The sequence below is a fragment of the Lacrimispora brassicae genome (assembly GCF_054772055.1).
Window position 1 is genome coordinate 1 of record NZ_BRYH01000040.1, and the last position, 57,671, is coordinate 57,671.

Annotated in this window: 48 protein-coding genes and 2 pseudogenes (1 of these 50 running past the window's edge); 9 read left to right on the forward strand and 41 right to left on the reverse strand. The window is 43.1% G+C overall.

What is annotated here, in order from left to right:
• Positions 1 to 2,768 (forward strand): hypothetical protein (locus ACYVD3_RS18030; protein ID WP_460643874.1); only part of this gene is annotated, 2,768 nt, incomplete at its 5' end.
• Between the two features lie 151 nt (positions 2,769 to 2,919).
• On the opposite strand, the gene ACYVD3_RS18035 is transcribed toward ACYVD3_RS18030, so the two are convergent.
• The 14 genes and pseudogenes from ACYVD3_RS18035 to ACYVD3_RS18100 all read right to left on the reverse strand — a co-directional run bounded on the left by ACYVD3_RS18035 (position 2,920) and on the right by ACYVD3_RS18100 (position 19,171).
• Positions 2,920 to 4,632 carry a carbon starvation CstA family protein gene (locus tag ACYVD3_RS18035; protein WP_460643875.1) on the reverse strand — a complete coding sequence of 571 codons (1,713 nt, stop codon included), beginning with the start codon at positions 4,630 to 4,632 and terminating at the stop codon, positions 2,920 to 2,922.
• Positions 4,633 to 5,109: 477 nt separating this feature from the next.
• The gene (locus ACYVD3_RS18040) at positions 5,110 to 6,627 is read right to left on the reverse strand and encodes a bifunctional metallophosphatase/5'-nucleotidase (RefSeq protein ID WP_460643876.1); all 1,518 of its coding nucleotides are present in this window, start codon (positions 6,625 to 6,627) and stop codon (positions 5,110 to 5,112) included.
• A gap of 4 nt (positions 6,628 to 6,631) precedes the next feature.
• Positions 6,632 to 7,441, reverse strand: a complete 810-nt coding sequence (phnE, locus tag ACYVD3_RS18045; protein ID WP_460643877.1) for a phosphonate ABC transporter, permease protein PhnE — start codon at positions 7,439 to 7,441, stop codon at positions 6,632 to 6,634.
• Between the two features lie 12 nt (positions 7,442 to 7,453).
• The gene (phnE, locus tag ACYVD3_RS18050; RefSeq protein ID WP_460643878.1) at positions 7,454 to 8,275 is read right to left on the reverse strand and encodes a phosphonate ABC transporter, permease protein PhnE; all 822 of its coding nucleotides are present in this window, start codon (positions 8,273 to 8,275) and stop codon (positions 7,454 to 7,456) included.
• Positions 8,272 to 9,027, reverse strand: coding sequence for a phosphonate ABC transporter ATP-binding protein (phnC, locus tag ACYVD3_RS18055; RefSeq protein WP_460643879.1), 756 nt, complete (start codon positions 9,025 to 9,027; stop codon positions 8,272 to 8,274). The genes phnE (ACYVD3_RS18050) and phnC overlap by 4 nt, the downstream gene beginning before the upstream one ends.
• Before the next feature lie 83 nt (positions 9,028 to 9,110).
• Positions 9,111 to 10,217, reverse strand: a complete 1,107-nt coding sequence (locus ACYVD3_RS18060) for a phosphate/phosphite/phosphonate ABC transporter substrate-binding protein (RefSeq protein WP_460643880.1) — start codon at positions 10,215 to 10,217, stop codon at positions 9,111 to 9,113.
• 48 nt (positions 10,218 to 10,265) lie between these two features.
• Positions 10,266 to 11,240 carry a LacI family DNA-binding transcriptional regulator gene (locus ACYVD3_RS18065; protein ID WP_460643881.1) on the reverse strand — a complete coding sequence of 325 codons (975 nt, stop codon included), beginning with the start codon at positions 11,238 to 11,240 and terminating at the stop codon, positions 10,266 to 10,268.
• A gap of 291 nt (positions 11,241 to 11,531) precedes the next feature.
• Positions 11,532 to 13,748: a DNA topoisomerase III gene (locus tag ACYVD3_RS18070; RefSeq protein WP_460643882.1), complete on the reverse strand. Its 2,217-nt coding sequence runs from the start codon at positions 13,746 to 13,748 to the stop codon at positions 11,532 to 11,534.
• Between the two features lie 32 nt (positions 13,749 to 13,780).
• On the reverse strand, positions 13,781 to 15,166 hold the full coding sequence (locus tag ACYVD3_RS18075) for an MATE family efflux transporter (RefSeq protein ID WP_460643883.1): 1,386 nt from the start codon (positions 15,164 to 15,166) through the stop codon (positions 13,781 to 13,783).
• 320 nt (positions 15,167 to 15,486) lie between these two features.
• Positions 15,487 to 15,675: pseudogene (locus ACYVD3_RS18080) on the reverse strand (family 1 glycosylhydrolase); the annotation flags it as partial.
• 11 nt (positions 15,676 to 15,686) lie between these two features.
• The gene (locus tag ACYVD3_RS18085; protein WP_460643884.1) at positions 15,687 to 15,908 is read right to left on the reverse strand and encodes a family 1 glycosylhydrolase; all 222 of its coding nucleotides are present in this window, start codon (positions 15,906 to 15,908) and stop codon (positions 15,687 to 15,689) included.
• Entirely contained in the window at positions 15,857 to 16,048 is a 192-nt protein-coding gene (locus ACYVD3_RS18090; protein ID WP_460643885.1) for a CAT RNA binding domain-containing protein, read from the reverse strand. The genes ACYVD3_RS18085 and ACYVD3_RS18090 overlap by 52 nt, the downstream gene beginning before the upstream one ends.
• A gap of 172 nt (positions 16,049 to 16,220) precedes the next feature.
• Positions 16,221 to 17,627 (reverse strand): tyrosine phenol-lyase, encoded by a 1,407-nt coding sequence (locus ACYVD3_RS18095; protein ID WP_460643886.1) that lies wholly within the window; start codon positions 17,625 to 17,627, stop codon positions 16,221 to 16,223.
• A 2-nt stretch (positions 17,628 to 17,629) separates the two neighbouring features.
• Positions 17,630 to 19,171, reverse strand: coding sequence for an alanine/glycine:cation symporter family protein (locus tag ACYVD3_RS18100; RefSeq protein ID WP_460643887.1), 1,542 nt, complete (start codon positions 19,169 to 19,171; stop codon positions 17,630 to 17,632).
• Between the two features lie 276 nt (positions 19,172 to 19,447).
• On the opposite strand from ACYVD3_RS18100, the gene ACYVD3_RS18105 reads away from it, so the two are divergent.
• Positions 19,448 to 20,095, forward strand: coding sequence for a GntR family transcriptional regulator (locus tag ACYVD3_RS18105; RefSeq protein WP_460643888.1), 648 nt, complete (start codon positions 19,448 to 19,450; stop codon positions 20,093 to 20,095).
• 170 nt (positions 20,096 to 20,265) lie between these two features.
• Here the strand turns inward: ACYVD3_RS18105 and ACYVD3_RS18110 are convergent, their stop codons facing one another.
• Entirely contained in the window at positions 20,266 to 21,723 is a 1,458-nt protein-coding gene (locus ACYVD3_RS18110; RefSeq protein ID WP_460643889.1) for a sodium:solute symporter family protein, read from the reverse strand.
• 177 nt (positions 21,724 to 21,900) lie between these two features.
• Between ACYVD3_RS18110 and ACYVD3_RS18115 the strand changes: the two genes are divergently transcribed.
• The 6 genes from ACYVD3_RS18115 (at position 21,901) to ACYVD3_RS18140 (ending at position 27,497) form a co-directional block, all read left to right on the forward strand.
• Positions 21,901 to 22,608: a LytR/AlgR family response regulator transcription factor gene (locus ACYVD3_RS18115; RefSeq protein WP_460643890.1), complete on the forward strand. Its 708-nt coding sequence runs from the start codon at positions 21,901 to 21,903 to the stop codon at positions 22,606 to 22,608.
• A gap of 7 nt (positions 22,609 to 22,615) precedes the next feature.
• On the forward strand, positions 22,616 to 23,920 hold the full coding sequence (locus ACYVD3_RS18120) for a GHKL domain-containing protein (RefSeq protein WP_460643891.1): 1,305 nt from the start codon (positions 22,616 to 22,618) through the stop codon (positions 23,918 to 23,920).
• 244 nt (positions 23,921 to 24,164) lie between these two features.
• Positions 24,165 to 25,127: a methionine ABC transporter ATP-binding protein gene (locus ACYVD3_RS18125; RefSeq protein WP_460643892.1), complete on the forward strand. Its 963-nt coding sequence runs from the start codon at positions 24,165 to 24,167 to the stop codon at positions 25,125 to 25,127.
• The gene (locus ACYVD3_RS18130) at positions 25,127 to 25,810 is read left to right on the forward strand and encodes a methionine ABC transporter permease (protein ID WP_460643936.1); all 684 of its coding nucleotides are present in this window, start codon (positions 25,127 to 25,129) and stop codon (positions 25,808 to 25,810) included. The genes ACYVD3_RS18125 and ACYVD3_RS18130 overlap by 1 nt, the downstream gene beginning before the upstream one ends.
• A gap of 14 nt (positions 25,811 to 25,824) precedes the next feature.
• Entirely contained in the window at positions 25,825 to 26,718 is an 894-nt protein-coding gene (locus tag ACYVD3_RS18135; RefSeq protein ID WP_460643893.1) for a MetQ/NlpA family ABC transporter substrate-binding protein, read from the forward strand.
• Positions 26,718 to 27,497 (forward strand): DUF169 domain-containing protein, encoded by a 780-nt coding sequence (locus ACYVD3_RS18140; RefSeq protein ID WP_460643894.1) that lies wholly within the window; start codon positions 26,718 to 26,720, stop codon positions 27,495 to 27,497. The genes ACYVD3_RS18135 and ACYVD3_RS18140 overlap by 1 nt, the downstream gene beginning before the upstream one ends.
• Positions 27,498 to 27,629: 132 nt before the next feature.
• Here ACYVD3_RS18140 and ACYVD3_RS18145 read toward each other — a convergent pair whose 3' ends face one another.
• The 6 genes from ACYVD3_RS18145 to ACYVD3_RS18170 all read right to left on the reverse strand — a co-directional run bounded on the left by ACYVD3_RS18145 (position 27,630) and on the right by ACYVD3_RS18170 (position 32,642).
• Positions 27,630 to 27,890, reverse strand: a complete 261-nt coding sequence (locus tag ACYVD3_RS18145) for a GlsB/YeaQ/YmgE family stress response membrane protein (protein ID WP_460643895.1) — start codon at positions 27,888 to 27,890, stop codon at positions 27,630 to 27,632.
• 377 nt (positions 27,891 to 28,267) lie between these two features.
• Positions 28,268 to 29,161 (reverse strand): dihydrodipicolinate synthase family protein, encoded by an 894-nt coding sequence (locus ACYVD3_RS18150; protein ID WP_460643896.1) that lies wholly within the window; start codon positions 29,159 to 29,161, stop codon positions 28,268 to 28,270.
• Positions 29,162 to 29,191: 30 nt separating this feature from the next.
• On the reverse strand, positions 29,192 to 30,088 hold the full coding sequence (locus ACYVD3_RS18155; RefSeq protein ID WP_460643897.1) for a fumarylacetoacetate hydrolase family protein: 897 nt from the start codon (positions 30,086 to 30,088) through the stop codon (positions 29,192 to 29,194).
• Between the two features lie 31 nt (positions 30,089 to 30,119).
• Positions 30,120 to 31,307 carry a UxaA family hydrolase gene (locus ACYVD3_RS18160; protein ID WP_460643898.1) on the reverse strand — a complete coding sequence of 396 codons (1,188 nt, stop codon included), beginning with the start codon at positions 31,305 to 31,307 and terminating at the stop codon, positions 30,120 to 30,122.
• A gap of 23 nt (positions 31,308 to 31,330) precedes the next feature.
• Positions 31,331 to 31,624, reverse strand: a complete 294-nt coding sequence (locus ACYVD3_RS18165; RefSeq protein ID WP_460643899.1) for a UxaA family hydrolase — start codon at positions 31,622 to 31,624, stop codon at positions 31,331 to 31,333.
• 25 nt (positions 31,625 to 31,649) lie between these two features.
• Entirely contained in the window at positions 31,650 to 32,642 is a 993-nt protein-coding gene (locus ACYVD3_RS18170) for a 2-keto-3-deoxygluconate permease (protein WP_460643900.1), read from the reverse strand.
• Between the two features lie 223 nt (positions 32,643 to 32,865).
• Here ACYVD3_RS18170 and ACYVD3_RS18175 point away from each other — a divergent pair, with 223 nt between their 5' ends.
• Complete coding sequence (locus tag ACYVD3_RS18175) at positions 32,866 to 33,660, forward strand: IclR family transcriptional regulator (protein WP_460643901.1); 795 nt, start codon at positions 32,866 to 32,868, stop codon at positions 33,658 to 33,660.
• Between the two features lie 327 nt (positions 33,661 to 33,987).
• On the opposite strand, the gene ACYVD3_RS18180 is transcribed toward ACYVD3_RS18175, so the two are convergent.
• The 20 genes and pseudogenes from ACYVD3_RS18180 to ACYVD3_RS18275 form a co-directional block, all read right to left on the reverse strand.
• Positions 33,988 to 34,764, reverse strand: coding sequence for a hypothetical protein (locus ACYVD3_RS18180; RefSeq protein ID WP_460643902.1), 777 nt, complete (start codon positions 34,762 to 34,764; stop codon positions 33,988 to 33,990).
• A 73-nt stretch (positions 34,765 to 34,837) separates the two neighbouring features.
• Positions 34,838 to 35,377 (reverse strand): hypothetical protein, encoded by a 540-nt coding sequence (locus ACYVD3_RS18185; protein ID WP_460643903.1) that lies wholly within the window; start codon positions 35,375 to 35,377, stop codon positions 34,838 to 34,840.
• Positions 35,370 to 36,788, reverse strand: coding sequence for a sensor histidine kinase (locus ACYVD3_RS18190; protein ID WP_460643904.1), 1,419 nt, complete (start codon positions 36,786 to 36,788; stop codon positions 35,370 to 35,372). Before ACYVD3_RS18190 ends, ACYVD3_RS18185 begins: the two co-directional genes overlap by 8 nt.
• On the reverse strand, positions 36,789 to 37,442 hold the full coding sequence (locus ACYVD3_RS18195; RefSeq protein ID WP_460643905.1) for a response regulator transcription factor: 654 nt from the start codon (positions 37,440 to 37,442) through the stop codon (positions 36,789 to 36,791).
• 285 nt (positions 37,443 to 37,727) lie between these two features.
• The gene (locus ACYVD3_RS18200; protein WP_460643906.1) at positions 37,728 to 37,850 is read right to left on the reverse strand and encodes a hypothetical protein; all 123 of its coding nucleotides are present in this window, start codon (positions 37,848 to 37,850) and stop codon (positions 37,728 to 37,730) included.
• A gap of 222 nt (positions 37,851 to 38,072) precedes the next feature.
• Entirely contained in the window at positions 38,073 to 38,456 is a 384-nt protein-coding gene (locus ACYVD3_RS18205) for a hypothetical protein (protein WP_460643907.1), read from the reverse strand.
• A gap of 14 nt (positions 38,457 to 38,470) precedes the next feature.
• Entirely contained in the window at positions 38,471 to 39,310 is an 840-nt protein-coding gene (locus tag ACYVD3_RS18210) for a GNAT family N-acetyltransferase (protein WP_460643908.1), read from the reverse strand.
• A 280-nt stretch (positions 39,311 to 39,590) separates the two neighbouring features.
• Entirely contained in the window at positions 39,591 to 40,289 is a 699-nt protein-coding gene (locus ACYVD3_RS18215) for a DUF1963 domain-containing protein (RefSeq protein WP_460643909.1), read from the reverse strand.
• A 152-nt stretch (positions 40,290 to 40,441) separates the two neighbouring features.
• Positions 40,442 to 41,515: a S66 family peptidase gene (locus tag ACYVD3_RS18220; protein WP_460643910.1), complete on the reverse strand. Its 1,074-nt coding sequence runs from the start codon at positions 41,513 to 41,515 to the stop codon at positions 40,442 to 40,444.
• 243 nt (positions 41,516 to 41,758) lie between these two features.
• Entirely contained in the window at positions 41,759 to 42,472 is a 714-nt protein-coding gene (locus tag ACYVD3_RS18225) for a DUF6678 family protein (protein ID WP_460643911.1), read from the reverse strand.
• Between the two features lie 209 nt (positions 42,473 to 42,681).
• Complete coding sequence (locus tag ACYVD3_RS18230; protein WP_460643912.1) at positions 42,682 to 43,410, reverse strand: hypothetical protein; 729 nt, start codon at positions 43,408 to 43,410, stop codon at positions 42,682 to 42,684.
• Between the two features lie 122 nt (positions 43,411 to 43,532).
• Positions 43,533 to 43,748, reverse strand: a complete 216-nt coding sequence (locus tag ACYVD3_RS18235; RefSeq protein ID WP_460643913.1) for a VOC family protein — start codon at positions 43,746 to 43,748, stop codon at positions 43,533 to 43,535.
• 178 nt (positions 43,749 to 43,926) lie between these two features.
• Entirely contained in the window at positions 43,927 to 44,400 is a 474-nt protein-coding gene (locus tag ACYVD3_RS18240) for a peptide-methionine (S)-S-oxide reductase (protein WP_460643914.1), read from the reverse strand.
• A gap of 120 nt (positions 44,401 to 44,520) precedes the next feature.
• Positions 44,521 to 46,599 carry a UvrD-helicase domain-containing protein gene (locus ACYVD3_RS18245; protein WP_460643915.1) on the reverse strand — a complete coding sequence of 693 codons (2,079 nt, stop codon included), beginning with the start codon at positions 46,597 to 46,599 and terminating at the stop codon, positions 44,521 to 44,523.
• Positions 46,600 to 48,780 (reverse strand): ATP-dependent nuclease, encoded by a 2,181-nt coding sequence (locus ACYVD3_RS18250; protein ID WP_460643916.1) that lies wholly within the window; start codon positions 48,778 to 48,780, stop codon positions 46,600 to 46,602. It lies immediately after the preceding gene.
• A 427-nt stretch (positions 48,781 to 49,207) separates the two neighbouring features.
• A complete protein-coding gene (locus ACYVD3_RS18255) occupies positions 49,208 to 55,348 on the reverse strand; it encodes an S-layer homology domain-containing protein (RefSeq protein ID WP_460643917.1) in 6,141 nt (2,046 codons plus the stop codon).
• Positions 55,349 to 55,689: 341 nt separating this feature from the next.
• On the reverse strand, positions 55,690 to 56,316 hold the full coding sequence (locus tag ACYVD3_RS18260) for a purine-nucleoside phosphorylase (RefSeq protein ID WP_460643937.1): 627 nt from the start codon (positions 56,314 to 56,316) through the stop codon (positions 55,690 to 55,692).
• A 138-nt stretch (positions 56,317 to 56,454) separates the two neighbouring features.
• Positions 56,455 to 56,586: pseudogene (locus ACYVD3_RS18265) on the reverse strand (purine-nucleoside phosphorylase); the annotation flags it as partial.
• A 22-nt stretch (positions 56,587 to 56,608) separates the two neighbouring features.
• The gene (locus ACYVD3_RS18270) at positions 56,609 to 57,520 is read right to left on the reverse strand and encodes a ribokinase (RefSeq protein WP_460643918.1); all 912 of its coding nucleotides are present in this window, start codon (positions 57,518 to 57,520) and stop codon (positions 56,609 to 56,611) included.
• 1 nt (position 57,521) lies between these two features.
• Positions 57,522 to 57,671 carry the end of a nucleoside hydrolase gene (locus tag ACYVD3_RS18275; protein WP_460643919.1) on the reverse strand. It continues 819 nt past the right edge of the window, so the window shows 150 of its 969 coding nt (coding positions 820-969); its start codon lies off the right edge, out of view — the gene reads right to left on this strand; its stop codon occupies positions 57,522 to 57,524.

Below are 57,671 nucleotides of genomic sequence, written 5' to 3' on the forward strand. Positions count from 1 at the left end.
GACCCATTGGACTTACTGGTGATACCGGGCCTACTGGACCTATAGGACCTACTGGCGATACCGGACCTACCGGTGATACCGGGCCCATTGGACCTACTGGCGATACCGGGCCTATTGGACCTACTGGCGACACTGGGCCTATTGGACCTACTGGCGACACTGGGCCTACCGGCCCCATTGGACTTACTGGCGATACCGGACCTACTGGTCCCATCGGGCTCACTGGCGATACTGGGCCTACCGGACCTATTGGACTTACTGGCGATACTGGGCCTATTGGACCTACTGGCGACACTGGGCCTACCGGACCCATCGGTATTACTGGACCCACTGGGCCTACTGGCGACACTGGACCTATCGGGCTTACCGGGGATACTGGGCCTACCGGGCCTATCGGACTTACTGGCGATACTGGTCCTACCGGACCCATTGGACTCACTGGTGATACTGGTCCTACCGGTGATACTGGGCCTACCGGACCACAGGGGGACACCGGCCCAACCGGAGCTTCGATTTTAACGGGTATTGGTGAACCAACCTGTAATATTGGTGAAATAGGGGACACCTATATCGACCTTTCAACGGGAGAGGTATATCAGAAATATGACATGCCACCAGAGCCTGAGATAAGAATGATACCCCCTCCGACAGGAGTGGATATTTTAGTAGGCTCAACCCGAGCCATTACCACAATCCAAGATGGTATAAATGCTGCAAGTGACGGTGACAGGGTGCTCTTGGATGCGGAAACTTTTATTATTACAAGCAGTATTATTGTAAACAAATCCATTACCATAGAAGGCCAAGGCCAGGGCCAGACCTTTGTTACAACTATCACCCCTACCGTCGTCACTATGTTTAATGTTTCTGTTGGCGACATTGTTATCTCAAATATGACGATTGAGCAAAATTTTGTTGCCACAGGTTTTTTAGGGACGGAAAGCGTCATACGGGTAAGCAATTTGTCAGCTACAGGAATTTACGTTGACAATTGTGGAATTGTAATTTGTGAGCTGGGTATTGCCCTAACTGCGAGTGAATTTCAGATTACCAACTGCGCCTTTTCCTATTCGCCTTTAGCGGCAGCGGTAAATGGAAATTACTATATCTATATATCTTCTACCAGCGGGAACAGTATTATTGCTAACAATGTTTTTACAACAGGGGGCGGCCCGAATAACACCAGATTTATTATTATTACCAATGTAGGGGTGATCTCTGGAACATTGGAAGGGGCACTGCTGATAAAGAATAATATACAGCTTGCTGCTGCCGATACTCTAAGACATCTACTTGTAATTGAAGAATTTATCGGAAACGATTTTATGCTTTATGTCAATGATAATACATTGATTAGTGAAAGCAATGTACCTGTTTTATTCTTTGGCCCAGGTCTCGATATTTTTGCTTTTTTAGAAGTTGTGGGCAATACTATGCAGGGTACCGCAGGAAAAGGGTTGATTGGCATTGATGGCAGCTCTTCCGGCAATACAATATTGTTTGAAGCTAATAACAATATTGCCAATACAACATTTACGACAAATTGGGCTTCGGCAACCGTGCCTGAAACCTATATTATAGGATATAATACGGCCGTTATCCTGCAAGATCCGGAAATACCCATTGAGGAATGCTATTGGCTAGATACCGGTGAAAGTATTCTGGGGCCCACTGGCCCACAGGGCGATACTGGACCTACCGGACCCATCGGGCTCACTGGCGATACTGGACCTACTGGAGATACCGGACCCATCGGGCTAACCGGCGATACTGGGCCTACCGGGCCTATCGGGCTTACTGGCGATACTGGGCCTACTGGAGCCACCGGACCTACTGGCGACACTGGGCCTACCGGCCCCATCGGACCCACTGGTGACACTGGGCCTACCGGACCCATTGGACTTACTGGCGATACTGGGCCTACCGGACCCATCGGACTTACTGGCGATACTGGGCCTACCGGACCCATCGGACTTACTGGCGATACTGGACCTACTGGCGATACCGGACCCATCGGACCTACTGGTGACACTGGGCCTACCGGGCCTATTGGACCTACTGGCGACACTGGGCCTACCGGACCCATCGGGCTTACTGGTGATACCGGGCCTACTGGCCCCATCGGGCTTACTGGCGACACCGGACCTGCAGGCGATACCGGGCCTACCGGTGATACCGGACCTACTGGACCCATCGGACTTACTGGTGACACCGGACCTACCGGCGATACTGGGCCTACCGGGCCTGGATCAGGATTTATTATTCCTTTTGCAACAGGTTATGTAAATGCAACTCCTGCCACAAACGCATCCGGTGCATCATCAGCTATTTCTTTAACCGGTTATGGAGAAAGCGCAACAACGTTAACCCTGACATCCGTGACCACCTTTTCAATCAATACGGCAGATGGCTGGTATACGTTTACAATGCCAACCAATGGAACACTTCAGGCAATTTATGCAAATTTTGCTACGGTTGCAGCATTTACCCCAGGTACCAATATAACATTGTATGTAGCAATAGCAACCGCCCCATCGAACAGTGCTAATTATACAATTATCACCAGTTCCATTACACCGGCAACTCAGCCCTATACGCAGGGAACTCTCTATCCCATTTATACAACCCGGGCAGGGAACTCCACCGGACTGAGCATCCCGCTTACAGCAGGTACTCAGGTTGCAATCGTATTGGGATTTACAACCAGTGGTGGTACGCAGGCACAAAGTTTACCTTTCTTCTATTCAGGAGGCCTGTTTATACAGTAACAACAGCCAGACAAAAAATCTATTCCATTTAGCTTATAATAATAAAAACTAAAAAATCAGCATACTCTTCCCGTTTTTAGAGAAGAGTATGCTGATTTTAATAAATATCTCAAACAATACTAACATTCATTTTATACTATGGCGGAAGCCTCTACTGAGCCAGGACCTTTTTCCCGGCCTTCGTCACTTCCTCATCTTCTTTTCCGATCAGCTTTTTAATTCCTTCAAAAGCAACAATCACACCAAGTATAAGCAGGAGTACGGCAAACACAAGCTGCAGCGCATTTCCGAATACAAACTGTCCGGAAAGTGACGTGATCAGCTCTTTAATCTTTAATCCAAGGGCTGTAAAGGTCACACCCAGCATAATGACCATTGGCCCCCAGAGCATAAAGCCCTGACGGTTCGTTTTCTTTAAGTATACGGCACAGGCTATCAGCGCCAATGCGGACAACAACTGATTGGCAGAACCAAACAGCGGCCAGATGCTGGCATATCCGGCCCGGGACAGAGCATAGCAAAGCAACAGAGTCAGGATGGTGGAAACGTATTTGTTGGTCAGAAACTTGTTTAATGAACTTTTTTCCTCCTGTGCCACGGAATCATCAGTAAAAAATTCCTGGAATGCGATACGCCCAACACGGGCCACAGAATCCAGACTGGTCAGGGCAAACGCGGATATGGACAGGGTAATGAGCGTATAGCACACGGATTCCGGCAGACCCAGGCTGGTCAGGAAAACAGCAATGGCCTTGGCAAAAAGCTGAGGCGGTGTTCCTGCAGGAAGCCCTTCCTTTGTTGCCACAAATCCGACTGCAATCAGCGCAGTAATTGCCAACAGGCTTTCCAGTAACATAGCACCGAAAGAAACAGGCAAAATATTTTTCTCATTTTTGATCTGCTTTGATGCAGTTCCTGAAGCTACCAGAGAATGAAACCCGGATACGGCTCCGCAGGCAATGGTAACAAACAGGGTTGGAAACAGATACGATACACTTCCATTGGTGCTGACCAGTTTGAATCCGGTGAAGGATGGCAAATTCATAGAAGGATTGTATACCAAAATTCCCAAAACAGCTCCCACGATCATGGCGATGAGCAGATAACTGTTCAGATAATCACGAGGCTGTAAAAGTGCCCATACCGGCGTAACACAGGCAACCAGCACATATAAGAATACAAAGATCAGCCAGGAACCCTGGGGGATGTATACCGGAAAAGCAAGACCAAGGCCAACAGATAACACAAGAAAACCTATGGCAGTTAAGGTATTTACTGTTTTTCCGAATTTTGTGTATTTTAAATAATATCCCAGAGCCACGGCAAATACGATGAACAGCAGGGAAGTCGTGGCAACAGCACCGTTTGCCTGGATCGCAGCACCATCGGCTGAAAAACCGTTAAAGGTTCCTGCCACAATGTCTGCGAATGCAGCAACTACCAGAATGGAAAACAGCCAGGTAAACAAGAGAAATAACCGCTTTCCCAGTTTTCCTATATAAAGTTCAATAATGTATCCGATGGAACGCCCTTTGTTCTTTACAGACGCATACATGGAGGAAAAATCCTGTACCGCTCCAAAGAAAACACCGCCCAGCAGTATCCAGAGCATAACCGGCAGCCAGCCAAACATAGCGGCCTGAATCGGGCCGTTTATGGGGCCTGCACCTGCGATGGACGCAAACTGATGGCCGAAAACAACATTGGTATCAGCAGGAACATAATCCACACCATCCTCCATTTCAAAAGCAGGAGTCTTCGCTTTCGGATCGATCCCCCATGTTCTGGCAAGATACCTGCCATAGATGAAATAAGCGCCGCCTAATACCACAACAGCCAGCAGCATCATTGTTAAACCATTCATACTCTCTCTCCTTTTCCATTTTAATAGGAACGTTCATTCCTCATAACAATAAATAAACCGAAAAAAAACGCCCCTGCATCAAAAGATGCAGAGACGAATCAACCAATCCGCGTTACCACTCTGTTTGCCCCACAAACGCAGCCACTTAAACCTACCGCCTGTCGGGCAGCAGCTCTTCGTTAACGGAAAGATCCCGTCCTTACTTAATCGCATTTCCTGTCGGGAAAACTTTCAGTTCGGAACTCCTGGGTGAGATCACGCTCCCTACTCTGCGCCCTTTCCACCAGCCGGGCTGCTCTCTGTAAAGAAATATGGGGCGGAGTCATGATATGTCCCAATCATCATTTTTTCGATATAACTCTTGTTGAAGAGCAGTGTATCATTTTACTTTTGGGAAATCAAGAAATTTTAACGTTTTCTTTATACTCAATATCCATAGCTTTCATAACCTGAGGTTATACATAGGAACTTCTGGTTTTAAACTGTTATAATACCGCCGTTTTTCTCTATTTTTATCACCGGATGCCTCCTGAAATAATCCAGAGCCAACTGGGGAACTTCTGTACTAATGCGCTTTATGGTCCGGCATTCCTTATATACCTCATAGCCTCCGGTGCCGCTGGCCCGGTAATCGCTCATACAAAGGCTTAAGGAACGGCCTGCAAGAGGTTCTCCCTTATACAAAATCCTTTTCACACGGTTTCCCACAGGCTCTTTCAAATCCACTTCAAAGGTGATGCCGGAAAAATAATCATAATTGTAATGTTCTACCTTTGGCTTTAAAAACACGTCTGATATTTCCAAATTTCCGCCTCTTAAGGTAAAATATTCGGCGCACCGCTCCAAAGCCTTCTTAAGGGATTCCTCATTTACCTCAAGGACCACCAGGGTATTGGAAAACGGGTATACCCGCACCAGATCCCGCATGGTCACATGGTCCGGCAGGCTGATGGGCGAATTTCCCAATCCAACACAGGAGATATCCGCTCCCGAATATTCCAACTGGACCTGATTGAAAAAATCTGCAATGGCGGACCCGTATAGGGCCATCTCAAGCTTGTTTTTTTCCGGAACCGGCTCTTTTAAACGGCCGATGTCCACATCCAGCCATTCCTGTACCGCCTCCTCCAGAGGAAGCAGGGATTCATAGGGTTCTTTTTCATGGACCCACCCGGCGGGGCATATGGAAGATTTCACCCAAACCTTCCCGTCTTTGACCCCCATATCCACACAGGCATACTGTACGGCATTGGCGGCAAGCTGCAGGGTATGGGTCCCGGAAATCTCTTTTCCGGGAATAGACATGTGCTGGTGGGCTGTTAAAAGAAGGTCATAATCCAGCTCCTTTAAAATGCGGCAGCCCACATTTTCACCTGTTGTATTTAAAACCATTCCGTTGTCAAGATCACATTCATAGCCGCCGTGATAGATGCATACGGTGACATCCGCCTGGCTCTTTAACCATACCAACTCTTCTGCCGCCGCTTCAAAAGCGTCGGTGATCTGGATCTTCTCCAAGTGCTCCGGAGGCTCCCACACATTTACATAATTCGTCACTACGCCTGTCACTCCCAGGCGAAGCCCGTTTTCCAGGGTAAAGATATGGCTCCTTACTATCCGGGCCTTACCTTCTGAATCCCTGGCATTGGCACAGATGCATACTCCCTGCAAGGCCTGAAAATACTCTGCAAGGCGCTCATAACCGAAATTAAAATCATGATTGCCCGGAACAACAACATCGTAGCCCGCCGCGTTATATACCCTTGCAATTGGATCCATCTCCTGAACAGGTTCTTTATGGGAAGCAATGTAAGTGGCAAAGGGTGCCCCCTGCAGCGTATCCCCTCCGTCAAAAACAAGCGTATTTCCGTCCTTTTTAAAGTTGGAGATACAGTTTAAAAGTCCCATGGGCCGTTCCTCCCTGTCCCCGTAAGAGGTAGGGAACAGGGATCCGTGAACATCCGAGGTGTAATAAATTCTTGCCTGTTTTTCCAATTGATCACCCCCTGGCCAGCTTCACGCGGATTTTTGTGGATATGTATTCCACCATGAGAACCAATACCATAAGACCCACCAATATCGCTCCCGCCTCGTTCCACCGGTAGGAATTCATGGCAAAGATCAAAGGTGCACCGATGCCTCCGGCTCCTACCAGTCCCAGGACCGTTGCATCCCTTAAATTAATGTCAAACCGGTAGATTACCGTTGATGCAAAGTTTGGGATCAACTGGGGCAGGATCCCATATCGGATCTTTTGAAACGTATTGCAGCCGCAGGCATCTAAGGATTCTAAAATTCTGGTATCCAGGTCCTCAATGGCTTCAATATACATTTTGGACACCATGCCGATGGAGCAGACGGACATGGTCAAAAGTCCGGTAAATGCGCCGGGTCCGCTGACACGGATGAACATAAGACCATATACAAAGGCCGGAATGGTTCTCACCGCCATGATCACCAGACGGCTGCAATAGGCAATGGGGGCCGGCATTAAATTGGAAGCGGATAAAAAGGATAAGGGAATGGCCAGAAATGCCCCCACAAGGGTTCCTAAAAATGCGATACAGACCGTTTCCAAAAGAAGGTAAGGAACTCCCTGTACGGTCAAATTAAACAGCAGCTTCCTGTCGGGATGAAAAATCCCATTTAAAATATTACCTGCGATCTGCAGCCCGCCAAGACCGCCTCCTGAAAAATCCACGGCAGAGCCGGACCATAAAATGAGGGCCAGAACAACCCCAGACACGGCGACCCGGTAAACTGTGTTTTTTGGGCGTTCTTCATATGCTTTTTCAATCTGTTTATTCATTTATCAGCCCTCCTACACCAGCTTCCGGCGGCAGTAACGGCTCACCGACTCAATCAAAAATACGGCAACAAACAGCATAATAAGGATCATGCCCACACTGGGGTATTCCCTCCAGCCTAACTTCTCATTGAGGATCAGTCCCAGGCCGCCTGCTCCTACATAACCTAAGATGGCCGCATAACGGACATTTCCTTCAAAGCAGAACAATCCATTGGAAATATAGGAAGGAAGCACCTGGGGAATGATGGCGCTCACAAAGGCACGGATTTTAGTGGCTCCAATGGCCTCCATGGCCTCAAAGGCCCCCATATCGGCAGTTTCGATCTCTTCATATAAAATCTTTCCCATATAGGCAAAGGTGAAAATCCCAATGGCTGTGGTTCCTGCCAGAGTACCCAGGCCGAACACATAGGTGGCAATGAGAGCGGTTACCAGGGTGGGAAGTGTTCTTACAACGCCTAAAAACAGCCTCATAACGCCAACCACTGCAGAGTTTTTTATGATGTTGGTGGACGCCACCATGGCAAAGGGAATGACCAGCACCGCCCCTGTCACAGTCCCCAGAAGTGACATCTTGATGGTGTCAAACAGGGGCTTCCACACCTGAGCGCTATAGGAAAAGGCAGGGGGAACCATCATTCCCAGAATAACAAAGAACTGATTTCCCCGTTCCGCCAGAACCCTCATGTCAAAGCCGGTGATTTTCACGGACAGCACGGTTAAAAACACCAGGATCAAAGCCACCAAAGGCAGCCTGGAAGCCGGACGAAATACGGTCTTTCCGCCGGACAATACCATTTTTCTGGGCGGGAATATCTTGTCATATAAACTCATCCTGCCGCCTCCTCTTCTTTTCCTTCATATATCTCATCTAAAATATCCTGGGTGACTTCAGAAGCCGGTCCATCATATACGATCTGGCCTGCCCTTATGCCCACAACCCGGCTGGCATATTGGAGTGCCAGGTCCACATGGTGGATGTTTAACAAAATGGTAATGTTCATTTCCTTATTGATCCTTAAGAAATCCCCCATAACCTGCTTTGCTGTCACCGGATCAAGGGAAGCCACCGGCTCATCCGCTAAGATGATCTGGGGATTCTGGGCCAGGGTCCTTGCAAGGGCAACTCTTTGCTGCTGCCCTCCTGACAACTGGTCCGCCCGGACAAATGCCTTATCCAGGATCCCCACCTTGTCAAGAGCCTCCAAAGCCCCCATCTTATCCTCCTTGGGATAAATGCCAAATAAGGCCTTTAAAAATGGCAGTTCCGGTACCTTTGACATGAGAACATTGTTAATGACCAGGGTCCTGGTCACCAGGTTAAAGGATTGGAAGATCATGCCGATCCGGCGGCGGAAGCGCCTTAACTCTTTTCCCTTTAGCTGCATCACGTCGGTCCCATCCACAGTCAGGGTGCCTTCCGTAATGTCATGCATGCGGTTGATGGTTCGAAGAAGGGTGGATTTTCCTGCACCGGAAAGGCCGATAATGGCAACAAATTCCCCCTGTTGGATTTTCAGGTTAATATCTTTTAAGGCATGAAAACCATTGGGATACCTTTTGCCCACCTGATTAAATTCTATCATATTTTCCTCATTTCCCAGGATAGAAAAGGGAGGCGCCGCAAATGTTTTTCGTTTACGACGCCTCCGCAGCCTGTGTGTGTTATTTATTTTGCATTTAATTCCTTAATCATCTTCTGTGCCGCGCGTTCGTTATCATAATCAGAGCTCTGTGCAGGCTTATATCCCTTGTGGCTGTAGATCGCAATGACCTCCTTGCCGTCTTCTGTGTTACCGATGTTGATAAACGCGTTCTGAACTGCCTTCTTAAAATCATCATCCATGATTTTAGAGGTCATGCTCACGCTGACCGTATCATTGAAAATAGGAGGAGTCACACCGATTACATTTGTTTCTTCCCATATGGAGCCGGCTCTGTTGTATTCTGATTTCCATTTCTCCTCATAGTCCCTGCGGGCATCTGCATAAGTACAGAGAACATCCACCTGGCCGGAAGCAAGTCTTGCAAATGCGCTGCCGTAAGAGTCAGACTGAACTGCATGGGAAAGGTTTAAAATATTCTTCTGGAAATTATCCTGAAGCCATAAGGAAGGGTAAATGTATCCTGCTGGGGAAGAGGATGACATAACACTCCAGTTTACTCCGTCTAAATCCTCAAAGGCCAATGCTTCGCCCTTGTTTACCTTGTCTGCCAGTTCCTGACCCTTCTGGGAAGGACCTGTAATGATAAGCGCCCGGTAGGAAGTTGCCTGATCTGTCGTTCCCTCGGTAGCCTTACCGTCATTCCAATCCTTTGCGGAATCGGAATTTTTGCTCAATGCGTCTCTGGTAGCCGTAAGAATCACTTCTGCCCCGTCATCATAAAGGACATAGGTTCCTCCTGGAATCAGACCGATATCTGCGGTGCCTGCAGAAAGAGCTTCTCCAACTGCTTCGTAGCTGGTTCCCACCGTGATCACCACTTCACCGATATCATAGCCTTCTTTTCCCAGCTCTGACTTCAGCATGTCTTTTAAAGGCTCTGTGGCCGTCACGATCTCTTCCGGCTCTCTGGAAGGAACAAAGTATACGTTCAGTTTGTCAATCTTCTTGTTCTCAGCTTTTGCCTCCGCCTTTGTGGTTTCTCCTGCTGCAGTCGATGCTGCCTCTGTCCCTGCTGCGGTTGTGGCCCCTGTTTGGCTGCCGCCAGAACATCCGCCGATCATTGCTGTACAAAGTGCTGCTGCCATTAATACAGAAACTCTTTTTTTCATACTGCTCTCCTTTTTGTGTGATTCATCGGTTCTTGGGATCATGAGCCATCATGCACTGTCTCCGACCTCTAGCTTTGTTGGGAGATAAATTGTCATATTGTCCTTGCGGCCTTCCTGGATCTGTTCCAGCAGAAGCTTGATCGCCGTCTGCCATACGATATCAGGAAACATCCGGACCTTGGTGTAAGAGGGCCATTTGGACTCCAAAGTCTCAATGTCCTTATAAATGACCACTGCCACATCCTTTGGCACACGCAGCCCGGCATCCTGGAACGCTTCCAAAGCACCTTCCGCCACTTCTTCGCTTCCTAAGAGCACCGCTTCCGGCAGACGGCCTGATTCCACAGCCCGCTTTGCCTGCTCATAGCCGCTTTCCCTGCTGATATCGCCTATGTAAAAATTCCCTTCCTCATAAAGGCCTCTCTGCTTAAAAGCTGCCTGGATTCCTTCCAGCCTTCTGTAGCCGATCCTTACCTGGCCTTCCTCATAAAGACCTCCGATGTAGCCGACACTGCAGTATTTTTTCCGGTCCATGAGATAATCCAGCATTTCATGGATGCCCTTATTAAAGTCCATGACAATGCTGTCGTACTCATAATCCTTTGGATCTGAATTAATGAATACGATGGCATAGCTCTGCATACGCAGAAACTCCATCTCTTCCTCCGAAAAAACGCCGAAAGCCATGATACCTTCGTACTGTCCGGGCGTATTTTTATCCAAACGTTCAAACCGCACATCATTTTTCCCTGACATGGACTTCACGATCAAGTCCAGGGAAGAAAGCCTGATGTTGGTTCTGTCCTTCCGGATAATATGCCAGTCAGCCACACCTATGACAATTCCTCTTTCTTTCTGCGCATGACGCTTCCTGGGTGGGACATATTTTAGCTGGTGGGCAATTCTGAATATCCTTTTTCTCACTTCCGGACTCACTACAATGGTATCGTCCTGGTTCAGCACTCTTGATACCGTTGCAATGGATACATCCGCAAGCTGGGAAATTTCTTTTATTGTAGCCATAATCTATATCCTCACCTTTCAATTTTCATTATAGTTGCAGTTTCTGCCATCGTCAATAAGTAAAGTAAAATTTTACTAAATTTTTACCTTACCAGAACCACAGATTAAAAAAAGGATGTCCCAACGTATATTTCATAGCAGGAAACATACTTGAGACATCCTCTCCCCATGTCCATATGGCCTTTGCCACAGGATCCATATCCTCATCCCGGAAGCCGCTGAAACAGCAGCCCCAGCTCCCCTTCCCTCTCCATGGCCGATCTCTTTCCAGACCGGTACAAGGGGGTTTTCTTAAGGGACAGGCTTCTCCCCATTTCCTCCCAGGTTCAGTTTTGCAAACGCATCTGCAAATGCTGAATTAATGGGTTTATTCTCTTCCTTTTTCTGTTCATTCAAATACTTTGATACATCCCTTTTGGATACTCCGGCCCCTTCCTTTGCCCGCCGCTCCTTAAAGGAAGAAAGCTTTTCCTTATAGCCGCATTTGCAGACAAAGATCTGTCCATCCCCTTTTCCTATAAGCTCCAGCTTTTTATGGCAGACCGGGCATCTTGCATTGCTGGTCCTGGAAACTACCTCCCGGTGTCCGCACTCCCTGTCCTGGCAAACCAGCATCTCGCTGCTTTTCCCCTTGACTGACAGCATCCGTTTGCCGCAGTCCGGGCATTTGTGGCTGGTTAAGTTGTCATGGTTAAAGCTGCCTTCCCCTGCCCTGATCTGGTGGATCAGTTCTCCGGAATACTGCCTGATGTCCTTCATGAACGCGGCCCGTTTTAATTTTCCCCCAGCGATTTCAGACAGCTTCATTTCCCATTCTGCAGTAAGCTCCGGCTTCTTTAGATCCTCAGGTACAAGGTTAAGAAGCTGCTTTGCCTTAGAGGTCAGGTAAATATCCTTTCCCCGTTTTTCCAAAAGAAAACTGGAAAACAGCTTTTCAATAATATCCGCTCTTGTTGCCACGGTCCCAAGTCCCCCTGTTTCTCCCAGGGTTCTGGCCATGTCCTTATTCTTTGTTTCCATATAAGAAACCGGATTTTCCATAGCGGAAAGAAGTGTCGATTCCTGAAAGGGGGCGGGAGGCTTTGTCTTTCCTTCGGTCATGGCCACAGTCGGCCTTAAGACCCGGTCCCCTTTTTTCATGACAGGAAGATTCTGTTCCTTTATTTCCTGCTCCTCGTCTTCCTCATCCTGATTTTCATAAACTTCCTTCCAGCCCATGGCCTTTACGGTCTTTCCCCTGGCCGCAAAAGTCTCTCCCCCTAAAACCAGAGTGATTTCTGTCTGTTCATATTCAAAGGGCGGATACAGCACCGCCAGAAATCTGCGGACTACCAGATCATAGATCTTCCGTTCATCAACGGTCATATGGTCCAACTGAACAAACTGTTCCGTTGGAATAATGGCATGATGGTCCGTCACCTTTTTGTCGTTCACAAAGGAAGGAGCCGCCTTGATTTTCTGGTTCACCAGCCTTCCTGCCAGCTTCCGGTAGGGGCCTGCGCCGCAGGCTTCAAGCCTTTCCCTGATGGAAGGAACGATGTCAGAGCTTATATACCGGGAATCTGTTCTGGGGTAGGTCAGGACTTTGTGGTTTTCATAAAGCCTCTGCATGATGTTTAAAGTCTCTTTTGCCGAATAGTTAAACCGGCGGTTGGCTTCCCTTTGAAGCTCGGTCAGATCATAAAGCTGGGGAGAATCGGTCTTCTTTGGGACGCTTTTCACTTCTGTGATCACGCCTTCTCCCTGAGCATTTATTTTGCCAAAAAGGGCCTCCACCCGGTCCTTGTCAAAGGAACGGAAGCTCTTTGATTTCTCATCCCGCCAGGTAAAGGAAAGAGCCGGATCGGTACATTTGGCCGTAATTCCATAGTAGGGCTTGGGAACAAAGTTTTTGATCTCCTCTTCTCTCCTTGCGATGATGGCCAGGGTAGGGGTCTGAACCCGGCCGCAGCTTAAGCTGGCATTGTATTTGCAGGTCAGCGCCCTGGTGGCGTTGATGCCCACCAGCCAGTCCGCCTCGGCACGGCACATTGCCGCATCGTATAAGTTATCGTACTCATGGCCGTTTTTTATTTTTGCAAATCCTTCCTTGATGGCCTTATCTGTGACAGAGGAGATCCACAGCCTTTTTATGGGCTTTTTGTTTCCAGCCTTTTCCAGGATCAGCCTGGCTACAAGCTCTCCCTCCCGTCCGGCATCGGTGGCAATGATGATTTCCCCCACATCTGCCCGGTGGATCTGGGCTTTTACCACCCGGTACTGCTTCCCGGTCTGCTTGATGACCTCCAGACGGAACTGGTCCGGCATCATGGGAAGGTCCTCCATCTTCCATTCCTTATATTTAGGGTCGTAATCTTCAGGATCGGCCAATGTAACCAGATGGCCCAGGCCCCAGGTAACCGCATAGGCTTCCCCTTCTATCACTCCGTCATGATTCCTTGTGCAATGAAGCACCCGGGCAATGTCCCCGGCAACTGACGGCTTTTCTGCTATAATTAAAGATTTCATTTCATTCCTCCAGAACCACAATTCTCTTTCTTTTAATCCTGTTCCAATACGATGTTATGTATCCACACGCCCTTTTTCACCAGCACAAAGCCCACAATGCATTTGATGATCTCCACCATCTGGCACATAAAAAACAAGGGTACGATAGGAATGCCGGTATACCGGCTGAGAGTATAGGCAACCGGAATGCTGACCACCCACATGAACACGCTGTCAAACAAAAAGGTGACCACTGTCTTTCCGCCGGAACGCAGGGTGAAATAAGCCACATTCATAAATGCATTCATGGGCATACACAAAGCCAGTATGCGGATAAACCAGACAGCCAGGCTCTTGACCTCGTCCGTGGTATTATAAATCATGGGGAACAGAGGAGCCGCGATTGCCAGAAATCCTCCTATGATCACACAGGAACCAACGGAAAAGGCGATAAGCTTGGTGTCCGTTTCCCTGGCTTCCTCCATTTTTCCGGCTCCCAAAAGCTGTCCCACGATAATGGAGACCGCGCTTCCAAGGGCTAAGTAAACCACGTTAAATACATTTCCTATGGTGGAGGATATATTAAGGCCTGCCACCGCAGTCAGCCCTCTTACAGAATAGCACTGCATCAGGGTAGCCACTCCGGCTGCCCAAAGGGCTTCATTTACAATGAGAGGCGTCCCCTTAACAAGAATATTCCTCACAAGGCCCGCCGGTATATAAAAGCTTTTATAAGCTTCCATAATAAACGGATTCTTTTTCCCATTCTTATGGGTCCAGACTATTATAATCGATGCTTCTACAAATCTGGCTGTAACGGTTGCAATTGCCGCCCCTACAACACCCAAGACCGGGGCTCCCAGCTTTCCAAAGATCAGGATATAATTAAGCACAAGATTTACCAGAACAGCCACAATTCCGGCTTTCATGGGAACTATCGTTTCTCCGCACTCCCTTAAAGTACTGACATAAGCCTGCTCCAGCGCAAAGGGCACCAGGCCAATAAGCATGACCAGCATATACTGTCTTCCGTGCATGAGCGCCGTGGCAAGCTCCGCATCATTGCCCTCTCCATGGAGATACATGGCGATCATATCCTCTCCAAAGACGAAAAACACGGCTGCCGCTACCAGAGACAGAAGCGCGCAGCAGACGATTTTAAACCGGAACGTATGCCGCACTCCGTCATGCCTTCCGCAGCCATAGAACTGGGCGCCGAAAATACCTGCCCCAGATATGATTCCAAAAATGCTGATATTAAAGACAAAGATCAACTGGTTCACAATTGCCACGCCGGACATCTGCTCCGTTCCTACCATACCCACCATAATATTATCCAGCAGGCTGACAAAGTTGGTGATCCCGTTTTGGACCATAATAGGAATGGCGATTGTCAGCACCATCCTGTAAAATGCCTTGTTTCCAATAAATTTTTTCATAAATCTCTCCAGTAAAAGCGTACTTTTCTGTTATACCTCCGTGTTGTAATTTTCTGCCTGATGCAGTCCTCTTCTTTCCGTATCATAACTTTATATGGAATAAAGGCTTATGTCAACAGAATCCGATTATTTTACCTGGTTTTTTGCCAGAAGAAATGGAGGAAAACAAAGAAGTAAACCATACCCTTTGTCAAAGAGAACAAAAAAGAGAGAGACTTAATAGTACCACAAAAGAGGACATCTTAAAGTTCCTGTTTCATACGGAATCTTAAGATGCCCTCCATTTATTTCAGCTCCCCTGCTGCTTTTAATCCGGTTTTCTAATTCAGTTCCTCTCCGTTGGTTTTGATCACATTTTTATACCAGTCAAAGGATTTCTTTTTCTTCCTGGATAAATCTCCGGTTCCATCGTCATATTTTTCCACGTAGATAAAGCCGTAGCGCTTTGCCATTTCACCGGTGGAGGTACTGACCAGATCAATGCAGCCCCATGGAGTGTACCCCATGAGATGGCCGGCTTTCACCGCCAGGGGCTGGCCACAAACTGGTGATGAAGCCCCTGGAACCGAAGCTGGGGAATATCCGCCTGATTGGTAAAATCTGTTGTTCCCTCATTTAAAATGCCTAAGGAAAGGAAACCGCCCATGGGCATTGCCCCTGCATTGATCTCGTTAAAGGTCAGCCAGTATTTCACCTTTCCCTTATACCGTCTAAACAGGGTCTTTGCATATCTGGCAAACAAGTATCCAGCCTTCTCCTGATTAAGTCCACCCCATACTGGTCCACCTCATCGCCCTTTTTCCTTCCAAAGCCAATGGCTTTTCCCTTTAGTATGGCCTCTTTCCCCTCGGTATTGTAAGCCGATACCATGTTATTGTTCAAAACTTTTTCAAGGCATCAGTGGTGCAGAACCCGCAACAGAAAAAATGCCGTTTTCAGCCCTGCCCCGGCTGAAAACAGCATTTCCTTTTATTTCACAACTTCCTTTATCCGATTCTTTTATCCTTTTTCTTTGGCCCACTTCATTTTCAAGCTGTCTGTTTCATTCCAGGTTTCAGAATCCCTTAATCAGCTCTCCATTCTTAGGTTCAAAGCGTCCGGTAAAGAAGCGCAGAACTTCTGGCTCATATACCCATTTAAGACCGCTGATGTCATACCTCATCTGATACAACTGGATTATTGCGTCAGCAACATAGTCCAGATGTGCGTATGTATAAACCCTTCTCGGAATGGTCAGACGGATTGTCTCCAGCTTCGGCACATGGTTCTCTCCTGTCTTAATGTCTCTTCCTGCGGAGATAATGCCGCGTTCCATGGTTCTGACGCCGGAGAACTCATAAACAGCCGCTGCCAGAGCCTGTGCCGGAAAGTCCGTTTTCTGATCCAGATGGTCTAAGAATGCACGGGCATCTACAAAGATTGCATGGCCGCCGCTGGGCTTAACCATAGGAACTCCTGCAGCGTCCAGCTTCTCGCCAAGGTAACGGACCTGATTTACGCGGTGGCTGATGTAATTGAATTCCAGGGACTCCCTAAGACCAATTGCCATAGCTTCCATATCTCTTCCTGCCATTCCACCGTAGGTAGGCATACCTTCATACTGTACGACCATTCCAGTTGCGCGAATATATAAATCTTTGTCATTCATGCACAGGAAGCCGCCGATATTGGTCAGGCAGTCTTTCTTTCCGGACATCGTGCAGCCATCGCCGTAGGAGAACAATTCGTGAACAATCTCCTTGATGGTCTTATCCTCATAGCCCTTTTCTCTTGTCTTGATGAAATATGCGTTCTCCACGCATCTGGTGGCATCGAACATTACTTTAATGCCATGCTTATGGGCCAGCTCGGATACAGCTTTGATATTAGCCATGGAAACGGGCTGCCCGCCTGCCAGGTTTACAGTAACTGCAAGGCAGATATATGGGATCCTGTCTGCGCCAACTTCGTCAATGAGTGCCTGGAACTTATTTAAATCTATATTGCCCTTGAAATCCAGGACTGCACTTGGATCATGGGCTTCGTCAATAACCACATCGCGGAAAGTAGCTCCATTGTGTTCCTGATGGAACCGGGTTGTGGTGAAGTACATGTTGCCTGGTACATAGTCTCCTGGCTTAATGGTAAGAGAAGACAAAATGTTCTCTGCACCGCGTCCCTGATGAGTAGGAACTACATATTTGAATCCAAAGAGTTCCCGCACAGTCTCTTCTAAATGGTAAAAGTTCCTGGAGCCGCCGTAAGCTTCGTCACCCAGCATCAGTCCTGCCCACTGTCTGTCACTCATTGCATTTGTTCCGGAATCTGTCAGAATGTCAATAAAACATTCCTCTGATTTTAACAGGAACGTATTGTATCCTGCTGTCTTGATGGCTTCTTTTCTCTCTTCTTTGTTTAGGTTGCCCATAGGCTCTACCATCTTAATTTTAAAAGGCTCCGGTGCAAATTTCATCATATCCATTACTATTCCTCCTGCAAAATATTTTTATTTTTATTTTTTTTATTAATTGAAAAATTCTTTTCGTAATCCTTAAGGGATGCAATGGCCTGACCTGACAACGGAATGATTGCCAGCATATTAAAAATGGTCATAAGCCCTACTCCAAGGTCTCCTAAATCCCACACAAAGCTATAGGCAGCGATTCCGCCGATAAACAGCATCACCAGTGCAAAAACCGTGTATCCGGTCTGAGCCGCCCATGTATCCTTGAAAATATAGGCCACATTACTGCGTGCATAGTACAGAATGCCAATAAATGTGGAAAAGCTGAACAAAAACAGGATAATCGCGATAAAAACAACTCCGAATCTACCCAGGTGATAGTTCATAGCTCCCTGCAAAAGATCCATTCCCTCTAATCCGCTGATAACCTCATCCGGTGCCAAAAGCATCAGGAATGCGGAACAACTGCAGATTACCAGGGTATCAATGAAAACGCCCAAAGCCTGAATCAACCCCTGGGTTACCGGGTGATCCACCTCGGCAGCCGCTGCTGCACAAGGGGCGGAACCGCTTCCGGCTTCATTTGAAAAAAGTCCCCGCTTTACTCCATTCATAACAACGGCTCCCATTCCTCCGCCTACCAGAGGCTTAAATCCAAATGCCTGAGAAAAGATGCTGCCAAACACAGCAGGAAGATGAACAATGTTCCTGGCAATGATGAAAAGCGTAATTGCGATATAGGCGCATGCCATAATCGGCACAATCTTATCCAGTACCTTCACGGAGGCATTCTTACGGAGCACAATGCATGCGGAAACTGCAACCAGAACCACAGTTGTGGTGATCTGAGGAATACCAAATGCATTTTTAAAGGCAGTGGAAACTGAGTTTCCGATTACCTGGCTGATACCTGCCCAGCAAAGCAGACCTGAAAGCGCAAATGCAATTCCAAGGAATGTGCACTTACAGCCCTTTATGTAATAGGTGTTGCCGTCCATTGCCACATACTCTGCTTCCTTTTGCACATCCTTTACAAAGATATCTTCACGCTTCACCTTTGTAATAAACCGGATCCTATTCATGAAGTAGGCAGGTCCGCCTCTGTATCCTCCATAGAGAGGATCCTTTTCTTTGTAAATCTGCGCCAGTGTTGATTCTATGAATGAAGTAGACGAGCCAATAATAGCAGTCACCCACATCCAGAATACTGCACCTGCGCCACCAAAGGAAATGGCCGCCACCACGCCCGCCAGGTTCCCCATACCCACGCGGGTAGCCGTGGCGATGATCAATGCCTGAAGACCAGAAATGGAATTCTCATCCTCTCCCGTTTTTTTCCTCAACGTCGCCCGAATCATTTCAGGAAAAAGCCGGAACGGCAGGAATCTTGTTTTAATGGTGAAATAAAGTCCTGCGGGAATCAGCAGGATTACCAGCAATGATATGCCGAACTGGGTTTCACCATTTGAAAATTCCAGAATAAACATGTCGCCCCACAACAGTTTATTGAGTGCCGTTACAATCTTTACGATGTAAAACACCAGCCATTCAAATAGTTGCATTTCCCTATCCTCCTTTACTTATTTAGTTTTTGCTTTCTACCTTCAAGTCCGTTTTATGATGCATGATGTATGATGCATCATGTGTGTTAGGTTTATTATACAACTAAAAGGCATTTTGTCAATATTTTTTTATAATATTTTTTATAATTTTATATTCCTGTGATTGTGGGAAATATATAGACAAGCCCGGTCAAGAATTGTCCCTATTATTGCTTTTAAAAGAGATTTATAGTAAGATGTAAACTACAAGTAATTAAGACAAACAGGAAGGAGAAGATGATGATGAGTACTCTTGTGAAAATGACCTTAAGCGAACAGATATACAACATCCTAAAAAATGAAATCATGAGCGGAACCATTCCTCTGGGAAGCAAAATAACAAACAGAGAACTACAGGAACGCTTTTTAGTTTCCTCCACACCGGTGCGGGATACCATCAACAAGCTTTATCAGGATGGCCTCGTAAAAGAGGTTACAAAAACAGGTGCTCAGGTAATCAGCTTTGACTATGGATATGCAGCAGAAATCAATGAATTCATTGCGGCGATCTCCTGTGTAGCCCTCAATATGACCATTGCCAAGGGTGCCGACAAGGAAGTGACAAAGCATTTGAAAGAATATTTAAAAAAGCAGACAGTTGCTCCGGATGACGATGCCTACTTTGACGCAGACTTCCATTTTCATAAGTCGTTTTTTGACTTCTGCGGCAATCAGTTCTTGAAAGAGACCTATAAGAGATACAATCTTATCCGTTTCCTTCTAATAAAGTTTGCTATCCGCACAGCGGAAGACCGGTCCTGTTCCACCAAGCAGCACGGGGATATCGTCACTGCCTACAGCTCCGGCCAATTTGACCTTGCCTCCCAGCTTCTTGAGCAGCACTATATCCACGGTCTTTCACTGATTAAAGGATACAATCCATAAGAAAAAACCAACAGGCTGAATATACGTACACCCATTGGACGCACCAAAAAAGAAGCTGCTCACTAATTACTTAGTGTGGCAGCCCCCTCTTTCCCTACTGAAATATTCTATTTCTTAAGTTTTCCACCTCAATCCCCTTATAAAAAATAGCCGCTTATTTAACAAGGTGGTCAGTCATCCTCCTCCGGGATCAGCTCCGTCGTCTCATTCTTGGGAGGCATGGCAAAGGAGAAAATAATAAATCCAATAAGCCCCGCGATCAGCCCCGGTATGATGGGCTGGCTGAATTTGACTCCAAGCAACATTCCTTTGGAAACATGCTCTAAATATACCACCACAATGGTTCCAGCTATGAGAGAAGCAATGGTTCCCGCCGCCGACGCCTTTTTCCAGTAATGCCCCATAACATAAGGGAAGAAGGAGCCTGCCGCCCGAAGGGTAAAGCAGAACATGAGAATGGATACGATGCTCTGGGTATTAAATAAGGCAATGAACATGGAGGCCACGCCCACCAGGCACATGACGATCTTTGTGACCTTCATGACAGACTGGCTGGAGGCATCCGGCTTTAACACTGCCTTATAAATATCATTGGAAAAGATGGATCCCGCTCCCAGTAAGTCGGAATCCGAACTGGACATGGTAGCTGAAATAATACCGGAAAACAAAAGTCCGCAGACCACCGCCGGCATGGTATTGATGGCCAGGATGGGAAGGGCATACCTGGCTCCCACCTCTGCAAACTGCTGGGAATTGAATTTCCCCATATTCATCAGTGCCAGGGTAATGATTCCCAAAATCGTGGGAATAAAGGCATAGATGAAGTTGATAAGAGCTGCCAGCCAGGCGCCGCCCCTTGCCGCCTTCTCATCCTTTGCCGCATAAAAGCGGGATACCGCCTCCTGCCCTACGGAAAACGTGGCCGTATACATGATGATAAGGGAAATGATTCCAAATAAATCATAGCCTTGGAACATGCTCAAAGTTCCCTCCGGAATGTTAGCCTTTACATTGTCCCAGCCCCCTGCATACCGGAGGGCAAAAGGAATCGCAATGATCATTCCGATAACGATCAGGAACACCTGAACAAAATCCGTCAGTGTTACACTCCATAAACCTCCCATAATGGAGTAGACCGTCACCACAACCGCCACAATGATAACCGCCACCTGATAATCAATGCCCAGCATGGTTGACAAAATGACCGCAGAGGCGATGAACTGCCCCGCCGTAAGGCCCACCAAAGGAAGCAGCATGATAACAGCGGTAATAAGGCCGCAGGGCTTATTGTAACGTCTGCGGAAATATTCCGGTACGGTCTTAACAGTTGCAGCCCTGAACCGGGGGGCAATAAAACTAAGAATGGAAAATGCAATTCCCATGGTGATTATGTACCAGGCCGCACTGAGGCCAAAGCCTGACATCCCGTTCTGAACCACTCCAAGAGAGCTTCCTCCCCCAATTTCCGTGGCTGCCAGTGTTCCGGCCATAAGAAGCGGCCCAAGGCGGCGTCCTGCCACCAGAAAATCCGTACTGGTAGTAATCTTGGAGGATGAATACCAGCCGATCCACAGCATAAGCAGCAGATAAATGATAACAATAGCAGTTACAACAACATTTGCTCCCATAAAAAACCCCTCCTGTTTTTATATGAAAATTCTTTTATAGGTCCAGTTTAACACATTCAAAGGGCGGCTCACACAACCGTTTCTGCCAATTTCCCACCAAATATGCTGATTCCTTCTCCTGTCTTGACTTCTATGAAAAATCTCAATACAATGGAATGAGATCGGAGGGATTTTTCTATGCTGCGTATTGCCATCTGTGACGACAGCAGAGAGGACAGGAAGAGGATTCTTGACTTTGTGCGCGACTACTACAAAAAGCATGATATGGATGCTCAGATTGATGATTTTGAAGCTGCCGGGAAATTATTTTCTGCAGAAGAAACCTATGACATCTATCTTCTGGATGTCATCATGCCTGACATGACCGGCATCGAAGCCGCCAAAAGGCTGCTCAAAAAGAAAGACTCCCCTGTGATCATTTTCATCACTTCATCCCTGGAGTCTGCCGTAGACGGTTACCGGGTCAACGCTTCAGGTTTTGTCTTAAAACCCCTGGTGGAAAAGGATTTTGAGGAAACCTTAAGGAGGGTCATGGAACAACATTTCAAATCACGGGAAACCTCCATTTCCATCGTACATAACCGGGTCCCCATGGAGCTTAAACTAAACCGGATCCTGTATTTTGAAAACAGGCTGCACCGGGTCTACATTGTCCTCAGAAGCGGAGAGATCCTTTCCATCCATCAAAAGCTGAATGAGCTTCAGGAAGAATTAAAGGCCCAGGCTTACTTTCTTCGCTGCCATCAAAGCTATATCGTAAATTTGAACCATGTGGAAACATTGGAAGCTGCGGGTTTTGTAATGACCAATGGAGAGACGGTTCCTGTTTCCCGTAATTTTTATAAAGAATGCAAATATGTCTACTACCATTTTCAATTGAAATGAGGCCGGCATGAACGAAGCAGCTTGTAATGTTATATTAAATCTGATCAATCTGGCTGTCCGCATGATGCCTATTTTCGTCTGCCTGGAACCCAAAAGGAAAAACCGGGAAAACATTGCGGCTGTCTCAGTATATCTCTGGGTCATCATGGTATCTTTCCAGTCCCTGTTTCACATCAGGGAACCGGTGTTTCTCATCGTCCAGGGCATCTTTTCCTGCCTCTTTTTTCTTCTGCTTCTCATATTTTTTAACGGCGAGCTGATAAAAAAGATATTTCTTTATTTATCCGCCTGGCTTTTTGCGGTCCTGTCCGTGTCATTAAATGAGTTTGCCGCCTCTGTTTTGGGAAAATCCATATTTCTTTCTTACAGCCAGATCTGCGTCATTGTCTCCCTCCTCTCTGCCTGCGGCTTCTATCTCTTTGTCCGTTACTGGCTGAGAACCATGACAAGCCAGCTTTTTATCCAGTTGTCCAGACGCTCCCATCTGCTCCTTGCCTCATATCCGGCCATTTCCCTGGCCATTTCCCTCTTTGGCACCTCCACCATATTTTCCAGAGAAGCCCTGGCAAAAAGAGGCTTTGAAGATGTGGTGTTTTATCTGGCCTTCTGCACCATGATCCTGGTGCTTTATGTCATGATCCTGGACGGTACCCTGGAGGCTGTTTCCAGGAAAAAGACGGAGGAAGAACTTTTATTTGCAAGGCAGCTCATCGGAAAGCAGAGAGAGCATTACAATCGGATGCTGGAACATGGGGAGGAACTTCGGATCATACGCCATGATTTCAGGCATCACATCCATGCCCTTCTCCATATGGATAAGGACCAGCAGAGAAAATACCTCCTTGACTTAAACAAGGAGCTGGATATCTCAAAAGAACAGAATTACTGCGAAAATCAGGCCGTCAACCAGATCCTGCAGGAATATGGCGCCCGCTGCCAGGAAAACCAGATAGAATTTGTGGCCACCCTGGATATATCCGCCCATATCCCCATTGATGACCTGACCCTTTGCATCGTCATAGGCAATCTGCTGGAAAATTCCATGGAAGCCTGCTTAAAGCTTAAAGAAAAACGCTTTATCCATCTCCAGGCAAGGTGGATGCAGGATCATCTGATGATGCTTGCAGAAAATTCCTATAACGGGCAGATCAAAGAACGCGAGGGAAAGCTTTTATCCAGCAAGCAGGATGGCGGCCTGGGACTTTTAAGCATCCGCAGGATATTAAACCGGCCCGGAGATGATTTTGACGTATGCTTCAATGATACCACCTTTACAGCCATGGTAAATATCATGGACCGCTCCGGCATATGAGATTTTCTCCCCTCTTAAATGCGCAGGAAATTCTTCCGGAGCCAAAGACAAGTCTGGATTTTACATTTGAATTATATATAGAAATATCCTATAAGTACAGGCTATTTATAGGATATTTCTATTTGACATATTCTATATGTGTAAGACATAATGAAAGAGATTTTGACAAAAACAGCGCTTTTTCGCTGTAAAGCTTTCTATGTACTGATACAGGACAAACCATACAAACAGATTGGGTGCAGCCGTGATAGAAATAAAAAGTGTAAATAAAACGTTTGGAGATCTGCAGGTTTTAAAAAACATCAGCCTGACCATTGAAGACGGAGAGGCATACGGACTTGTAGGACCAAGCGGAGTTGGAAAATCCACTCTATTGAATTGTCTGGCCGGACTGGATTCTTACGAGTCCGGTTCTATCATTGTAGACGGCGTGTGTCTGGAATCCCTGGGCGAAAAGCAGGCAAGGCTTTTTCGAAAAAATATGGGAATGATCTTCCAGAACTTTTCTCTGGTAAGCCGGAAAAATGTATATCAGAACATTGCTCTTCCCATGGAATGCTGGAAAGTTCCAAGATCTGATATTAAAAAAAGAGTCTGTGAACTGGCAGAAATGGTAGGGCTAAAGGACAAATTAAAGGCCAGGCCAGGGGAGTTAAGCGGCGGGCAGAAGCAGAGAGTCGCCATTGCCCGGGCCCTGACAATGAATCCTAAATATATACTTTCTGATGAAAGCACCTCCTCCCTGGATCCCAATATCACCGCCTCCATTTTAAATCTTCTGGATAAAATACGGAAAGAAATGGGAATCACCATTATCTTAGTAACCCATGAAATGCCGGTGGTTCAGCAGTTCTGCCACAAAATGACCATCATGGATGCCGGTGCGGCGGCAGTCTCCGGGGATGTGAGGGAACTTTTCTTTCAAAAACCCCTTGCCCTTCAAAAGCTTCTTGGCATGGACGGCGGAGAAATCATTCCCAAATCAGGAGTTAATGTTACATTCGGACTTTCCTTTGATACTCTGCTATGGGAGTTGGGAAAATTGATGGAGAAACCTTATAAAATGGTGAATTCGGATTTTTTTGAATTTCAGAATCAAAAACATGGCAATATAACTATTAATATAGAAACACAAGATCTTCCCATTTGTGAGAATTATCTGCAATCCCATGGAATCCTTTACCGGACAGAAAGGAGCCCGCTTTGATGAATACCATATCCCAATGGCTGGAAAGGTCCTATTTACTTCAATATCTTCCATCGGTCATCCTGCCGGCAATCTTTGCCACTCTTCAGATGGTTTTTGTCTCTGCTGTTTTATCCATTTTTTTCGGCATGATCCTGGGCATCATTCTCTTTGTCACCGATAAGGATGGGCTTTCTCCCAACAGAGGAGTAAATTATGTCCTTGGGAAGATTACGGATATTGTCCGGTCATTTCCCACCATGATATTGATCGTAGCCATTGCACCTCTTACCAGACTGGTGCTTGGAACCAGGATCGGGACAGAAGCGGCCATATTTGCAATTACCATCGGCTGTACCCCCTTTGCAACAAGGATGACGGAGAATTCCCTTCAAACAGTGGATCCTCAGCTTATAAAAGCGGCCAAAGCCTTTGGAGCTTCCAAGCCTCAGATCATATACAAGATCATGTTAGTAGAGGCGCTGCCCAGCCTTGTATCCAATTTCACCATTATGCTGATCAACATGCTGAATATGACAGCCATGGCAGGAGCCGTGGGAGCCGGAGGCCTTGGAGCCGTTGCCCTGACATATGGATACCAGCGGTTTGACTACGCAATTATGTATTTTGTAGTTATCATTCTCATTCTGTTCGTTCTTCTGATCCAGGGATTAGGAAAAATGATATATAACAAGCTGAATTAGCAAAGGAGAAAATTATGAAAAAAAGAACTTTATGTTTCGCTCTCACTGCCATGATGGCAGTTGCAGCCACAACCGGATGCGGAAAAAATGACACCACCACAAAGGCAGAAGAAACCACTTCGGCCGCCGCAAGCCAGGAAACCACCAAAAGCGAAGAAACCCCAAAACAGACTTCCAAAAAAATCGTAATCGGAGGAACCTCTATTTCCAAAGTTTACTACGATGCCATTAAGGATATTTTTGAAGCAAAAGGATATGAAACAGAATTCAAAACCTTTGATTCCAACCCTGTGGTTCTGGAGGCGTGTGCAAGCAAAGAAACAGATATGGCTTTGGGACAGCACAAAAAATTCGTTATGAGCTACAACCAAAACAACAATGCAGACCTTGACATGGCAAGACCATATGCCATGTATACGGGAATCGGCCTGTATTCTGAAAAACATGCTTCCGTTTCAGAATTCCCTGACGGCGGAAGGATCGCAGTGATGAACGACGCCATGAATGAAGACATTGCTCTCCGGATTCTGGAAAGCCAGGGTCTGATCAAGCTGAACGCAGACCAGAAGCAGGCAACGGTGGCTGACATCGCGGAAAACCCGAAAAAGCTTGAAATCATTGAAATGGACCAGGGACAGACTGTGACCACTTTAAGTGACTTAGACGGCGCATGTGTATTCTTTACCCACATGGCTGCCTCAGGCAAGGATGCATCCTCTTATATTGCAAGAGATTCTTCCATGATCAATTATCCTATGGGCGTCATTGTAAGGAAGGAAGATGCAGATTCCGACTGGGCTTCTGCCTTTGCTGAATGCTTTAAAGACCCAACCGTTCAGGAAAAGATAAACAAGGCATTCCCAAATGTATTTGAATTCTATACAAGTGACGACCAGGTAAAAGAATAATGACTGACCATTGGAAGGAAGATGTTGCAAAATTATATGCTTCTCTCTACCTTTCCCGTAAGGCAGCAGGGGTAAAGCTGATTGAAACGGAAGCCGAATTTCAAAGCATTGACGCGGTATTTCCTCAAAAGCCCATCCGCTACTGCCAGATGGTGAAAGGAGCCTGCGCAGGCCACAGCATTAAGGCCAAGGCAGGCTCCTTCTCCTGCCAAAGCGGCCCAAGAGTCCTTGGAATCAACCCTGCCGATGAAAAAAATGCTCACGGGGAAAACTGGGCCAGATTAGGCCTTTACTCCAGCCAGGAGCTAAGTGCCAAAGTACGGGCGGGGCTTTCCTACTCCCAGAAGCCTATGTACGGAGTACTGGTACAGCCTTTGGAAAAGTATGAAACACCACCGGATGTGGCCCTGATCGTAACCAATCCCTATAACATCATGAGGATTACCCAGGGTTACGCCTATTCTTACGGCATGCCGGAAAACATCAACATGCTGGGCAATCAGGCCGTCTGCCTGGAATGCTCCGCAAGGCCCTATGTGACCCAGGACATGAATATTTCCCTGTTATGTATCGGCACGAGGCATCTGGCCGGCTGGGGAAAGGATGAGATGGCAGTGGGCATCCCCTCATCACAGTTTTCCAAAGTGGTTGACGGGATTTATCAGACCATTAACATCATGGAAGACGATGAAAGCAAAAAGAGGATTGCGGCGAACTTTCAGGATTGCAAGATTCCCTTTGATGTGAAATATCAGTATAATTATTATAAGGATTGTTAAGGCGGATTTAAATCCAGGCAGAAAACAAGCATGAAAAGTTACCGGGAAAACCGGTATCTTCCATGCTTGTTTTTTGCTTGATCCCCATTGCGTCAGAATGTTTTGGTTTATGGCTTTAACCGCCAAACCAGCTTATTCCCTCTGCCTCTTCACTGCATTAATGATTGATAATAAAATAACGGAACCCAGAACAGAGACGATCAGGCTCCAGATATTGAATCCGGTAATGCCGGTTCCTCCCAGAAGGCTCATCAAAAACCCGCCGATCAGACCGCCTATAATTCCTACCAGAATATTGGCGCCGGCCCCCATACTTTTATTATTACCGGTGAACATACTGGCAATCCAACCGGCAAGAGCACCAATAATAATCCAACTTATAATTCCCATCATTTATTTCCTCTCTTTCCAAATTTTATTTATAATGAATGATTCATTATTTGTGTGATGATCTGTCAGTCAATAAATTTCAGCATTTAAAATAGATTGTTTCAACTTTTTATAAGAACCAAAAAAGCACCCTCGCAATGACATACAGGACCTCATGTATAAGCTTTTATTCCCACCAGGTATTTGTAGTTAGATTGTGCCATATTTGTATTTTTTATACATAGTATTAAATTTTTCTCTTCTCCATCAAAATACAAAACCGCCGATTCCTCGTCTTAACACATCATTGAGGAACCGGCGGAAAACTGTTTCTTCCAGTTTATTTCATTTCCATTGCTTTCAAATACTCTTAAATATTAGTGATCTGATCCCCCGCTCTGCTACATCATCTCCATCTTCCTCATGATTTCCTCAAGCCGCCTGGTTTCTTCATCAGTTACGCGAAGGACCGGCTTCCGGCAATAGTCCTTGATTCCGACGCCCCTTAGCATCATAGCCTTTTTCAATATCGGAACAAAGAACGGGTTGATATCGTAGATCCCCATCAAAATATCTACTTTCTTCTGGAGCGTGCACGACAAGTCCCAGTCTTTCCGGTTGACAGCATCCTGCCACTGGGTCATCAGTTCCGGGTATATGTTGGACAGCCCTCCGATGCAGCCGGCGCCGCCGCAAGCGGCATTATGGATCAGGTTTTCATCAAAACCGCAGTAGACCTGGAAATCCGGGAATTCTTCCCGTACCGTTGTCAGCAGGGCTCTGGTGTGGCCCATCTCTGAAACAGAATCCTTAAGCCCTACGATATTTTTATGCCTGCGCAGCAGTCGCAGCACGATCTCCGGCTTGGCGTCATATCCCGTTCTGTCGGGAAAATTATAGATATAGACGGGGCCTTCAATTTTCTGTGCAGCTTCATCGTAAAAATTCTCTAAGGATGCGTCATCCAGCGTAAAATAATAAGGGCTGATCAGCATGATTCCATCCCCACCGGCTTTAAGAGCGTAATCGCTCAGCTCCAATGTTTCCTCCATGGTGCTGCAGGCTGTTCCAAAGAACACCTTTGCCCGTTGATTGACATAAGAAACCGCCATGTCGATCAAAGCTTTCTTTTGCTCCATGTCCATGGTATAAAATTCACCGCTGCTTCCCAGAATCAGCAGACCCTTGATCCCGCCGTCAATTAAATGGTCATATATCTGTTTGTTGCCGTCTAAATCCAATTCTCCGTGTTCATTAAATGCAGTTACAACCGGAGTGTAAAAACTTACTTCCATAGGAGCACCTCTTTCTGATGTTAATCACTGCTAGCGTATAATATTTGTCAACTTGCCGATCCCCTCAATTTCACAGATCACTGTATCGCCCTTTTTCATATAGCGAGGCGGCGTGAATCCCATTCCCACACCGGACGGGGTGCCTGTTGCAATGATATCCCCGCATTCCAGTGTGAAGCCTTGCGACAGCTCCGAAATCAGGGAAGGGATATCATGAATAAAATTCCTTGTGTTGGAGTGCTGGCGCAGTTCTCCGTTTACGACGCTTTTTACAGCCAGTTCCACTGGGAAGGAAAATTCTTCTTTACCTGCAATCACCGGCCCCATGGCCGCGCAGGTGTCCAGGCTCTTCCCGTAAAACCACTGTCCGTGCAGGGTCTGAAGATTTCTGAAAGAAATGTCATTAAATACAGAGTATCCGAAAATATAATCTTCTGCCTTTTCAGCCGGAATGTTTTTCCCGGTCTTTCCGATGATTACTGCCAGTTCCACTTCATAATCCAGCCCCTCATCCAGATCTGGCCGGCTGATGATCTCTTCACCGGGCCCCATGATGCGAATGGCCCGCTTGGAAAAATACACGGTCTTTAAAGGTGTCTGAAACTCATTCTTTCCAAGATGCTCTTTTGTCTCCTTTAAGTGATCTTCATAGTTAACTCCTACACAGATGATGTCATGTACCGGCCGCTCAATCGGCGCAAGGACTTTTACGGAATCCAGATCATACATCTCATTTGTTCTGGATTCAAAATCCAGGGCTGACAGCTTCTTCATTCCACCAGCTGTGCCGGCATACCGTATCACTTCAATCATATCTTCAGCTTTCAGCCCGGGTATCACCGATTGCAGCGGTAAGATTTTGCGGTTCTCTAAAAGAATTCCGATTTTGCCCTTCTCACCTGGGGGCACAAATCTGATATATTTCATAAAATGCCTTTTTCCTTAATTATAATATTTACTACATGTAGTTACAGACTCTGGCAATTGCCATCTCCGTATATCCCAACGCCTCAGCCTTTGTAAGCTTGCCGTCGGATACCAGCTTCATCTCTGTCAGCAGCTCATCCCCTAATTTCTCCAGAGTCTTTGTTCCATAAATATAGGGACTTGCGTCAGTATCAATATTATCCACCATATTGGTATAGGTTTCCCGGTTTCCCGTAATCTTGATTACCGGAACAATGGGATTACCGGTGGGGGTCCCTCTTCCAGTGGAAAACAGACAGATCTGGCATCCGCCGGCAACCATTCCCGCTACTGACGAGGGATCATTTCCAGGGGTGTCCATGATCACCAGACCCATATTTTTGTCCACCTGTTTCCCATAATCATAGACTTCGTTGACTGGGGTATGCCCTCCTTTGTGGATGCAGCCTAAGGATTTTTCTTCCAGTGTGGTCAGTCCGCCTTCTTTATTGCCGGGAGAGGGATTGCCTTCACGGACGTCATGGCCTACCAGCTTAATGGCATGTTCGTAATCATGTACGATCTGGTAGATCCGGTCACTGACCCGCTTATCCTTTCCCCGCTGCGCCAAAATATGTTCTGCTCCTATAAATTCCGTGGTTTCTGATAAGATCGAGGTTCCCCCTATCTCCACCATCCGGTCGCTGATTTCTCCGATCAAAACATTGGACGCCAAGCCGGAAGTAGGATCCGAACCGCCGCATTCCGTTCCTACAATCAGTTCAGACATGCTGTATTCTTCTTTTTGCAGTGCGGAGGCATCCATTGCCATCTTTCTGGCTACCCGGACAGCCTTTTCTATGGTTGCAATGGTGCCGCCATTCTCCTGTATAACAAAATGCTCAATTGGTTTGTTGGTCCGCTCCTTAATCGCATCCAAGACCAGATCCATCTGGCAGTTTTCGCATCCTAAAGAGATTACTACTGTTCCGTATACATTGGGGTTCGCCGCGTATCCGGCCATGACATCCATGGTGAACTGCTGATCGGAAGGAACCTGGGAGCATCCGTTTTGATTGTTAAAGGTAACAGCACCCTCCACTTGGGATGCAATGATTCTGGTTGTATCCGAGGCACAGACACTTGCAGGAAGAATCAGCAGTTTGTTGCGGATGCCGATCCTTCCGTCAGGTCTTTTATAACCCATAAAAGTCATTTCTTTCATTGTTTTCTTATCCATAATAACAGCCTCCTGTATGCAGTTTATAATTGCTCTCTGTGGTTTTCAACATTGTGGACATGTACATGCTGGCCTGCATGAATATCGGTGCCCGACAGACCGATATGCTCGCCGTATTTAACCACTGGCTCGCCTTTTTCCATATCTTTGATTGCAAACTTATGATAGATCGGAATTGGAGTCAAAGCCGTCAGTTTATGTAATTCGCCATTCTTGTCTAACCAGGCGAGCACACTACCGGCTTCCACAGGCTCAATCGCCACTGCAACGGTATCTTTCTCATCAATAATCATTGCGTTTGTCGTAACTTCACTCATCTTGTTCATCCTCCTTTTATTTTTCTTAATTATTTTCCACCGGTACATGCGGGCTGGTCTCAGTTTTAGCTTCCAACGGCATCTGGGGGCTGCCATATTTCTTTACCCAATAACTGGTCATCAAAGGCGCCAGAATCGCTGTAACAACCACTGCTGCCGCCACCTGCGCTGTTGCTCCGGCCACATAAGGTTCCAGGGCCGGGTCGGCCAGAGCCACGACAGCGGGCACAGCCACCGCATTGCCGGCTGTTGTGGCAACTGCCCACCCAGCATATCCGGGGCGTTTTCCAATTGCCCTGTCGCAGAATACAATAAACATGCCGCCAATAAATACGGTAATTAATCCTAAAAATACTCCTGGAACGCCGCCCCTGACTACATTCATAAGATTAATTCCAGCGCCCAGGGTCAATCCCACGAACGGAATCAGTACGGAACCGGCCGGGGACACAAAATCCGAGAATTTCTTATCCAGATTACCCAGAATCATTCCTACTAAAATCGGTATAATGGTTGCAATCAGTGCCTTAAAAGGAATATTAGCCAATCCAGAGGCGCCCAGTGCTATCATGGTAAAAAACGGTCCGTCATTCAATGCCAGCAATGCCATGGCTCCGCCATCCACATCATCACCGTAGGTTTGCATCAATGCAAGGTATACGGAGCCATTACTGTTTGTCACCGCACTGATAATTGCCAATGCTGACAGACCTAACACGCCTGCCGGTCCGAAGAACTTGCCAGCCACAATACCGATGGCCGCTCCGATAAAAAATTTAGAAAGCAGTAGGATGCCACCTCTCTTCAGCACCTTTCCGATATCACTGATCTGCAGAGTAGTTCCCAGGCAGACCAGTTGGATTCCCATGGCGGTCGCTGCTCCGGCATTAGAAAAAGTGGCCGTTGTCAAAGAGCCCAGTTGGAGTGCTGCAGGGAAAAACGTATTTAAAATAGCCCCGATCAGCAAAGGTACAATCATCATTCCGGCTGGAACTTTCTTTAGAAAATTCATTATCATAATTTTATTCCCTTTCCCTTTATATGTATTTACGTACGTCATGCGCATTTTCGTACATCTCAAAGAAAGAATATATTTATTTTCCATAAATGTCAATACGTTTTTTGCAGTTTTGACATTATATACAGATTTTATCAGTTTATATTGTTTATATTTACCAATGGCTTTCTTGAAATTGACTTTGGTATAATAGGAACAGCAATGATGAATAAAGGAGCAAACGATGCCTAATATTGAGCACAAACCAACGGAACGCGTTTTAAATATCTTGGAGCTGCTGGCGGCGAATCCATCCGGTCTCAGCATGTCGGATATTGCTAAGAATATTGATTCACCCAAGACGACCATCGCCCCTATTCTTCACACAATGGCCAGCAGGAATTTTATTGCATTTCATAAAAATACAAATTTGTATACGATTGGAATTGAGACCTATCTTTCAGGGATTACTTACTATGGTGAAAAGAGTGTCATGCAGTTTATAAAGACAGAGATGGAGTATGCAGTGAATGAGACAAATGAGATCTGCCAGTTCGGTATCCGCTCCGAGGACAGTGTTCTGTACATTGCAAAGGTGGATTCCAAAGAGGCGATCCGTCTTTCTTCCAGAGTCGGTAAACGATTCCCGCTTTATTGTACTGCGATTGGAAAAGCGTTGTTATACCGGGCCCCCTTTGAGAAAGTAAAAAGCCTTTATCCAAACGGTCTTCATCCACTCACGGAATATACGATCACAGACTTCGACCGTTTGTTTAAAGAGCTGGAAGAACTCAATGCCAGCAAATTTGCCTATGAGAAGAGGGAAACGAACACAGATATCTGCTGCTATGCCACCCCTATCTGCTGTGACCAGAAAACCATTGCCAGCGTGTCCATCAGCGTTCCAACTTACCGCGATACACCGGAAAAGGCCATGCAAATCAAGGGTGTTTTAAAGCGGATCGGAAACACCATTGAGCAGTACTTATTTGAGAACAATTTGGACGAGAATACATTCTGTGCTTATGACGGTATGTAATCAAAATGCAGGAGGCGAACATCACAAAAATCTCTTGGAAATGCAATTTAAGGCATTTTCCCAATAGGAAACTTATGTCCAAATTTAACCCTATAGGCAGAATTTAAGGCAAGAGAAAAGCCGTAGGATGCTAAAATCCTACGGCGAACTCAAAACACGAAGGGAGTGTTTCACAATGAAAATCATCATGACTTCATGCCAGGAGTTGCACTCCTGTTCTTTTTAAACTAAAGATCCAGTTGGATTATCATTTCAGACATTCTGCCCTATTCCCATTACTCCTTTTCAAATATCCAGCAGTCAGCATAGGCCCCATGATTGCACCATTTACTTCTCACTAAGACTTATTCCCATAATCCCTTCCTGCACTTCGTTGATCCTGTCATTGGCAATGATCGCTTTCCCCTTAACACCATCCAGACTATCGATCATCTCTCCATCCGGTACATTGGGGTAAGCTTCATGGGTGTACTTCAACACAGAATACTGAGTCTTGTTATCACCATAATAAGGAATAATTAAATCATGATAACCATTATCTAACTTATCACTGACAATAATTGGTTCATTTACTAACGTAAACTCCTGAGTAATGTGCAGTTTTCCACCATTTTCAGACAACAGCAATGCACTGCTTCCGCCGGTACCGCTGGTATAGGGACCCGTAACCATAACAAATATTTCATTTTTCCCATCATCATTCAAATCAATATAGTTATAGAAATAATGTGTTGTTTCATAATAATCCTCCGGTACCTCCATATCTTCAATGATCAGATCTCTCAGTTCTTTAAACGGCTTTGTCTCTGCTTTCATGCCTGAGATGCCTTCCGGCAGCTTCAGCATTGGTATTTCATCTGTTCCGGCCTTTACGTTATCAGCAACTGTAGATACATTGGAAACCGATGTTTCTTTTGAATCCGCTTTTTCAGAATATGTTCCTTCTGTCTCTGCCGGCTCTTTCTGGGTTGTTTCCTCTGATACGTTTGCAGTATTATTATCATTCTGCAGGTTTGATGTTTTATTCCCGCAAGCACTTATAGACAATGTCACAGCAAATGCAAGACTTCCTAATAGCAGCATTCTGTAATTTTTGTTCTTCATTTTTAAATCCTCCATTTGTTTTTTTATGTTATACTGTATTTTCACAAATGAATGTAACAAACTTGTATAATCTCTACGGATTTTTTAAATATTTTTCCCACTGCATTTTCAAAACATCATTTTCTTTTCCTATGGGCTGAATAGATAGCAGCTTACCGCTCTCTTCTTCCAACGTAATCTGATATTTGATATCATTTATTGTGAGGAAGCCTTTCCAAATCAGCATAGAACTTGACGGTGTCTCCGAGTCAATTAACAGGTAAGGGGTTATATCGATCTCATTTAACAGGGGACCATATAAACTGGCTTCTAATACAGGTATCTTGCACAGTTCCCGGAAACATTGTCTGCGCGCCTCATATAAACTATACCTGTCTCCTGTTTTTAGTTCGGTATGCTTTAGATCGGCATTGCCGTCAGTTAAGAGCTTCAATTTTTCTTCCAGGGTTAAGGCATTATTTTCTACTCTGTCCATTTTAAAAACGGTCATGTCCATCTCTTTTATCTCATGAAACAGCTTCCGGTCCTGATATTGAAAATAAAAATATGGAAAGATCAGGATTCCAAAAGCTAAGATACCTATCTTGGTTATATATAATACATAGTTAAACATCCTGTTCATCCACAAGTCCCTTCCATATCAATGTTACCGTAGTTCCTTTCCCAACTTCACTTTCAAACAGCATTTCGCCATTATGAATATTCATAATGTTGGAACAGATCGCTAACCCCAGGCCGGCTCCCCCCTCTGCTCTGGAACGGGATTTATCCACCCGGTAAAAAGCTTCCTGAATTTTAGATATTTCCTCTTTTGGCATTCCAATGCCGTTATCTCTTATGGAAATCCACACATTCCCGTTCTTACAGCCAGATTCTATGGTAATTTCGCCATTGATTCCAGCCGCTTTTCCCCCATTGTCCAATATATTTAATAATACATTTTTCATAAGTTCCATATCTGCTCTTATGGGAAAATCTGCTGAAGACTTTTTTACAGTAATATTCTTTTTGTCAAAGACCGGTTTCATCGCTTCCAATGCGTCTTCCAACAAATTCTGAACCCTGCTGACGGTATAATTGGGCATTGCGTTTTTTTCTATTAATAGCTGCATCATCCTGTTGGAAAGTGCTTCCAGCCTCTTTCCTTCTGAAATAATATAGTTTACCGCATATAGGAAATCTTCTTCTTCCATTTTGCTTCTCTTTATTAAGTCTGCATATCCTATCATAGCAGTAAGGGGCGTTCTGATCTCATGCGCCAGGCTTCCTGCCAACTCTTCCTGCTTTTTTGCTGTTTCCTTCAGCAACCGGATTTTTTCTTCCAATTGCTCTGCCATGCTATTAAAATCAGATGCCAGAATTCCGACTTCATCCTTTTCCTTATATTCCACTCTCTCAGTATAATCCCCTGATCTGACCTTTTTAACTGCATAAATCAATTTATGAATTGGATCTGTTAATTTTATAACATTCACTGCATTGATCAACGCACTTAAGGTTCCTACTACGATCACGGTTACAATAAAGATTCTTTGCTGCTCTGCTTTCTCCATAAAAATCTGTGTAAGGTCTTTATGAATCTCTATGATAACAGGTTTTTCCAACAGTTCTGTCAGAACCGACATTTGCAAAAAATATCTATTTTCATTCTTTGCTACACCGTATACAATCTTATAAGGAGATAATCCGTCTGCCTCTCTATTTAAAAATTCTGCATCATTGTTCTGAAAAAGCACCGTCCCGCTGTCATCCCTTATTCTATAAGATCCCTCTTGCCAATTGTCCTTCAAAATATCAATTGCTTCTTCAATGCTTTTCATCGGTTCCTTATACAACGTACTGCTGTCATTTGCAAGCACTGTTACCAATTCTCTATGAATGTTTTCAATATTTTCTTTTTCCCTTTCTACTTCCAACAAATATGTTTTGTGGAATGTCATTGACAGCAGTACAACCCCTTCTAATGTTAAAGAAAATAGAACCACCAGAAAGGTATTTGAAAATATTTTCCAGGAAAGCTTCATTTATTCCTCCAAACGGTATCCTATTTTAAACACGGATACCAATTGATCATATAAATCTAATTTTTTACGCAGCCTTTGTATATGCATATCCACTGTCCTGCTGTCTCCGGTATACTCCCCTTCCCATACCTTCTCATAGATCTGCTCTCTGAATAATGCCAGATTTTTATTGCTGATAAACAGCACCAACAATTTAAATTCTTTTTCCGTAAGAGTGATCTCCTTTTCATCCTTTGTGACCTTGTGAGATGATACATTCACAGAAATATCTTTATAAGTCAGGATCTCATCTGTTTTATAATACCGTCTAAGCACATTTTCGATCCGGACCTGCAGTTCCTCAATCTGAAAGGGTTTTGTCAAATAATCATCAGCCCCCAGCTTAAAGCCCTTTACTTTGTCCTGTACACTTCCTTTTGCAGTTAAAAAAATTACCGGGATCTCCATAGGGCGAATAAATTCCATTAATTCAAATCCATTGGCTTTGGGCAGCATAATATCCAGAAGAATCAAGGAATACTTTTTTTCTAAAATTTTATTTGCCGCTTCTTCCCCGTCATAAACCTGTTCACACTCATACCCCATGGCTCTCAAGCTTAGCTTGATGAAATCAGATATGGGCTTTTCATCTTCAACGATCAAAATATTATGCATTTTTATTTCCTCTCTATCCAGCTTCCCTTTTCCCAATTAACAGGACAGGTAGAAAAACTAATTCATGGTATCTGCCAACAGCCTTCTGCTTATTATTTCATATTGTTCCTCTTACTATATAAATAAACATATATATGTATCAATCTTGTAAAAATCAGTAAATAGCATAACCAAATAATAATACGTAATTTTATATAATACAACATAAAAAAGACCCCACATTGCTCATGCGAAGTCTATTTTATCACCGGACACTCTTTTCTGCTGCAAAATCACATTTTTTCATCAGGCCTGATTTTGAGCAATTGAACTTGCAATTCCCTTACGCCTGCACCACCATGCCACGCCCAAAGGTTCCAGTTCACAAAATTGTATCGCTTCATTGTACCATATGATAGCAAGCCCCACTGGTTTTCCCTCCTGATCAAAGGCAACTAAATCCAATGGAATAGCTATTCAGTATCAGCTTTTCAATCTGATTAAAATATTCATCGGAGTAATATGAAAACTTATATGCCAAATGTATCACCCTTCTTTATGTATGAATTGTTTGCCCAACCAATTGTTTGAATTATAGATGCTGAATAAACATAATGGTCTGTTACATTAATTTTCCATTGGCTCATTTCTTTACGAAACAAGCCACTCTTTTGCCTTTTCAAGATCATCTATACATGTCATCATAAACGAAATATCTGCATTTCTCTTTTTAATATAGCTTTTCATTTTTAAATTCAGTCCTACAAATACTACTTTGCGCAACGGCCTGTTTAACATGACAAAGCGGTCAACGATCAGTTCTAAAATGTCCCTATCAACCGTCGATTCATCAAGAACAACTGCAATAAAGGAACTGGCAGACGGTCTGCTGATTTGTATCAGGTCCTGCTCAAATTTCTGCTTTAACAATTCCTTTTCACCATAAAGGGAATCCAAATGCTCACACCAAATTTCTCCACCATTATAAAATAAGGAAAATGACTTTTTCTTCAAACCAGGCTCGTACCTCTCCATCAAATAATCTCCAATCAGATTTTTCGTTCCATACAAATAGAATCCGGCATGTCCGCATACTGCCCATAATTTGGTACAACTTTATATCCTGCCTTTTTGTACATACAGCAGGCTGCTTCTAACGGTTTTCCGGTCTCCAAAATGCACCAGCGGTATCCTTTGATTTTTGCCTTTGCCTCTAATCTCCGAACCAATTCTGCACCCAGCCCCATCTTTCGATGCGACGGTTCTACATATATTCGTTTTAATTCCGCATGATCTTCGTCATACATTTTAAAGGCACCACATGCAACTGGCTCTCCTTCCCGATATGCCACAATCACGTCATGAATACTATCTCTTTGATTATACTGTTCATACTGACCTCTCTGAAATTTTCCTCCAACAAGTTCATCGAGATCACTGTCCAATCTGCTGCAAAGCATTGAAAAATCCTGATCTTCTCCATCCGTATCTTTAAACTCCAATTCAGATAGATTCAGCAAGTCCGCTTTTGATTTTTTGCTGAATTTACCAATAACAGCACCATATGCTTCATCAATCATCTGAAACAGCATCTCTATATCCGAGAACTCATTCAAATTAACGGTATTCCAATATGGCTGCTGAAGCGGAGGGCAGTGATATCCCCGGATTACAATCTCCGGATAAAGCTGCCGATAAAGATTTGCTTTATCTGGCTCACATTTTAACGTTATTTTATAAAATTCTTCTTCCGGATTAAGCTGAGCAAATATTTTGCCCATAACCTTATAACAGATTGGATACTCTCCAAATGGTCTTGCCTCATATGCGCCTGGGTGATTCAAGCAGTATTTTTTTATTGCTTCGATTACTTTTGTATTATTCTCCATGCTTTGTCTCCTGAATTGATGTTAATCTACATGATTCATAATTCTTCTGTTTGATACAAATCCTTTCAACAGAACTGGTATTCTGTCAATTGAATCAGAAACAACTGTCACAATTCCACAAGTAACATTTCTGACAACAGTTTACCCATAAAATTACTTTTCTTCTTAATGTTTATATCTGTTATCGCAGGTTATTAATAATATGAGGTGACTTTTTTAGCGCAGTGTAAACATAATGGGAAGTTGCATTAACTTCTCCGTTTGCTCATTTCACGAAGCATCAATAGAAATCACAATATACTTTCCAATCAGATTTTTGCGAATTATAGAAGAAATAGAAATTTCCACTATCTACAATATTAAACAAGGCTTTTGCATCTGATGAGATTTGCATAACAAATTCATACCCATTATAAAAGTAATATCCAGATTGGCAAAAAGCAGGATAACCACCAACTTTGTGCTTGGCATATATTTCTTCGCATATATCATCAAAATAATCTATTCCTTCGGTTGTCTCTAATTGAAGTATTATATTTTCAATTTCTTCTGGAATTCCGCCACCATCCCAACAGGGATAATCATTTTCTATCAATTGAGGCATGAGTGGAAAAGGCTTTATAATATCAGTTTGATACTTGCATTGAACTAACTGTTCTAATGAACTATATGTACGAATACAAAACCAAGGACTCAAATCTTCTGATATAAAGTTATCCCAAACATCTTTTGACATAAATATTGTAACAAGCTCAATTCCAGCCAATTCTAACGGTAAAAAAGGCAAGTTTTTTAAGAAAATTGTTGCGATAGGAATCATGTTATTTTCTCGTTTATCTTTAGGAAAACTTTCACCTTCATACTGCCAACAAACACTGCCAATCCAACTTTCAAGTAATTCACCGGTTGGTCTTTTCCCCCCTGTTTCAAAAACAATAGCTTTTTTTGAAAGTTTTTCCTTTATTTCTTTTACGTTCATATCTGGCACACCTCTTACGTATTGTATAAATAAAATGTATTTCTTATTTTCTTGATAATGAATACTTATAAACATAATGGGAAGTTTGTTTCACTTCGCAATTGGAGACAACTATGAGGCAAATCAACCTACAAATTGGATTTGTAGCTGACTTATCTGAACATAGACTCTAAAAAAAGAATCTTTTTTTTGGCTGCATCCACCTTAACATGCATTCCATATGGAATTACACATCTTGGAGTTGCATGTCCAAAATTAACATTATATAGTATTGGCAGCTCCTTATTATCAATCACTTCAGAATAAACGGCTTTATATTCTTCATAATACATCTCATCTTGTGGTTTTCCAACAAGAATACCATTTACAACTTTCAATATTCCCCGTACTTTCAAGGCCAGTAATTCTTTTTTCAACATAGCTGGAGTTGGTTTTTCTTCACAGGTTTCAATAAATAGAATTTTACCTACCCATTCATCTAATGAAGGGAATAATCGATACTTTTCGCAAACCTCTTTTTCATCTTTATATCTGGTAGATGTAAGAATATCATATAGACTTTCCAAACATCCACCTAAAAGCCTTCCTTCAAATACACCTGCACCTTGTAACAGTTCGAAGCCCCTACTTTCTCTGCGGATAACCCGTTCTGTCCCTATTGCTTCTCTTGAAAAATCTGTTCTTTCTTCATACCATATTGGGCTAGATACAATTTCCTTGCATTCAACACCTTCAAAATACATTCTAAATGCGTTTTCTGTATAGGGAAGCATTTCATTTGCAATCTCTCCTAAATCACATATGAAATTAGGACCATAATAAGTCAATAACCCCATCTGATAAAACATGAGATGGTTGATTGTTGTATCAGAAAATCCTGTAAATAGCTTAGGATGTGCTTGAATGGCCTGAAGAAATTCTTTATCTTCTAATAAATATGGTAACAATTTGTAGGTATCATCTCCACCAATCGCACAGATAATCCCCTCTATTGAATCATCCATGAATGCCTGTTTTAAATCAGAAGCTCGTGCCTCTGGATGTTGCTTTAAATATTCAATTCCTTTTCGTGAGTTCGGCATAAATACCGGATCTAAACCATATCTTTTTAAGCGTTTTGCTCCTATCTCAATATTGTGGCTACAAAATTCTTCTCCTAACATTCCACTTGAAAGGCTAACAATCGCTACCCTATCACCTTTCTTTAATGCCTTAGCCTTTATCATCCTTTCATCCTTTCTGTATTACTGTGGATTACTTTCATCTTGCAATGTAATTAATGTAACTTTTAATTCTGATTTTTCACTTGCCAAAGACTGGAATACATGCTTGTTTTTTCTACATTGACTCTTCAAAGTAAATTCCGGTTTTGTTTGTTGCTTTTTATTGCCTTATAAATACAATGGGGAGTTGCATTAACTTCTCCGTTTGCTCATAATATACAGTCGATGATCATTCACGTCCAAAAATCATTTATATCCATAGATTATATATGCTCCGTTTTCCAATTCATAAGGAATATTATACTTTTTTAATATTTTGATGAACTCCAATTCCGCATCATGCCAAATTTTCTTTTTTACTAGTTGCCCTCCCTCCAAAGAAAAAAATTTCGGTCGCACAATTACCCATTCAAGTGATTTGTAATTAAGATTATTAAAGCTTTCATCATCGTAACTGCAAAACGAAGATGGGCCACTATCATGGATTAGATGCTGAACATATTCTTTGTTTATATATCCGTCTTCATCAAATAGCGTTTTATAGTCATAGGGCGGTTCAAATGGCATCTCTTCTAGCATGGCCGCTCTGAACTCGCTCCATTTCGTATCATTCATAAAACTTGTCAAGCCTCTGCGGACAATAATTTCTTGTATCGCTTCACGTTCAGTCTTTTTATTTTTGTATTTTCCTGACTGAATATCTCTCACGCAATGTTCCACAGCCTTTAGAATGTGCTCATTCGCTTTTGAGAAAAGCTGTGAATAAAAAGAAGTCCCATCTCGTCCAACCGTAAGATAATATGCTCCTGTATATTTATTTTCTCGGATTTTTAGGTAGATACCACTGTTCCACTGTACAGAAAGAAAATAGCTTTCATCATCATTCTTTTTCTTTACACCATCACCAAAATCCAATTCATCAAAATAATCTACGGTTAGTTTTGAGTGTGTGTCACCCACGTTAAATCACCTCGCTTGTTGCATAAATTATAAATAATTTGTATTTCTTTTATTCTTATAATGAACTGCTTAATAAATATAATTGGAAGTTGAAACTCTCTACATTTATGATTTATCCGTCTAAGATATAAATTCTGTTTTCTTATTTTACCAACTTTAAAGTTGTCTATCTAATTCACTTTTAAAATCACCTTAAAATCTACAAAACATTACTTTTTATCATAAATTGGTAGCTTAACAGAAAGTAACTCTGCCCTATTCCTTATTTGTTCTATCATATCCCTAGCTACTCTTTCAACTTCCTCGATTGTTGGTTTAGAATTCATGTCTTTATAGTTAGCGCGTCTATCCTTCCAAGGAGTTTTAAAATCTATAAAACATTGTAACGAATACTCAACCATATGATCATTTATCCATTCGTGTATCTTGGGAAACTCCCCTTTAGCCCTTAGATAATAGATATCTGGAAAATCGTTATCCCTATGATACTCACCCTTCCCAGAATTACTTTTCCACTTATTCTTCCATCCATTAAATCCCTTCGGTGCAGGCATTATATTTGCTATACTGTGTTGCATATCAGCCAATGTATCAAATGTTTTTTTATGATTAGGTGCAAATACCTGTTCTCCCTTTTCCAAACTCTCTAATATATCTGAGTCACATCTCGTTTCTTTTCCTCTATACGAAGCATCGTAAATTTTAATCACATTCCAACAATTAAAAATAGTATCTTGGCTTTCTGGAACACTGCCATACAATTGAACAGATATCCACCTCGTATCTTCGTATGTTAGTGCCGAATCTGGATGTCTTTGATTATTATTACATCTGTAACTAAGCAATCCTTTTACGCCATTCTCCACTATTTGAGGATTTTCAGGAACAAGCACATTTCTAACACACCTAAGTAAATCTTCTTTTTGATCAAAACGCATTTATCATCACCTTCTTATTCATTCACAAATTCAAAGTTACCTTTGTGATAGGCTTTATAAATATAACGGGAAGTTTGTCTGCTCTATAACTTGGAAGTTTTCTCTAATCCACCATACGTAATTTAAAAGTCACACATCAGCTCCCATTTAACTCCGAAGCTATCCTTTACAGTACCGATTATTACCATGTACGGTGGTCTTTCAAGTGGCTTTATTACCTCTCCGCCATCGCTAAGTACAGAAAAGGCCTTTTCAACCTCTTCTGCTGTATCAAACCCGATAATATGAATCACTTCCTTTGTAAGTTCCACTTCCGCTTCATCGGATAGATCATTCATCCTTACCTCTTGTTCACCAAACATAATCTCGGAATGATAAACTAATGATTCCTTTGCCGCATCATGTCCAGCAACCAACAAATTCAGATCTATTTGTTTCTTTTTTCCATATTCCCTTATGCTTCATAAATAATAATGGGAAGTTTGAATGGCTTCTGATTATGCTTATAACAGTGGGTTATAAATATTTATGTAATAACTCTTTAGGAATATGACAATAGTCATTAGAGCACCTATCTAATCTATCTTGATGTTCATCTGCACTTTTAACGTAATTCATAAGTGGCAGGACTTCCACTACAATTTTGTTCCTATCTGCTCTTTCTGTTATATAATTCTTGGCATCTTCCAAATGTCGAGGCACTTTACTATATACGCCTGTGCGGTATTTTTCCCCCACATCATTACCTTGTTTATTCATACTGTAAGGATCTATAATCTCAAAAAAATAATCCATTAGTTGAGAAACAGTTACAATTTCAGGGTCAAATTCTGTTTTTACACATTCAGCATAACCATCATACTCGCCTTCGAGAGTATTTGAATAACCATTTGCTCGTCCTGCTTGAGTATTAATAACACCTTTTAGTGTTTTGATAAATGCTTGTACACCCCATAGACAGCCACCTGCAAAATATATTGTTTCAACCATAGTATTCACCTATTTTCTTTTGTCAAATATAAATAATCTAGACTATAGCTTTTTACTCTGCACTGATACATCATAAATATAATGCGCATTTAAAGTTGTATGAGTAATCCGACAACATTATTAACTTAATGCGTTCTTTATTTCTCCAAAAACTCTGCTTACTTGTTCATCGTTTCCATTTAAGTTATCAAAATATAAAATACTTAAATTTTTGATAGCCCTTGTTATAGCCACATATAATAAATTTCTTGCTTCTTCGGTTTTTTCATCATTATTACCATTTGTTTCTGATTTTTCTGATATTACTTTAAGCAATCGGTCAAAATAGTAATTATCTCTTCCAAACTTAGAGTTCATAAATATAATTACATTGTCAAATTCTCTACCTTTGGTTCCATGATAAGTATGATAAACCACATTGCCATCACTTTTATCTATTAAGAATTTATACCATAAGTAAAAAAAATTCATATCGATTTCCAAAAATTTGTCAACTTCAAATTTGTATCTTGCAATTTCATCATCTGTGCTATTTTCTTCATTATCTGAAATATATAATTGATCTAATATAAAGGATTCAAATTCCTGAAAAGAGCTAATTTTTTCACCTATGATATATGCTACACATTTATCATAATTTCTATCACCACATTTATAGTTTTCAAAAAGATTTATGGTATAAGTTTTAAGGGTTTGTCCGGTTATATTAGTTAATTTTGATATCAGTTGTCTTAACATAGTTATATCAATTTCATCAACTTTTTTACCAAAAGGAATTACGTCTAATATCATAGTATCATCTAATATTATTTTGTGTTTGAAATCCAAAATACGAAATAGTAGATTTTGTACGATTCCTAGCTTGGTGGTATCCAAACTTAAAATATGATCCCTTAACATTTCATAACGCTTTCCTTGTTTATACCAGACGGAATCTTTAAAGAAATTATATATATTACCAAATCCACTAAACTCAGCAACACGTTCATTTGTTAGCTCAAAACAATGGAGCTTATTTTCTTTAGTTATATTCCATCGTTCTATATGTGCCTTAATAAAATGTTCTCGTTCCATCTCCAAATTGTAAAAACTCACACTTCCAGCCGGAAAGTCACTGTAAATCGTTTCTTGCAGAAGATCATCATTTCTGACGCTATTAGAAATAGCAATTATTTCGCTGGCAGATCGTCTATTAAATTCTTTTTTTATTCTTTCTAGTCCCGAATGATATTTGCTAAATGAGTCTCCGACACCTTTGTCGTAAATATTTTGTTTTTTATCACCGTAATAACCTATTATACATTTGTGATTTACAACTTTTGAATACGTCTCAATTCTAGATAATGTGTTGACCACTTTTGGGTCTGTATCCTGATACTCATCCACTAAAATATAAGGATACTGGTCAAAAATTATTTGCTTTAAAATGTTATTATTCTCTATAATTTTTTCGACATATTCCAACAAGGTTTCATGACTAATCAGCATTGCGGCAAGCCTATCATTATTAAACCTTGCATCATACTTTATCTTTTTGTACTTATCATCCTGCGCTTCAATTTTTTCGATGGATATATTATAACTACTCATTTTAAAAAGATTATCAATTATTTTTTTAAAATTACCTACATTCTTTAATATTAGTGGAAATGCCTCATTAATATCTAAGAACGCAGCTTTAAAGTCAGATGCACTGCCACCCTTATATTTATAATATGTTCCTTTTTTCTTAAGCAACATACTCGTTAACAACTCTTTTTCATGATCCAACAATTTAATATACTGTTCCGCCCATTTTTCATTATCTAAGTTGATTTGAATTAGTCCTACTTCTGCTTTGAGTTTATCTAAATGAATTTCAACAAGTTGCTTTTGATATGGGCTTATAATATCCCAAGCCCAATTATGAATCGTAGAAACTTCGATTAGATTTGTATTACCTAAACGTTCTTTAATTTCTTTGGCAGCAACATTCGTAAATGTAATACACAAAGCTTTTTGTTTATGAAGTTTTAGTTCTGTCCCATACCGAACTAAAATATGTTTTAAAGATTGTACAAGTGCATAGGTTTTTCCCGCCCCAGCTCCTGCATCAAAAACAAAACTCTTGTTAGCATCAATACATCTTACGATCTCTTTAAATACATTTTCCTCTTTTGTTCTATTCTCATCTAAAATATGCAAACTGTTATAATCCATTTACTTTTCCTCCAATTTTTCTTGCAAAAAATTGATTCCATCAGCTATGTAGTTTGGAAGTTCTGGGATTAAAGCATCGTTACTGCAAGTTAATATTTCATATAGCAAGGTGTTAGCAAAATCACTTTTATCGTTTGAGAGCTTACACTGGAATTTATAAGAGTTTTTTAATACTCCTCCATTTTCAATGATATCGCTATATATCTGTGGCTTTATTAGCTTTAATACTTTATGTAGCATTTCATTCTGATAATTTTTTAATATAAAGGCTTCTTCAAAGCTAGTTGGGTAGTAATTTTGAATAGGTTTTATCTGGCTTAACACCATCAGACTTTCATTAGTCACATATTCAGAAGCGATAATATCTTCAATTTTATTGCTACCATAAAAATGTACCAGTGTATTATTTGTAGTTGAGCGATCTTTTAGGTTGCTTTCGTCAATCTGTTGATAAATACGCGGCTTCTCTGGATGCGTCTTATCTTCTTCATTTCTCTCCCATTTCGCTCTTTTTATATCAATATCGGTGATAATTAGTGTAGGTATAGATAGTATGTTAATAAGACCTTCATATACTTTAGCATGAGCACCATCCACTAAGAAGACGGATATGTAGTGTTTATTAAGATTAGGATTTTGAGATATATAATATTGAAGCAGTGTATACTCGGTAATGCCCTCAACAAAAATTACAGCATCAGCAAAAAACATTTCCGAAACCTTAAACTTTATATGTTTCTTTAAGAACTTAAGATTGTCAAGCTCTTTTGTTTTACGTACTTTCGCTTCATCTGCCTCTCTTGCAGTCTGTTCTTCTTCTGTTTCTGCGACGTCTTTGTCTTTTGCGATCTGTAACTTATCGTCACTTTTCTTCTTGCTGGATATAAGTTTCTCTAAAACAATACCGTCATTCAAGCAAACCGCTGTTGCGCAATTTTTACTATTTGTGATATAAGCAATATTATCAAACTTTTCACCCATATAGATTTTACTATTTAAAACATGTGCCGAATGAGTTGTTATAATTATTTGACTATTTACATGTTTATTGCCCGATTCTAATAGTGATGAAATCATATCATTTATATTTTTTATAAATAGCTCTTGCATTTGTGGATGCATATAGGTTTCGGGCTCTTCAATTGCTATTATGTTAATTTGACTATTAAATGATGTAGTAGGATATTTTTCAATATATTTGATTATCTCTGCTACAATCATCATAAGGCTTGTATAGCCTAACCCAAATTGATTTTCAGGTATGCTGTTTTCCAACTCCATATATTCGTATGTTAGTACATTTTGGATGATTTTTTGGAAACTTAAATCTGATTTTAATAAAACTTTGCACTTATCTCCTGATAGCATTTGACCAATTGAATTATTTATATTTTGAGTATGATTCTCTGCAATATTCTTTGTCAGCGTTTCATTTATATCAATAATGCTATTGTCTAATTCATCAGCGATTTTTGTATCTACTACATTTTTATATCGATAATCAACAATCTTACTAAATGCATTTGATAAACAAGTATTATTTATAATTTTATTAGCAGATATTGAAGTAATTTCAATCAAATTATTCAGTGTGAATCCGGTTCTCTTTTCATCATTTGAATTATAATATGATATTTCAAAGTCGCTTTTATCGATCAAATCGAGAAATCTGTCAAATTGCTGTCCTTTGAAGTCTTTACTGATAAACGTTTTTAGTTCATCAATAAATATTTCAGTATTGCTAATTGTCCATTTAATATTTATATCTATTTCTGATTTTGATACATCTTCTATTGACATGAATGGTATTATATTTGTCAATATATCATCTGTGTTATTGTCCATTGACACGGTAATTTTAAAACTTATTATTGGAACTTTCATATGCTCAGTATCTTCTAAGTAATCAAGTGTATATAACTGTAATAGCTCTTTGAGATAATTAAAATTAAAATCCAAAGAGCTAAATCTTCCGCCTTTAATTAGCTTTTCTAAGCAAGATATAACGGTAGTTTTTCCACTATTATTTTTACCGATGATTAAAGTAGTTTTGGGTGCAATATCTATCTTGTTGTATTCATCTTTATCTTTACTATAATCACTAGCACAAACAAATTCTATTGTATTATTTGTCTCACGAAATTTCCTGAAATTATTCATTGATATGCTTTTAAGATACATTTTTCTTCCTCCAATACTCTACTTCATAATTTACCAAAATTGATATTCAAAACGCCAATTCGTCAACTTAGGACATTGCTTTACAAACTGCACATTATTGCTATAATATCTAAAACTAAATTATAAGTCTAAATATTCTACTGCTAATAATTATACATCAAATAGTTTTTATTTACCAGAATATGGAAACAAAAAGCAGATTTATAGTAAAAAAAACGTCCAAACTCTTAGCGGAACCTTTATTGAACAATTAACTGCAGTATACTTCCTTCGAATAACATAGATACAAAAAACCCACATTTCATTAGTGCAATATTAATTTAATTGTTTTGCCTTACTAAACTAAAAACAGCCTCCTAACATAGCTGGATACAAAAGCCATGTTGGAGACCATTTTTGTTTATTTATTATCAGAATCTTTTATTTCTTAGTTCTCCTGCATGATTCCATTTGCAGAAAAATAATAGGTTACTCCGTTAATGATCTGTGTTCCGGTGACAGCAAGCCCATTTTTGTAGTACAGATACTGACCGGAATCGTTTTTCGCCCAGCCTTGGGCGGTTTGGGGATCAATCGCCAGCTTAATATACCGTTCCAGAATAACAGCCGCCTGGGCACGGGTAATATCGCCTTTTGGATTAAAGCTGCCGTCCCTTTCTCCCATCATAACACCAGCCTTCTGCATGGCTATTACCGCAGCTTTTCCTTCGCTTCCCATGCTTTCATGATCCGTAAAGCTGAATTGAGAGCGGGTAACCGGCAGGGAAAAACCGGTGGCTCTGGCATAGTTCTGCATTACTGCAGCCATTTCCTCACGGGTAACTGCAGCATCCGGTGCAAACACATCAGCACCGGCTCCCTGGACGATTCCATTCTGATGTGCCCATTCCATATAAGGTGCCGCCTTATTGCCTGCCACATCAGTAAAGCTGCTGCCCGTATAGCTGCTTACATCAGCCTCTGCCAGCTTCCCAAGGGCGGCTGCCAGCGTTCCTCTGGTCAGAACAGCATCCGGTGCAAACCCGGAATCAGAGGCACTTTCCATCAATCCACGCCCAGCAATATAATCAATGGATTCCCTGGCCCAATGTTTTTCTGTATCCGCAAACGCCGGGGCGGAAGCCATGTATCCCACACCGTAGACGGAAAAATGATTTGTCACGAAGAGGATCTGCCTGTTATTTCCATCATATACCGAATTTGCAATCCGGCTGATCCTTCCGTTGCCATCCACATACACCCCGTACAAACGTCCCTCGGCCTCATTGTTTCCTGGTATGTAGGGAATCCCAATGACAGCAGCTCCCTCATTTAAACTTGTGACCGTCAGGGTTTCTCCGTCTTTTACGGAGCGAATGGTAATATCATAGCAGTTGCGGACACCGCTTATGTCAACCGGTTCCATTGCGATGGTAACATCAGCCCCGCTTTGCCTGCAGATTTCTTCCACCGCCTTCTTATTGAGTCCTATGGTCACAAGAGTCCCATTTAAATCAAGGCTTTGCACATTTGCGCTCACAAGACGTTCCAGTGTGTTCTTTGAAAATGCCGCAGTCAGGGATCTGGCGTCTTTCGGCAGAGCCATATTGATTGCTATGGAAATTCCGTTTGCTGTCTTTCCCTGCACTTTGGCATCCGATTGTGCCCTGGCGATTGCATCTGCAATGGTCTGATCCGAAACAGAGACACTGGCAGAACCATTCTCTCCCACATTCGCTGTCACTGCAACATCTGCCTTGACAGGCCGGTCTGTCAGATTGGCAGAGGATTTTGTTTGTGTGGTGGCAGAAGCGCTCTCATTGGAAGAATCGCGACTGGAAGCGCCACCGTCTGATGAGCCACTGCCGGAAGTATCCCCACCGGATGAACCACCATCCGATGAACCACCATCTGATGAACCTCCATCTGATGAACCTCCACCCGATGAACCTCCACCCGATGAACCTCCACCCGATGAACCTCCATCTGATGAACCACCGTCCCCGGAGCCGGCCGCTCTGTCTTTGAATACTACCCCGTCTTCATCTGAGGAATACTGAAAATCACGGAGAGTAATTTCAGAAGGAATTGCAGAGCCCAGTTCTTCTAACATGCTGCCTGCTCTTTTTATCATTTCTGCATCTGCTTTATTTGCGTTCAGAATTTCTGCAAATTCCGGACGTTTCAGATCGGACAAGCTTTTTCCTTCCAGACCAACTACTGTCCCTTTCCCGTAGTTGGTACCGGAAACAACAGTGCCAACCCCTTTGGCCGGAAGAATTTCCAGGGAACCGCTTATCTGCTTTGCTTCATTGTTATAATAAGCCCGTTCCACGTATCCAATTCCTGAAACTCTTCCCGAAAAGCCTCCGATATCTACGGTTGTATTCGCCGAAACCAGTTCAACGCTGGCATAATTATTGATTGCAATGCCGGCATTCATACCGGAAATTCCACCGATCTGGATCCTGGCTCCATTTCCTTTGCCCTTGATACTGCCTGAGGCATAGTTATTAATGATCAGAGCCCTGTTAGGAAGTGCACTTATACCTCCCGCATAAGCATAGCCATCCCTGCTTTCACAGTTAATTCCAACCTTTGCATAGCTGTTTGCTATGGTTCCTCTGTTGATGGCCCCGATCAGGCCTCCACTGTCGTTTTGCTTTGCAGTATAGCTGTTAATCGTTCCTTCTGCATAACAGAAATCAACGTACCCGCCGTCACCTGCATTTTCAATAGAATATCCTGACAGTATTCCTGCATAGGCAATGGAATCGCCCAAATACTTCTGGTAAATTGATGCATCTTCGATTCCAAGATTTTTAATCCTGGCCGCTTCCAGATTTGCAAAAAGTCCCACCGACTTGCAGTACATTTCCGGATTTTCCGAAGAACCCACTGTCATATGGCTTATTACCTTGTTGTTTCCATCAAAGGTTCCCCGGAAGCCATAAACTCCTGATCCCCCCGCTGGAATCCATTCAATTCCATCCAGAGAAATATTATTCCCAAGTTTCACATACTTCCCTTCATAATGCTCGTCTTCATTTAAAGAACCGGCGAACGCCATCAACTGCTCCGGTGTGTTTATGAGGTATGGATTCTCTTTTGTGCCATTTCCTGCTGCAAAAATGGAATCAGAAACATATCCGTATCCCGTAATATCCCGTATGGATGCCTTCTGTGCCGCAACTGCGATTGCACTTTTTAAAGCCTTCCCAAGGTCACTGTCACTGCCTGACTGGGAATAATTCTGAGTCGATATTACGGAGGCTATGATTTCAGGGGAAATGGAATCCAACTGGCTTCCTTCGCTGTGCTTCGTTATATGGATATCTGAAATACGCGCTTCCGCTACCGTCATTTTTACATAAATATATTCTCCGCCCGGCCCTTTGGCTCTTCCATAATAAGTGCCGTCGGCCACATCAAGAGCATCCGGTTCAAATACCGGAGTCATATCTTCATAAATCGTTGTTACCGTTTCTCCCACAGGCATAACAACGTCATTTTCCAACTGCCATTCTTTCAGCTTCATGAATCCAGGAAGACCCATGGCATTCTGATTTCCCACATTGGAACTTTCTCCGTTTACAAGATCCAGAGGAAAAGCATTGAAATTGCTGTTTAAAAGATCGGCAAATGCCTGACTCTTCATAAATGACAGCTCTTTTGCCTGGATTCCCACATGATAAGTCCCATCATAAGGCTCGCCTTCGTCATTTACCCCTGCACTCACCATAAAACCAACGCTGATCACCGGATTGTTTATGGTACCATTGCTGTTCTGGACCGCATCCGCGTTATAATAAGAGGTAAACTGTCTTGCAATGCCTGTGGCCCAGCCTGTAAAGGATCCCACATAGGTTGAAAAAGAAGCTGCCTTCATATCGCCAACGGCATAGCAATTTGCTACTTTACCTGCATTTACACCAATGAAGGAGGAAACCGCCGGCATCCCTTCGTTTCCATTTTCTCTGCTCGCCTTTCCGCCTGTATTGCCCAAAGCAAAGCAGTTTGCAACAACACTTCTGTTTGTCATACCTATGAATGCGCCGGATTCGGCAAGACCACCGATGGCCGTACAGAAAACTTCCGCATCCGTCCATGAATTAATGATTCCGCCTTTTATAGTCTGGCTCACCAGGCCGCCTGCCCAGGCATTTGCTTTGCTGTGAGTCGTTTCGCTGGAGACGTAGCCCCTGGCATAGCAGCCGTCAACATACGCTCTATCTGTAACACCGGCAAGAAGTCCTGCATAAATACTTGTATTTCTCCTGACAGAAATTACGGCATCTTCTATGCCCAAATTCTTAATGACCGCATTTTCACCTATAACGCCAAAAAATCCATAATAAGTCGTCATTTTGCTCAGGTTCTGACTGTCGCCAGACTCCTCTACATAAGGAGCTTCCACGGTACCTATGTGGATTCCTGTAATCTTGTGCCCCTTTCCGTCAAAGGTTCCTCTGAAATCATAATGTCCAAGTCCGATGGGAAGCCAGGTCTCGCTGGAAACATCAACATCTTCCTCAAGAGCTATATGAATGCCGGAATACGTCACATCATCTGATAAGGACTTTGCAAACGCCCTGAGCTGCTCTTCTGTTTTAAGGATATACGGATCTTCTTCGATTCCGCTTCCGCTTTCAAATATGCCGGTATCAATGCTGTCATCCACAAAGGCTTCCTCTGAGAGAAGGACTCTGCCGCTATAATCCCATGCATAAAGGATACCAACAGAATTAAGCCCATGCTTAAGGTCTCCCATGTTCGGGTTGTTCGCTGCTGAAATCCGTGTAATCCCGCCTGCTCTTTGTGATCTTGTTAAGCCGCGGTTTAATGTGTCTGCAAAATCCGGACTATTGAGTTCCGAATCCGATGAACTCACCACATTTTCTGCCACATATTTGGTAATCGCACTGGATGCTGTCATAAATGCATTTGGAATGCTGCTATTGAAATAACCATTAACAATTGCAGTATTGTTTGTAGCCATGCCGCTGATTCCGCCAATAAGAACTTTGCTTTGATCTGCGCTTTCAGCGGTGACATGGCAATTGCTGAAAACATTATACGCCGTACCGGACTGGGTTCCGAACACTCCACCTGCACCGCATATGGAGTTGGCATCTGTTTTGGCAGAAACGCTTCCAAAGGATGCCCCATTAATCAGAATGCATTTGTTTACAGACATTCCAATAAGGCCTCCTGCATAAGCACTGCCGCTTCCTGAAAATGCAGCAACCGTCACATCTGCATATACATTGGATACCACAGATTCCTGCCCCAATCTCCCTGCAATTCCGCCGGCATAACTGAGTCCTGTGGAATTGCCGGCTTCAACGGTTCCATATACCTGGCAATTATCAATAATGACCCCATTCTCCGTGCTCCCTGCTACAGCGCCTGCCTCAGCAGCCTCTGCATCCCGGGAAATATTCACATCTTCCAGTTTCATGTCAGAAACCTTAGCCCCTGCTGCCAGATAGCCAAAAAGACCGGCATATTTCACAGTGTTTTCCTGTATGCTCAATCCGCTGATTGTGTGACCTTTCCCGCTGAAGGATCCTGCAAAAGGCTCTTCTTTTGTTCCGGCAGGAGTCCATTCTCCGCTTAATTCCAGGTCATTGGAAAGTTCTATATACTTTCCCTGGTAATCATTGCCTTCATTTACTTTCTGGGCAAACCGTTCAAGCTGCAGACTTTCTGCAATGATATAAGGATTCCCTTTACTGCCATTTCCATCTTCAAACACCTGGCTGCCGCCTATTACAGCTTTTGATAAAGCATCATTTACCGCTTCTATGATCCCCTCGCTGCTGTATGTTGCGGAGCTAATGGCATCCACATCGGTTGAATTGGCATTTATAATTTTTTCAAAAATCAGTTTTGCCTGTTCCCATTTACTTAACGTCTCATTTTGAGAGATTTCCTGTATCTCTGTAATTTGATTGTCAGCAATCGTGACCTTTAACGTAATGGTACTTTTATATCCTTCGCCGCTTCCGGTATAAGTACCATCCTCATAGTCTCCCATCAGGCCTATGTTTCTTGCTTCAACAAAAGCCGGTACTGCATTCTCAAGCATTGGTTCCGTTTCTTTTATGCTCTCGTTTTCCGGCTTTTCTGCATCTTCTTTTGTCTCGCCGGATGCTGCTTCGGATTCTTTTACATCTTCTACAGTCTCCTCAACCGTTTCCCCGGCCCCTTCTGTCTCCTCTAGGCTCTCTTCCGTCTCCTCAGGATCTGTTTCCGTTTCCTCCAGGTTCTCATCTGTCTTTTCCCCAGGCTCTTCTGTGCTCTCTTCTTTGGTCTCCTGCGCCGCTTCATCTGTTTCTTCTATTACGGTTTCTTCTCCACCGGCATTATCCTGTGAGATCACTTCCTCTTCCGAACTGGCTTCTGGCGCAGCTTCCAATGATTTTTCTGATAAAATTTCTTCAGAAAAAGAAGCATTGTTGTTTAAACTCATGTTAATTCCATTGCCGTCTGCATATGCAGGCATAACGCAAGAACTTACCATGACGAAAACCAGCGCTGTGCTCAATCTCCTTTTAAATCTTTTCTTACCCCAAGAAAATTTCAATCCATTATCCTCCTTGTAATTGAATTAGCATTCTAAGTAAATACTTTAGTTAGTCCAAGCTAACCAAATTTTACCATTTCACCATATTTATGTCAATTTGGCTAATGAGAATATCTTGTCATTAAATTACTTATTGATAAATTTATAACAAAAGGAGAGTTCTGAAACCGTTTTTTTCAAGAATAATTAATAAAGCTTGCTTTATGGCAAGAAGGAGCTTTGACAAAGCATTTAAGTATCAAGAAGCAGATAAAGTAGAAGTAAAAGGCTACACGTTTTAAAATATCCGTTAAAAAACCAAAAAAATCCACAAAATCACTATAATATCATGATTTTGTGGATTATGTTCCGATACTCCTTCCTTCACTAAATAATAGAAAGTGCCAGTTCATCATCCTGGTAAAAGAATTCTGCCTGCACTCAGCAGAGATTTCTTCCTCTTCAAACGGTGAATCAGAGATCGTTAAAATACACAATGCATCTGTTTTTCCATAAGCCGCATTGGCATAAAGGGCGGTGGACTCCATCTCACAGGCCAGAACTCCCATATCGGCCCATGACACACCTGTTTTCGGCAGCTCCGGTTTATAAAATGCATCTGTACACAGAATATTGCCGACATGATACGGCAGATCCATCTCTTCTGCGCTCTGTACTGCCTGACGTAATAATTTGTAACTGGCTGTACAGGAATAATCTCCCGGCAACTGGTATGCTGCCAGATAGTTCGTATCCGTACAACTGCCCATGGCAATGATTACATCCCGCAGTTTCACCTGAGGCTGCATCGCTCCGGCAGTTCCGATCCGAACTAAATTCTTCACACCGTAAAAATGAATCAGCTCATAAGAATAAATCCCAATGGACGGACAGCCCATTCCAGTTCCCATCACTGATACCCGTTTGCCCTTAAAGTAACCGGTATATCCCAGCATTCCTCTTGTATTAGTCAATCGGATATTCGCAATCCGCTTCGCTACTTGCTCATGACCTCGTAGCTGCTATCGCAGCTTGTCAGAAGGGGCTTACACCCCTTCTGACACAAGTAAGTCCCCACCCACCACTTATGCCTTTCCGGCATTGAAGAGGGGGACTTACTTGATGAGGTTAAACTGTGTTACATTTTCCAGGAAATTGTCAGCAATAAACTTCGCCCGCAGCGGATCGCCTGGAAGCAGAATCGATTCTGCAATATCACCCGGTCTTGCATCAATATGAGGAGTTGGTGTGTGTTTCATAGCATCAATTTCATTCATCCTTTTATCGTCCTTTCCTTTTGCTTTTTACCATTTCTTCCACTTCTTTTCGTTCCGGGATTGATGGGGCCGCCCCCGGCCTGGTTACTGCAATGGCCGAAGCTACAGACGCCCGATACAAAACATCCTCAATCTTTTCATCTCTCATAATCCCGGAAATAAAATATCCTGTATAAGTATCTCCTGCCGCCGTTGTATCAACCGCTTCCACCCTTACCGCCTCCTGACGGTAAATCTGCTGTCCATCCCAGTAAACAGATCCTTTTCCCCCAAGTGTCATGACAATTTTGGCATCAGGAAATTTCGCCGCCAGCTTTACCAGCACCGCTTCATCACTTTCGCCCGATGTTTCTGCTAAAGATGCTGCTTCCACCTCGTTCACCAGAAAGTAATCCACCAGGTTTAACGGCAGTTCTAAAACCTTATGATCCATTGGAGAAGGATTCAAAACAATGGTCATTCCTATTTCATGTGCCCGGCTGATGATATATCCCAGTTCACTGATCTCATTTTGCAGAACAACAAAATCCCCGGCACAAAAACCGGACAGAACCTGTTCAGCCTGTTCTTTACCGATCCTTTGATTCGCTCCACCGAAAAGAATGATGCAGTTATCCCCTTCACTGTCATTCTGGATCATTGCATGGCCACTTTGAACTTCATTGTGGACTGCAACACAGCCGGTATCCACCCCTGCCTGGTTCAGGACCTCCAGCAAAAATTCGCCCTCATTCCCGATGGCCCCGGCATGATATACTTCTTCCCCTGCTCTGGCCAGGGCAATGGACTGGTTTAACCCTTTCCCGCCACTGAACACATTTAAATATTCTGAAGATATGGTTTCTCCTTTGCCCACAAAGTGTTCTACTTTATATACATAATCAATGTTCATAGAGCCAAAATTCAATAGTTTCATACTATACCTCGTAGCTTTTTATGGTTTGGATCAGCAGTTCTTTAAAACGCGCCTTATCAAACTCCATTGCAACAAGCACATTCTTTTCACCACTTTCTACCGGATAGCAGACTTCTCTGCCAATATCCTCCTTTGGTGCCATCCCGATATA

Coding starts and splice junctions, on each gene's coding strand:
- ACYVD3_RS18035 (WP_460643875.1), bottom strand. CDS start 4,632: ATGAATGGTTTAACAATGATGCTGCTGGCTGTTGTGGTATTAGGCGGC.
- phnE (WP_460643877.1), bottom strand. CDS start 7,441: ATGAATAAACAGATTGAAAAAGCATATGAAGAACGCCCAAAAAACACA.
- phnE (WP_460643878.1), bottom strand. CDS start 8,275: ATGAGTTTATATGACAAGATATTCCCGCCCAGAAAAATGGTATTGTCC.
- phnC (WP_460643879.1), bottom strand. CDS start 9,027: ATGATAGAATTTAATCAGGTGGGCAAAAGGTATCCCAATGGTTTTCAT.
- ACYVD3_RS18060 (WP_460643880.1), bottom strand. CDS start 10,217: ATGAAAAAAAGAGTTTCTGTATTAATGGCAGCAGCACTTTGTACAGCA.
- ACYVD3_RS18065 (WP_460643881.1), bottom strand. CDS start 11,240: ATGGCTACAATAAAAGAAATTTCCCAGCTTGCGGATGTATCCATTGCA.
- ACYVD3_RS18070 (WP_460643882.1), bottom strand. CDS start 13,748: ATGAAATCTTTAATTATAGCAGAAAAGCCGTCAGTTGCCGGGGACATT.
- ACYVD3_RS18075 (WP_460643883.1), bottom strand. CDS start 15,166: ATGAAAAAATTTATTGGAAACAAGGCATTTTACAGGATGGTGCTGACA.
- ACYVD3_RS18095 (WP_460643886.1), bottom strand. CDS start 17,627: ATGGATATGATGAAATTTGCACCGGAGCCTTTTAAAATTAAGATGGTA.
- ACYVD3_RS18100 (WP_460643887.1), bottom strand. CDS start 19,171: ATGCAACTATTTGAATGGCTGGTGTTTTACATCGTAAAGATTGTAACG.
- ACYVD3_RS18105 (WP_460643888.1), top strand. CDS start 19,448: ATGATGATGAGTACTCTTGTGAAAATGACCTTAAGCGAACAGATATAC.
- ACYVD3_RS18110 (WP_460643889.1), bottom strand. CDS start 21,723: ATGGGAGCAAATGTTGTTGTAACTGCTATTGTTATCATTTATCTGCTG.
- ACYVD3_RS18115 (WP_460643890.1), top strand. CDS start 21,901: ATGCTGCGTATTGCCATCTGTGACGACAGCAGAGAGGACAGGAAGAGG.
- ACYVD3_RS18120 (WP_460643891.1), top strand. CDS start 22,616: ATGAACGAAGCAGCTTGTAATGTTATATTAAATCTGATCAATCTGGCT.
- ACYVD3_RS18130 (WP_460643936.1), top strand. CDS start 25,127: ATGAATACCATATCCCAATGGCTGGAAAGGTCCTATTTACTTCAATAT.
- ACYVD3_RS18135 (WP_460643893.1), top strand. CDS start 25,825: ATGAAAAAAAGAACTTTATGTTTCGCTCTCACTGCCATGATGGCAGTT.
- ACYVD3_RS18140 (WP_460643894.1), top strand. CDS start 26,718: ATGACTGACCATTGGAAGGAAGATGTTGCAAAATTATATGCTTCTCTC.
- ACYVD3_RS18145 (WP_460643895.1), bottom strand. CDS start 27,890: ATGATGGGAATTATAAGTTGGATTATTATTGGTGCTCTTGCCGGTTGG.
- ACYVD3_RS18150 (WP_460643896.1), bottom strand. CDS start 29,161: ATGGAAGTAAGTTTTTACACTCCGGTTGTAACTGCATTTAATGAACAC.
- ACYVD3_RS18155 (WP_460643897.1), bottom strand. CDS start 30,088: ATGAAATATATCAGATTTGTGCCCCCAGGTGAGAAGGGCAAAATCGGA.
- ACYVD3_RS18160 (WP_460643898.1), bottom strand. CDS start 31,307: ATGGATAAGAAAACAATGAAAGAAATGACTTTTATGGGTTATAAAAGA.
- ACYVD3_RS18165 (WP_460643899.1), bottom strand. CDS start 31,624: ATGAGTGAAGTTACGACAAACGCAATGATTATTGATGAGAAAGATACC.
- ACYVD3_RS18170 (WP_460643900.1), bottom strand. CDS start 32,642: ATGATAATGAATTTTCTAAAGAAAGTTCCAGCCGGAATGATGATTGTA.
- ACYVD3_RS18175 (WP_460643901.1), top strand. CDS start 32,866: ATGCCTAATATTGAGCACAAACCAACGGAACGCGTTTTAAATATCTTG.
- ACYVD3_RS18180 (WP_460643902.1), bottom strand. CDS start 34,764: ATGAAGAACAAAAATTACAGAATGCTGCTATTAGGAAGTCTTGCATTT.
- ACYVD3_RS18185 (WP_460643903.1), bottom strand. CDS start 35,377: ATGTTTAACTATGTATTATATATAACCAAGATAGGTATCTTAGCTTTT.
- ACYVD3_RS18190 (WP_460643904.1), bottom strand. CDS start 36,788: ATGAAGCTTTCCTGGAAAATATTTTCAAATACCTTTCTGGTGGTTCTA.
- ACYVD3_RS18195 (WP_460643905.1), bottom strand. CDS start 37,442: ATGCATAATATTTTGATCGTTGAAGATGAAAAGCCCATATCTGATTTC.
- ACYVD3_RS18205 (WP_460643907.1), bottom strand. CDS start 38,456: ATGGAGAGGTACGAGCCTGGTTTGAAGAAAAAGTCATTTTCCTTATTT.
- ACYVD3_RS18210 (WP_460643908.1), bottom strand. CDS start 39,310: ATGGAGAATAATACAAAAGTAATCGAAGCAATAAAAAAATACTGCTTG.
- ACYVD3_RS18215 (WP_460643909.1), bottom strand. CDS start 40,289: ATGAACGTAAAAGAAATAAAGGAAAAACTTTCAAAAAAAGCTATTGTT.
- ACYVD3_RS18220 (WP_460643910.1), bottom strand. CDS start 41,515: ATGATAAAGGCTAAGGCATTAAAGAAAGGTGATAGGGTAGCGATTGTT.
- ACYVD3_RS18230 (WP_460643912.1), bottom strand. CDS start 43,410: ATGCGTTTTGATCAAAAAGAAGATTTACTTAGGTGTGTTAGAAATGTG.
- ACYVD3_RS18235 (WP_460643913.1), bottom strand. CDS start 43,748: ATGAATGATCTATCCGATGAAGCGGAAGTGGAACTTACAAAGGAAGTG.
- ACYVD3_RS18240 (WP_460643914.1), bottom strand. CDS start 44,400: ATGGTTGAAACAATATATTTTGCAGGTGGCTGTCTATGGGGTGTACAA.
- ACYVD3_RS18245 (WP_460643915.1), bottom strand. CDS start 46,599: ATGGATTATAACAGTTTGCATATTTTAGATGAGAATAGAACAAAAGAG.
- ACYVD3_RS18250 (WP_460643916.1), bottom strand. CDS start 48,780: ATGTATCTTAAAAGCATATCAATGAATAATTTCAGGAAATTTCGTGAG.
- ACYVD3_RS18270 (WP_460643918.1), bottom strand. CDS start 57,520: ATGAAACTATTGAATTTTGGCTCTATGAACATTGATTATGTATATAAA.